This window comes from Hathewaya limosa, from assembly GCF_030815255.1.
In the GTDB taxonomy this organism is placed as follows: Bacteria; Bacillota; Clostridia; order Clostridiales; family Clostridiaceae; genus Hathewaya; species Hathewaya limosa.
Genome location: NZ_JAUSWN010000001.1, coordinates 230,686 through 288,356 on the forward strand (window position 1 = coordinate 230,686; position 57,671 = coordinate 288,356).

Below are 57,671 nucleotides of genomic sequence, written 5' to 3' on the forward strand. Positions count from 1 at the left end.
CGTACTGACGAATAATTAAAAACTTAAAAAGTTTTTGCTACTCCCCTAAGCTTATATAATTATTATATTACACTTTACTATATTATAGTATAAATTTATGAAAATTTAACCAAAACAATTAATTTAAAATCAGTATATCACACCATATACTTCAAAACAATAATTAAGATATTTATTTTTATTAAGACTTATGTAAAAATTATATAATAACATATACTTTTTAAAATTAAATAAAAACAATATCTATACATTTTATTTAGTAGTTTAGAAATTTTAAATTTGATATAATAAAAATATAGAAATTTTTATGGAAAAAACATATTAACATAAATAAAATTAATAGAAGATTATTTGGAGGGTTATATGGAAATTAATAGAGTTAGTAGGCCATCTACAATAAAAGGTGAGAAAAGAACTATTACATCAAAAAAAGATTTTTCTCAAAGTTTTAATTTTGCAAGACAAAAAAAATCTGAAGAAGAATTAAAAAAATTGCTTAAAGATATTAAAAGTAAAGGAGATAGATTAGCAGTTTCAAAATGTTATGCTGATGTTAAGGCATATAAAAATTTGATTAAGGAATATTTAAAATCTGTTTTGGAATATATGTATACAGTAAAAAAAGATATAAGCTTTTGGCAGACACAGTACTATGTTACTGTAGATACTATAGACGGTAAGTTAGAGGAATTAACCAAAGCATTATTATCTGATGAGAAAGATAATTTAAATATTGCAGCTACTATAGATGAAATAACAGGTTTAGTTGTGGATATGTACAGATAACAAAAAAGGTTCAAAAAGAGTATAGTCTATTTGAACCTTTTTATTAATTGAAAATTTATTCTAAAACCCAATCTTTTGGACTAGCATCTGATGGCATCCTTAAATCTCCTCTAGGAGATAAACTTATTGTACCAACCTTTGGACCATCAGGAATTGCCGAACGTTTAAATTGTTGAGAGAAAAATCTATATAAAAATTTATTTAACCATTTTTTTATAGTCTCTTTATCATAATCATCTTTAAAAGTATGACATGCCAAGAAAAATAATCTTTCGGGTGTAGATCCTTCTTTCATCAAATGATAAAGAAAAAAATCATGTAATTCATAAGGACCAACTAAGTCTTCAGTTTTCTGAGTTATTTCACCATTACTATCTTTGGGTAATAATTCAGGACTTACAGGTGTTTCAAGTATATCTATCAAAGTATCCTTACTACATTTAAAATCTTCAGAATAGGCAGCATAGTATACTAAATATTTTACTAATGTTTTAGGAATAGAACAGTTTACAGAATACATGGACATATGATCACCATTATAAGTAGACCAACCTAAGGCTATTTCTGATAAATCTCCAGTACCTATTAATATAGCACCTTCTTTATTTGCACTATCCATTAATATTTGAGTTCTTTCTCTTGCTTGAACATTTTCGTAAGTAACATCATGGATAGATTCATCATGACCAATATCCTTGAAATGTTGAAGACAAGCAGCAACAATATTTATCTCTTTTAATGTAGTACCTAAATCTTTGCATAGTTTAATGGCATTATTGTAAGTCCTATCTGTAGTTCCAAATCCTGGCATAGTAATGGCTATAATATTTTTATAAGGAATATTAAGAAGTTTAAAAGTTTTATATGCTACTAATAGTGCTAATGTTGAATCCAATCCTCCAGAAATACCAATAACAACTTTATTCGTTTTTGTATGTTCTAGTCTTTTTGCTAGTGCAGAACTTTGAATATTTAATATTTCATTACATCTTGCATCTCTAAGATTTAAGTCTTTTGGAATAAAAGGATGTTTATTTATGTACCTGTCAAAATTCTTTAGTTCTGTATGATTAAATTTGAATTTTATATTTCTATAGTTTGAATTATCTTTTACATTTTTAAAACTTATGTTTTTAAGTCTTTCTAAAGAAAGTTTTTCTAAATCTATAATAGAATAAATAATATCATTTTCACGATTAAATCTAGAGTTTTCACTTAAAATGCTACCGTTTTCTGATATAAGTAAATGACCACTAAATAATAAATCAGTAGTAGATTCGTGTACTCCTGATGATGAATATATATATGCACACATGCATCTAGCACTTTGGTTTGATACTAAAGATTTTCTGTATTCATATTTACCTATAAGTTCATTGGAGGCAGATAGGTTACAAATTATATTTGCTCCATATAATGAATAATAAGAACTCGGAGGAATAGTCACCCAAAGATCCTCACAAATTTCAAAGGCTAATTTTATATTTTTATAAGTAAAGATTAAATCTGTACCAAATGGTATATTTTCTTGAAAATCCAAGTCTACTTCTAAATTTTTAATATCTAATCCTTCTGTAAACCAACGTTTTTCATAGAATTCACTATAGTTTGGTAAAAAACTTTTAGGAACTATACCTAAAATTTCTCCTTTGAATATATTCACAGCACAGTTAAATAGTTGATTATTATAAAAAATAGGTGCACCTACTGAAATAAATATATCCTTGTCAGTTGAAAAATCACATAATTTTTTTAGTGCTATATTAGAATTATCTATTAATTTTTTTTGTAAAAATAAATCACCACAAGTATAGGAGGTAGTACATAGCTCAGGAAAAACTATAATTTTTGAATTGTTTTTATAGGCTTCTTCAATACAAAAAATGATGTTTTTTATATTGAAGCTTACTTCTGAAATTTTAGTTTTAGGGCATGCTGCAGCTACCTTAATAAAAGGAATATTCATATATTCACTACCTTTCTTTAAGTAAGTCTAATAATTAATTTTAAGTTAAATGAAATTATAATTTATATAAATTATTTATAATCAATCTATATGTAAAATATTATACCATTAATAAAGATATTTATAGAGAAATAGGAAATTTATTATGAATATAAATTAAAGACAAAATTTTAATAATAAAAGTGAAAAGTAAAGAGAATTGGAAAAAGCGTGAGAAAAAATATTAAAAGTGATATAAAATAACCTTTAAAAAAAGAAAATGAAACTTTTAAAAAAGATTAACATACTGTATTATACTACTATAAATCAAATATAAATTAAAAAACGTATTTTAATAATTGAATATTGTATATAATTAATTTAAAATTATGATAAATAAAAATTTTTTGGGGGTGATAATAATGAATTGGTCAATGTTATGTATATGGATTATAATTTCTGTACTAGCCATATTTTTAGATATATTTACCAGTGCAGGATTATTTGTTTGGTTTGCAATAGGTGCATTTGCGGCAATGATAGCATTAACATGTAATGCAGTTATAGGAATTCAAATAGTAGTATTTTCTATTTTAAGTATTTTAGGATTGATAATTGGATATCCAATTGTAAAAAGAATTATCAAAAAATCTATTGTTGTTACTAAAACTATGGAACAAGAATATATAGGTAGAGAATATATAGCTGAAGAAAAAATTACAAGTAAAGCTAATATTAAAGTAGATGGAATATATTGGACTGCTAAAAATAAGGGGAGAACTATCGATAAGGGGGAAAAATATAAAATAGTAGGTATTGACAAAACTAAATTAGTTATTAAACCTTCAAAAGAAGTAAAAGTATAGAAAAACTAATATTAAAAATATATAAATAATTAGGAGGAAGTAATATGGGATTCATAGTTCTAGTAAGTTTATTAGTTATTATCTTAATAACTATAGTATCATCAATAAAAGTTGTTAACACAGGGAATGTGTACATTGTAGAAAGGTTTGGTCAATACCATAGAACCTTAGAACCAGGATGGCACTTTACCATTCCTTTTGCAGATTTTGTAAGAAAGAAAATATCTACAAAACAACAAATTTTAGATATACAGCCACAAAATGTTATTACTAAAGATAATGTAAAGATTTCTATTGATAATGTAATTTTCTATAAAGTACTTAATTCAAAGGATGCTGTATATAATATAGAAAATTATAAATCAGGTATAGTTTATTCAACCATTACTAATATGAGAAATATTGTTGGAGAAATGACATTAGATGAAGTTTTATCAGGAAGAGATAGAATAAACTCTAAATTATTAGAAATAATTGATGAAATAACAGATGCATATGGTATAAAAATTCTTTCAGTTGAAATCAAAAATATAATTCCACCAGCTGAAATTCAACAAGCTATGGAAAAACAAATGAAAGCAGAAAGAGATAAGAGAGCGTTTATTCTTCAAGCAGAGGGTCAAAAACAAAGTGATATAGCAAGAGCTGAAGGTGAAAAGCAAGCAAAAATTCTTGAAGCGGAGGCAGAAAAAGAAGCTAATATTAGAAGAGCTGAAGGTCTTAAAGAGTCTCAATTGTTAGAGGCAGAAGGTAAGGCTAAGGCTATAGAAGCAATTGCAATAGCAGAATCAGAAGCTATTTGCAAGATAAATAAAGCTATTATAGAATCAGGAACAAATGAAACTGTAATTGCATTAAAACAAGTTGAGGCTTTAAAAGAAATGGCTAAGAGTCCTGCCAACAAACTTATACTTCCAAATGAAACCTTATCAAGTTTAGGTAGTATTTCAGCTATAGCAGATATGTTAAAAGAAAAAAATAAATAATTAGGCTATAAGTATACGGATTATAAGGTTTGTCAATGAAAATATTGACAAGCCTTTTTGTAAATATAGCCAAAAGTCTTAATTAAAATTTAAATTAATTAATAAAAGGCTTTATGGTATACTATATACTATAAATATAGGTATTTGAAGGGTGAAATAATTTATGGTTAAGGCTAATCTAAGTAATTTACAAATTAATGCTCAAAATTTGGAATTAGATGATAGAGTATGGGAAGATTTAAAAATACCCTTAAAAAAAAGAAAGGGATTTAAAATTAATTCAAGTGTAGTTACAGTTCCTGCATATTTCTATAGATTTATAGGGATAAAGGAAAATGAAGAGGAATATTTTGATGAACTTTTAAGAATAGATAGAGAACTAAAATTTTTAGGTACATTATATTTAAAAATTACAGATGGATTTTCAAGAGATGTAGCTATTAAAATTCAAAGCAACCTTTATAATTTAAAAAACAATAACAGTAATAATATAAGTGAAATGATACAAAACGCAGAACAATTTGGTTTATTTCCTTCTTTAAATAATATTCAATTTAAAGAACAAGTAAAAAATAATTTAAAGGTTGTTTTAGAATATTATTCAAGGCTAAATAGTGAGTCTAATGATATAAATGAAAGTTTTGTTTTAATCTTAAATTGGATAAATATATATTTGCCATTACTTATTATTAATTATGATTATGAACAATTAAATCCTAAGGTTTTATATTATGGCAAAATAACTGAAGAAGAGGGGTTATTTTTATTTCTTTTATGGACTTTAGGAATAGATGTTATGTATTATACTACAGAGGAAGATTCTATATTTAAAAAAATAGATCCATGCAATAGTTTTTCAAGAGAAGTTGTTTTTTCAAAGCGTTGTCCATTAAAAAAGCTACCAGAGAGTTTTAATGATAGAATGAATACAACAGCTTTTGGGGCAAAGGAAGAACTTGATAAAATACTTTATGGAGAAGAAAATAATTTTTATAGGCCGTGGCAATTTGCAGATTATAATGTAAATGCAGTTACACTTAAAACTACATTTGAAGAAATATTCATTTGGATTAAGGAAAATGCAAGTGTAAGACAAGGATGGAAGGTTGCTAATAACACTGTTTTTATTCCAAACATTTTTGCTAAAATAAGGGGAGTAAAGGAAGACATAGAAACTTATTTTGAATATATAGAAGAAATGAAAAAAGAAAAAAATACTATTCTTATAAACAAGTTACCTATAGTAGATTTTGCACCTTTAGAATATGGAAAGTTTATGGAGGTATATCCTAAAGAAAGTTTATATTTTGATGTAGATAAGATGATTAATTCTTCTTGGTGGCCATATAAAGAACTTAGAACAGGGGTACAGAGAGCTTTAGGGGAAAGAATAAAGGAACTGTGTATAAATCCAGTTATTTATAATAGAGAAAATGAAAATGTAAGAGATTTTCAAGTTGAAATTTTTTCGGTTCTTATACATGGAATGGATAAGAAGTTTATTCAATTATTACAAGGGTTTGACTATCCAGAGGATGTTCCTAAAATTATTATATATAATAATGAACAAAATGGTAATTTGTCTTTAGAAGACTGTATAATATTGACCTTATTAAATTATATGGGATTAGATATAATTATATTTAATCCATCAGGATATAATGACATAGAAAATTATATATATAAAGAATTATATGATGTTCATAATTTAGATAAAATGATGTTTAATCTGAAATTAAGAAAACCAGAAGAAAAAAATAAAGGGTTTTTTAGAAGGTTATTTGGTATTTAACATTAAGGAGGAGTTAGTATGGAAAATAATGATGTTGTAATGGTTAAAGAAGATAATATTGAGGAAATTGCAAATCAATATGTAGATGAATTAAAAAAATCACCAGAAGTAAAATCACTAACATCTAAAATTAACTTATCTGATAATAATTCAATTTTAGAGTTTGGAAATGAGCCAGCAGTGAAGATTGCGGAGTTTTCAGATAAGATTTTAAGTACAATAAAGTCAACTAGTGTTGAAAATTCCAGTGATATGATAAAACAATTGACTAGTATTATGAAAAAATTTGATAAGAATGATTTCGGAGAAGAAAAACCAAGTTTCTTTGACAAGTTACTAAAAAGAGCTCCTAAAGGAGTGGAGAAAGTTTTAGGTAAATATAGAACTATAGGTGGTGAAATAGATAAGATTTACACTGAACTTACATGTTATAAAAAGGATATAAACGATGTAAATATAATGTTAGATGCTATGTATGAAGAAAATGTACATTATTATAAAGAATTAGAAAAATATATAGTGGCAGGAAACATTATAGCAGAAGAGATAGAAAATAAAATTATACCTAGCTTAGAAGAAAAAGCTGCAGCCAGTGGAGATCAAATGGATCTTATAGCAGTTCAAAATACTAAAGATTCCTTAGAACTTTTAAAACAAAGAGTATATGATTTGGAAATGGCTAAAATGGTATCTATTCAAACTGCTCCTCAAATAAGAATACTTCAAAAAGGAAATTATAAATTAGTATCAAAAATACATTCAGCTTTTGTTGTTACTATTCCAGTATTTAAGAATGGAATCATTCAAGCAGTAGCATTAAAGAGACAAAAACTTGTTTCAGATTCATTACAAGAGCTTGATAAAACTACTAATGAATTATTAATGAAAAATGCAGAAAATCTTAAAAATCAAAGTATAGATATTGCTAGACTTTCAGGATCATCTTCTGTGAAAATTGAAACTCTTCAAAATACATGGAATACAATAATGCAAGGTATTGAAGAAACTAAGAAAATTGAAGAAGAAAATAAAAATACTAGAAATCAAAGTTTAGCAACATTAAATGATTTACAAAATCAGATGAAAGCAAAACAAATAGTATAGAATTTATGAAGGGAAAATAAAATGGAACAACATTCATTATCTAGGACAGAATTATTAATAGGAAAAAATGCAATAAATGATTTGAAAAATTCTAAAGTTGTTATTTTAGGAGTTGGAGGAGTTGGAGGATTTGTTACAGAAGCTATAGCTAGAAGTGGAGTAGGAACTATAGTTTTAGTTGATAAGGATACAGTTTCACTAACTAATTTAAATAGACAGATAATAGCAACACATGATACCATAGGAAAAGTAAAAGTAGATATAATGAAAGAAAGGATTTTAAGTATTAATCCTGAATGTAATGTAATTACTCATCAATGTTTCATAAGTAAGGAGAATATTGAAGAATTAATACAAAAAGACGTAGATTATGTAGTAGATGCTATCGATACAGTTTCTTCCAAAATATCTGTTATAGAATATTGTTATAAAAATAATATTAACATCATAAGTTCTATGGGTACAGGAAATAAAATGGATCCTACACAGTTTAAGATTACTACTTTAAATAAAACAAAAGTTTGTCCTCTTGCTAAGGTTATGCGTCATGAGCTAAAGAAAAGAGGCATAGAAAAAGTAAAAGTTTTATATTCTGAAGAAATTCCATTAAAACCACAAATATTAGAAGGTGCAGAGTTAAAAGGAAATAGGCAGGCTCCAGGAAGTATGCCTTTTGTACCACCAGTTGCAGGTATGATAATTGGAGGAGAGGTTATAAAAGATATTATTGCGAATAAGGCTAATAAATAACATAAAAAAAGGCTCCTATTTTATAGGAGCTTTAATATTTTATAGTCTTTGCTTATTCAACCATTATACATACACAATGGGGGGCACAGAATAAGCTTAGACGCGGTGTGATGAGGAATTTAGTTATTTATCAGTAATTCTAGAAATAACTAAACTTGTTTATAGTTAATATGATAACATAAAAATTTTAAGATGTAAATATATTTTCTGAATATTTATAAAATTATGAAAACATAACGATGAAATAGAAGTATTATATTTTTAAATATTAAATTAGCTATTAATACTATTATGTAATAAATGTTTATATTTGTCATTTTATGTGATATATTCTTATTTGTATTAAGAAGATTTAATATAAATAAAAATATATGGGGGTGAGGTTTAGTTCATATAGAACTAAACGAGGTTATGGATAAATGTACAGAAAAATTAAATAGAGGAAGTGCAATGGCTTTATTACCTATGGGAATTTTTTTGGCATTATACTTAGTTACATCAATTATAACTAAAGATTTTTATAAAATGCCAGTTATAATTGCTCTTTTGGCAGCTTGTATTGTAGCATTTATGATGAATCCTAAGGAGTCAATAGATACAAAGCTAGAGTTATTCTGTAAAGGTGCAGGGAATTTAGATATAATTATTATGCTTTTAATTTTTGTGTTTTCCGGGGCTTTTGCAAATGTAGCCAAATCTATGGGGGCGGTAGAATCTACTGTTAATTTAGGATTAAAGTTTTTGCCTAGTAGTGTTTTAATAGCAGGGGTATTTTTAATAGCAGCATTTATATCTTTAGCAATAGGAACTTCTATGGGAACTATAGCTGCATTAGCACCAATAGCAATGGGAATTGCACAAAAATTAGGTGTAAATCCTGGACTAGCTATTGGAGCAGTGGTAGGAGGATCTATGTTTGGAGATAATCTTTCCATGCTTTCTGATACAACTATAGCTGCAGTTAGAACACAGGGTACTAATATGAAAGATAAATTTAAGGTAAATCTATTCATGGTTTTACCGGCAGTAATTATTACGACTATTCTTTTAATTATAACAACACTTGGAGTAAAAACTAATGTCGGTGGAGCTTATGAGTATAATATAATAAAAGTTATTCCATACATAGTGGTTTTAGTTGGTGCACTTATGGGAGTAAATGTTTTAGCTATTCTTGCACTGGGGGTAGGATTAGCTGGTATTATAGGATTAAGCACAGGAGCATTTAATATATGGGGATTTGTAAAGGCATGTAATGATGGTATTTTAGGTATGTCAGAGCTTATTATAATTTCTATACTTGTTGCAGGGTTGGTGCAAATTATTAGTCATAATGGAGGAATAGACTATATTTTATATATAATTAGTAAAAGAATGAAAAGTAAAAAAGGAGCAGAAATTGGAATAGCTCTATTAGTTAGTATTGTGGATTTATGTACGGCTAATAATACGGTTTCTATTGTTATAACAGGATCAATAGCTAAAAATGTTAGTGAAAAATATGGAATCGAAGAGGAAAGAACCGCTAGTATTTTAGATATTTTTGCATGTACTTTTCAAGGTATAATACCATATGGAGCTCAATTATTATTAGCATCAAGTTTATCAAAAATTTCTCCAATTGAAATTATGAAATATTTGTATTACCCATATTTAATGGGAATAATAGCTTTAGTATGCATTATTGTAGGATTTCCTAAGACTAAAATAGTAAAAAGTAAAGATAGAGAAACGGAAGTAGTTACAGAATAAAAAATATTAAGTTTTAAAGTGCTGTCTTATTCTAAAAATAAAATTTTGGAATAAGACAGTTTTTATTTTATAAAAATATAAGTCTAAAGCTGACTTTATTAAATTATCACTTTACAACTTTACTATGATAAAGTATAATAATAGAAACTAAGGAAGAATGGAAGTGAAAAAATGAGACAGAAAAAACTTATAATATATTTTTTTATTATGATTAGTATGTTCTTATTTAGTGCATGTGGAAGGGAATCAGGGAAAAAAGATAATTCATTACAATATATAAAAGATAAAGGAAAGTTTATTGTTGGTTTAGATGATAGTTTTCCACCTATGGGATTTAGAAATAATAAAGGAGAAATAGTAGGATTTGATATTGATTTAGCAAAGGAAGTTGCCAAGAAAATGGGGGTTTCAGTAGAATTTAAAGCAATAGAATGGGATGGAATCGTAGGTAGTTTAAACAATAAGGATATAGATATGATTTGGAATGGACTTACTATAACAGAGAAAAGAAAAGATAAAATTATTTTTTCAAAGTCTTATTTGGAAAATGGTCAAATAATTATTGTAAATAAAAATTCTAGTATAAAAAATAAAAAGGACTTAAAAGATAAAGTAGTTGGAGTTCAAATGGGAAGTAGTAGTGATACAGCATTAAATAAAAATAAAGAAGTTTTAAATAATATCAAAGAAATTAAGAAATATGGGAAAAATACAGAAGCATTAATGGATTTATCAGCAAATAGAATAAAGGCTGTTGTAGTGGATGAAGTAGTAGGAAGATATTATATTTCTAAAAGATCTAATGAATATAAAGTTTTGGCAGATAATTTTGGTGAAGAAGAATATGGTATTGGTTTTAGAAAGAAAGATATACAGTTAAAAAATAAAATAGATGAATGTTTAGACAAAATGAAAAAAGATGGTACTATGAATAAGATTTTGAAAAAATGGTTTGGAAAAAACGTAGAAAAATAAGGAGAGCAATATATGGATTTTATAAATATAACCTCATATATATTAGAAGGATTAAATACAACTATAATAATTTACTTTTTCACCTTAGTATTAGCTATGCCATTAGGGCTGTTATGTGCTATGGGTAAATCTACAGGAAATAAGATAATAAATTTTATTTTAGATCTTTATACATGGGTTTTTAGAGGAACTCCGTTACTTCTTCAATTAGTATTTATATACTTTGGATTAGGAAATATAGGGATAACTTTTACACCATTTGTAGCAGCAGTTTTAACTTTTACTCTGAATTATGGAGCATATTTTACTGAAATATTTAGAGGTGGAATTGAATCTATCGATGAGGGGCAAAAAGAGGCAGCTTTTGTATTAGGATTTAATAAAATACAATGTTTCTTTAAAATTATACTTCCTCAAAGCTTTAAAAGAGTATTACCGTCTTTAAGCAATGAAGCTATAAATTTAATAAAAGATACAGCATTGGTGTCTACCATAGGAATGGGTGATATGTTAAGAAATGCCAAAGAAATTGTAACTAGAGATTTTGATATTATGCCACTATTTATTGCAGGAATTATATATTTAGTTTTAACATTTATTATGGTGCGTTTTTTCAAAAAACTAGAGAAAAAATACTCTTATTTAAACTAGGAGGAATATGAATATGAATGAAAATAATATATTAGAGGTTAAAAATTTAGAAAAGTTTTATGGAGAAAATCAAATATTATTTGATATTAATTTTTCTATAAAAAAAGGGGAAGTGGTATCTATAATAGGACCATCAGGTTCAGGAAAAAGTACTTTTTTAAGAACTTTAATTAGTCTTGAAGAGATACAAAATGGAACACTCCTATATGAAGGTAAAGAAGTTTTAAAAAAAGATAAAAATAATAATAAATTTTTTAAAGATGTTAACTTTTTTAAAGAAAGTTATAAACATATGGGTATGGTATTTCAAAATTTCAATTTATTTCCTCATAAAACAGTATTGGAAAACATTATTTTAGCACCAATAGAGGTTAAAGGTGAAAGTAAAAATAATGCAATAGAGAATGCTAAAAAACTTTTAGATAAAGTAGGTCTTTTAGATAAAAAAGATGTTTATCCTTCTTCATTATCGGGAGGACAAAAACAAAGAGTGGCAATAGCTAGAACCTTAGCAATGAATCCAGATATAATTTTATTTGATGAGCCAACATCTGCATTAGATCCAGAAATGGTTGGAGAAGTTCTAAAGGTAATAAAAGAATTAAGTGAAGAAAAAATAACAATGATTATAGTTACACATGAAATGAATTTTGCAAGAGATATATCTTCTAAAATAATTTTTATGGATCAGGGAAAAATAATAGAAAAAGGTAGTTCAAAAGATATATTTATTAGAAGTAAGAATTTAAGAATCAGAGAATTTTTAAAACTTGTAGATTAAAGTAATTATTTTACGAAATTTTTGAGGCTTATGTAAATTTTACATAAGCTAATTTTACTTTTGATATTTTAAAAAGTAAAAAAACTTAAATGTTATGTATCATTTTAGTAAAAAAACAGAAAAAATGTAGCGTAATAATTTAAATATGATACTCTAATAATACAAAATGAATGAATTGTTTGTAAAAATATTTAGGAATTATGTGTAATATATAACTTTAAATTAAAATAATTATGATAAATTAAATAAAAGTATCATTAAATGGTAGATATATTTTCTAAGGTGTTTTATAATAACTTTGGGAATATTTTTATATTGAAGGTAAGTAATGAACAGAAAAATAATATACCATTAAACAATGGGAGGTAAAATCATGAATATTAACGAAGCAGTTATTAAATCTATAAGAATGCTTTCAGTAGAGGCTATAGAAAAAGCAAATTCAGGTCATCCAGGATTACCACTAGGTGCAGCGCCAATGGCATATACATTGTGGAGTAAGGTTATGAATCACAATCCTCAAAATCCTCAATGGGAAAACAGAGATAGATTTGTACTTTCAGCAGGTCATGGTTCAGCTTTATTATATTCTTTACTTCATACTTTTGGATATGATCTTTCAATAGAAGATCTTAAGAATTTTAGACAATGGGGAAGTAAGACACCAGGACACCCAGAGTATGGTCATACAGTAGGAGTTGAAGTTACTACAGGACCTTTAGGTCAAGGTATAGCTAATGGAGTAGGTATGGCTATGGCAGAGGCTCATTTAGCTTCTAAATTTAATAAAGAAGGATTTAATGTAGTAGATCATTATACATATGTGTTAGCAGGAGACGGATGTATGATGGAAGGTGTAGCTTCAGAGGCTGCTTCACTTGCAGGGACTTTAGGATTAGATAAGTTAGTAGTACTTTATGATTCTAATAATATATCAATAGAAGGTAAGACAGATATTGCATTTAGGGAAGATGTAGCTAAAAGATTTGAAGCTTACGGCTGGAATGTTTTAAAAGTAGAAGATGGAAATAATATTGAAGATATAGAGAAGGCTATTAAGGAAGCTAAAGAAAATGGTGAAAAACCAAGCTTAGTTGTTATAAATACAACTATAGGTTATGGTGCACCAAAACAAGGAACTTCAGGAGTACATGGTTCTCCGTTAGGGGCCGAAGGTATAGAATCTATTAAAAAATTCTTCGATTGGAAAGAAGAAGATTTTACAGAACCAGCAGAAGTTAAAAACTTTACTGAAGAAATGAAAAAAGCAGGTTTGGAAAAAGAAGAAGCTTGGAACAAGTTATTTAAAGAATATAGAAATGCTTATCCAGAACTTGCAAAAGAATGGGATAAAGATTTTGGTGATGAAGAATTAAACCTTGAAGATATGGAAGAGTTATGGAACTATGAATCAGCTGTTGCAACAAGAGCTGCATCAGGTACTATTATAAATAAATTAACAAAAATTATTCCAAATTTATTTGGTGGTTCTGCAGACTTAGCACCATCTAATAATACTAACATGAAAGAAATGGGCGAATTCTCCAAAGAAGATAGAACTGGTTCTAATATCCATTTTGGTGTTAGAGAACATGCTATGGCAGCTATAGGTAATGCTATTATTCTTCATGGTGGATTAAGAAGTTTTGTTGCTACTTTCTTTGTATTCTCTGATTATATGAAGGGTGCTATGAGACTATCTGCTTTAATGAAATTACCATTAATTTATATATTAACTCATGATAGTATTGGTGTTGGAGAAGATGGACCAACTCATGAACCAATTGAGCAGTTAGCTGCAGCAAGAAGTATTCCTAACTTTACAACATTTAGGCCAGCTGATGCAAGAGAAACTACAGCAGGATGGGTATCAGCATTACAACGTAAAACTTCACCAACAGGCTTAATATTATCTAGACAGAAGTTGCCATTATTGGAGGGCTCAGGCAAGGAAGCTCTAAAAGGTGCTTATGTGCTAAAAGAAAGTGAAAAAGAAACTCCAGATATAATTTTAATGGCTTCAGGTTCAGAAGTACAATTAATTGTAGAAGCTGAAAAAGTATTAAGAGAAAAAGGTATAAGTGCAAGAGTAATTAGTATGCCATCATGGGAAATATTTGAGGAACAAGGAGAAGAATACAAAGAAAAACTTCTACCTAATAGTGTAAGAAATAGAGTAGCAGTAGAAGCTGCATCATCTATGGGATGGCATAAATATGTAGGATTAGATGGAGAAATTATATCTTTAGATACATTTGGTGCTTCTGCCCCAGGAAATACATTATTTAAAGAATTTGGATTTACAGTAGAAAATGTTGTAGAAAAATCATTAAAAGTTTTAAATAAATAGTTTTAAAATTAAAAGAGAGTGTAAAAAAAGATATTTTTAGGGTATCTTTTAATACTCTCTTTTATATTTTTGTAATAAAAGGTTTACTTATAAAGAAATTTATATTATTATAAACTTTAAATAGTTTAATTATACTCATATATATTTGACGATACGGGTCAAATGTTTCTACAAGATAGCCATAAACCATCTGACTATGAGTAAGTAATTAAAGTAGTTATGTGTTTTTTTACATAACTTCCTTATAATTATTTACTTTGGGTATAATTTGTTAAAGTAATTAATTTGGGAAGGGATGATATAATGAATTTATTAAAAGAAAAGATATTAAATGAAGGTGAAATTTTAGCAGGAAATCTATTAAAAGTAGATATGTTTTTAAATCATCAAATGGATATTAAATTATTTAATGAAATGGGAAAAGAATTTAAAGAGAGATTTAAAAATGACGAAATAAATAAAATTTTAACAATAGAGGCATCAGGAATAGGAATAGCTTGTATTGCTGCACAATATTTTGATTATATCCCTGTAGTTTTTGCGAAAAAAGTAGCAGGTTCTAATTTAGACAAAGAATGTTATGAATCAGAAGTATTTTCTTTTACTAAGAATACAAGATATAATGTAAAAGTTAGTAAGAAATATCTTAATAAAGGAGACAAGGTTCTTATAATAGATGATTTTCTTGCTAATGGATGTGCTGCTTTAGGTCTTATTGATATAGTTAGACAAGCAGGGGCAGAGCCAGTAGGTGTAGGAATAGTAATAGAAAAAGGATTCCAAAAAGGAAGAAAAGCAATAGAAGATGTAGGAGTGAAAGTTGAATCATTGGCCATTTTAGAAAGTATAGAAAATGGTAAAGTTACATTAAAATAAATTTATGATAAAAAAACTTTGGTATTTTATAATATCAAGGTTTTTTATACAGTTAGGAGATTTTATGAAGATTAAATATGCTGATATTATATCCTCAAGTAAAGTTATAGATAAAAAATTTAACTTTACCTTTGTTGAAAAAGATGGATTTAAAGGATATGTAGGAATATCTTATTTTACTAAAGTATCTGCTCCTAAGTTTATTACAACGCTAAATGAAAGGTATTTAATATTAGATACGGATTATATATGGATGCAATATTTTGGTGAAAAAGATGAGTATGCAACCACAGTTATGTATGATAAAAATGGTGAAATAGTTCAGTGGTATGTAGATATTTGTGAAGGAAATTTTTTAGATAGTAGAGGAATACCTTATTTTCGTGATATGTATTTAGATATTGTATTATTACCTTCAGGAAAAATTGCTATTTTAGATGAAGATGAATTGAAGGATGCATTAGATCAAGGAGAAATTTCTAAGGAACAATTTAATAAGGCTTATAATGTTATGTACAAGGTTAAAGAGGAAATTCAAAAAGGTATAAATCCTACAATTAATCTTAGCAAGAAACATTTAAAAGAAATGATGAGACTTATTTAAAAATTTTTAAATAGGTCTTTAAAATTATTAACAACACATTATTACTAGGGTATAATAAAGATAAACATTTTAGGACAAGGATGGCAAAAATAATATGAGTAAAAGAAAAAAAAAGTTGCTTTGTATTAGTTTAAGTTTTATTCTAATGTGCATAACTCTAAGTAGTTGTACAAAGTCGCAAAAGGTTTACAAAAAAGAAAGTTTTATGTTAGGTACTATAATTAGTTTGAAATATTATGGAAAAAATGGCGATAAAGCTATAGATGAGTCTATAGAAAAAATTCGTAATATTGAGAATAAAATGTCTGTTAATATAGCTAGTAGTGAAATTTGTAAAGTTAATAATAATTCAGGTAAAGAAGACATTGTGATAGGTAAAGAGAATTTATATGTTATAGAAAAAGCTTTGGAATATAGTAAACTAACAGGAGGAGCTTTTGATATAAGCATAGAGCCAGTAGTTAAACTTTGGGGGATTGGAACGGAAAAAGCCAGGGTTCCTAAAAAAGAAGAAATAGAAGACAAATTAAAACTGGTTAATTTTAAGGATATACTTATAAAAAATAATAAACTATTTTTAAATAGGAAAGGAATGGCTCTTGATTTAGGAGGTATAGCTAAAGGATATGCCGCAGATGAGTTAAAGAAGGTTGTACAAAAGTATAACTTAGAAAGAGCATTTATAAACTTAGGTGGTAATTTATATATTTATGGTGGAAAAGAAAATGGTGAACCTTTGAATATAGGCATACAAGATCCCTGCGCTAAACAAGGAGAATATTTTAGTGTTTTAAAAGTTAAGAACAAGTCTGTAGTTACTTCTGGAAATTATGAAAGATATTTTATAAAGAATGGTAAAAGATATCATCATATACTTGATCCTAAAACAGGATATCCTGCGGAAAAAGGTCTTATAAGTACTACCATAATTTCAGATAAGTCTATAGATGGAGATGCATTATCAACATCTACATATATTTTAGGATTAGAGAAGGGAAGAAAACTTATTGAAAGTTTAAAAGGGGTTGAGGCAATTTTTGTAACAAAGGATAAAAAAGTTTATACAACAAGGGGACTTAATAAGGAAAATTTCAACATAAGCAATAAGGAGTATACTTATGAAGAAGGGCGATAAGTTTGTTTTATGTTTAGTTATTATAGTTTTTCTATTTAGTCTTGGTTCTATAGTCTTTTATTTTATAAGCGGAAAAGATCAAAAAGTAATAGCAGAAGTTTATAAAGAAGGCAAAGTTATTTACAAGATTGATTTAGCCACTGTTAATAAACCTGAAGAATTTAAAGTGAAGGTAGGAAAAGAGGAATTTAACAGTATATTAATAGAAAAAGGAAGAATACGATTTAATGATGCAACCTGTCATGATAAAGTATGTGTGAGATCAGGATGGCTTTCGAAAAAAGGAGAAATGGCTGTATGTCTTCCACATAAAATTTATATTAAAATTATAGGGGAAAAGGTAGAAGTGGATGAAGTAACATTTTAAGGTTGGTGGATAAAATTGAAAAAAACTAAAAAACTATTAATTTTAAGCATGATGTTAGGGATGGCTCTAGTCATATATGTTATAGAATCTCAAATTCCAGTATTATTTCCTGGGATTAAATTAGGGCTAGCAAATTCTATTTCTCTTTTTGCTTTATTATGTTTTGGGTGGAAAGAAGCAATTATTATAATGGTACTTAGAACATTTTTAGGGGCTGTATTTGGAGGAAACCTATTTGGTTTCTTATTTAGCCTAAGTGGAGGAATTTTAAGTAATATAGTAATGATTTGCTTATACAAATATTTTAAAGATGAAATTAGCATATCTTGGCTTAGTGTAGGTGGAGCAATTTTTCATAATATAGGACAATTATTAATTGCAGCCTTTATTATTAAAGATTTTAGAATATATTTTTATCTTCCCGTATTAATGATTTCAGCTGTAATAACAGGTTATTTTATAGGAATAGTAGTAGAATTACTTAGAAAAAGATTTTATACTATATTAAAAATAGCAAAATAAATAATAAAAAAGAGTTATCTCTGAATAGAAAAATTTTCTAATTTGAGATAACTCTTTTTATTATAATAAGAGATTATTGAATAGGTACCTTTGGACTTACTTTTCCGAAAGGTTTTATTATTTTAACAGGACACTTTTCAACACAAGTCATGCAAAGCTTACATTTATCTTGATCTATAACAGGTAAATTATTTTCGATAACAATAGCTTTCTCAGGACATACTCTAGCACATACTCCACATCCCATACAACCAGATGCACAGACATCCTTAACAGCTTTAAGTTTTTCACTAGAATTACATTGAACTCTAATAATTTCAGATTGAGGTTTTAGATCTATAAGATGTTTAGGACATGCTTTACTACATGCACCACAACCTGTACATTTTTCTTCATCTACTACAGCTACACCATCTATTATATGGATAGCATCAAATTTACATGCATTAACACAAGAACCTAAACCTAAGCAGCCAGATGAACAAGATTTATTACCACCACCAGGAATTACTGCTGCTTCTGTACAAGACATATTGCCATAATAAATCCCTGACTTTTTAGCTTTATCACAAGTTCCAGCACATTTAACAAAAGCCTTAATAGGTTCAGAGGCCTCTACATCTACACCTAAAACTTCACCTATTTTTTCAGCAGCACCAGCACCAGCAACTACACAACCATTTGCAGGGGCTTTACCTTCTACTACAGCTTGTGCAAAAGCATCACAACCAGCATATCCACAACCACCACAGTTGGCACCAGGTAAACAATCTCTAACTAATGGAACTCTTTCATCAACCTCTACATGGAACTTTTTAGAGGCATATCCTAATACAATACCAAATATTAATCCTAATCCTCCTAAACTTAAGACGGGATAAAGAATTGAAGTTATTTCCATTTAAATATACCTCCCTTAGTGAATTAAGCCTTGGAAACCTAAGAAGGCAACAGACATTAATCCAGCAGTAATTAAAGAAATAGGTAAACCTTTCATAGCTTCAGGCATATTAGAAGCTTCTTCTAATCTTTCTCTTATACCAGCTAATAAAACAATAGCCAACATATATCCAAGACCAGAACTAAAGCCAGCAAAGACTGATTCTATAAGGTTATATTTTTCGTTCATATTAATTATAACAGCACCTAATATAGCACAGTTAGTTGTAATAAGAGGTAAGAAAATACCTAAAGCATTATATAATGAAGGACTTTTCTTTTTTATAACCATCTCTACAAATTGAACTAAGGCAGCTATGACTAATATAAACGCTAGAGTATACATATAAGTTAAATTTAATGGAACTAATATAAAATGATATACAATGTATGATATAAATGATGCCAAAACCATAACAAATGTAACGGCAGCACCCATACCAGTAGCTGTTTCTATTTTTTTAGATACACCTAAGAAAGAACATATTCCTAAGAATTTTGATAGAACAAAGTTATTTACAAGTAAGGCACTTATAAGAATAACAAATAAATTCATCTATTTTCACCTTTCTTTCTATTTCAGAATTTTATTTGTGTTTTGCAGAACAATGGGCACAATTGCCATCACAACCAGCAAATTCACTAATTCTCTTATTTTTCTTTTCTTTTTTAATATTATGATTATTTAAGATAGCCATTAAAATACCAAGCGTAAAGAAAGCACCTGGAGCTAATATCATAATAATTGCTGGTTGGAAAGAACTAGGTAATAGTTGATGACCGAATATTGTACCAGCACCTAATATTTCTCTTATAATACCAATAACAGTAAGAGAAAGAGTAAATCCTAAACCTTGTCCTAGTCCATCAAATATTGAAATAATAGGTCCGTTTTTAGAAGCAAATGCTTCAGCTCTACCTAAAATTACACAGTTAACAACTATAAGAGGAATAAATATACCTAAGGCATTATATAATGCAGGTACAAATCCTTGCATTAAAAATTGTAACATTGTAACAAAAGTAGCAATTACAACAATAAATGCAGGAATACGAATTTTATCAGGAATAAATTTCCTAATAAGTGATATAAAAAAGTTTGAAAAAATCAATACGGCAGTAGAGGCAATTCCCATACCTAAGCCATTTTCAGCACTAGTAGTAACAGCTAGGGTTGGACACATTGCAAGTACTTGAACAAATGTAACGTTTTCAGTTATAATTCCATTTTTTAGTCTTTCTAAAGGAGAATACATTATTTATTACCTCCTTCTAAATTTTCTTTATAAAATTTTATAGCTTCATTAACACCAGAAGTTACTGCTTTTGAAGTAATAGTGGCTCCTGACATTGCTTGAATTTCATTATCTTTTGATGGTGAGGCTTTAACAACAGCTAAATCTTCTTTTATAGGTTTGTCTTTATATTGACCATAGAAAGAAGGTTTAGTAGAATTTGCACCTAAACCAGGTGTTTCAGTTTGAGTAATGATTTTTATTCCTGATAATTTCCCATCATTAGAAATACCAACCATTAATTGAATTTGTCCACCATAACCTTTAGTTTGCATTTTTATAGCATAACCAATAACGTTACTACCTTTTGCAGCTTCGTTTACTTCTAACACATTTTGAGAAAGTTTCATTTCTTTTACTTTGAAACTATCGGCTTTACTTAAAATTTCTTTCATAGCATTTTCATTATTAAGTTTTTCTTGTTTTTTTATAGGGTCAGCAGTTACCTCATGTACTACACCTAAAATTAAACCAGCGCATGCAGTGATGATAAGAAGTATAATACCTAATTTAAAGATGTTTTCTTGCTTTTCCATCTTACTTCACCTCCCCAAAAATTTTAGGAGTGATATATTTATCTATTAAAGGAACAAATAAATTCATTATTAGTATTGAGTAAGATACACCTTCAGGATATCCACCAAATATACGGATTACAGTTGCTAATACTCCACAACCAATAGCAAAAACTATTTTGCCGTTTTTAGTCATTGGAGAAGTAGTATAATCTGTTGCCATAAAAAATGCACCAAGCATTAATCCACCAGTAAAGATTTCATATAATCCATTTCCAGTCATGAAGCCATTTCTACCTATTATGGTAGTTAAAATAGCTACGGTACCTATATAAAATACAGGAATTTCCCAAGATATTATTTTTTTATATAATAAGTATGCAGCACCTATTAAAAGAGCAAGTGCTGAAGTTTCACCAATACAACCGCCAATATGTCCAAGAAAAACTTGAGATAATGTTGGTAGAGTACCTTCTCCAGCTTTTAACATAGCAAGAGGAGTTGCAGTAGCGACACCATCAATAGTCCATTTAGTCATAGCTACAGGCCATGATGCAAGTAAAACAGCTCTTGCAGCTAGGGCAGGGTTAATTATATTTTGACCCAAACCACCAAATAATTGTTTAACTACTATGATTGCAAAGATACTACCTAATACTACCATCCAAAGAGGAAGAGAAGGTGGTACGTTAAATGCAAGTAGTAATCCAGTAACTACTGCACTATAATCAGATATAGTTATTTTTTGATGAGTCCATTTTTGCCATAAATATTCTGATAATACGGAAGAAAGAACTGCAGTAATCATTACTAATAGTGCATGCCATTTAAAATAATATACACCAGCAATAGCAGCGGGTATTAAAGCTATAACAACATCCCTCATAATAGTTTGGACAGTGTCTTTTGACCTTACATGAGGGGATGAAGATAAGGTTAACATTGGTTCGCTCATTATTAAAGTCACCCCTTATTATTTTTTACATTATATCCAACTTTGGAACCTAAGCTTTACATTTTTCTAATGTTTTTTTAGGCTGTTTTCTTTTATTAGCAATAACAGTACGTTTTGCCACACGAATTGACTGAATTAGATGTTTTTTTGCAGGACATACAAAAGTACAACAGCCACATTCAATACAATCTAAGCCATGCATTTTTTCAAAATCTTCTAATTCACTTCTTGCTGATAAAGATGCAAGTTTTGAAGGAACTAGATTCATAGGACACGCTTGTACACATCGTCCACATCTAATACAGTTAGATGGATCAGGTAAAACTGCCATTTTCTTAGTAAGACAAAGAATACCGGAAGTTCCCTTTGTAACAGGAATATCTATGGAACCTACGGTCATACCCATCATTGGTCCACCAGAAATTATTTTAACAGGATCTTCTTTAAATCCTCCACAGGCCTCAATTAACTCTCTTACAGAAGTACCTAATTTTACTTTTAAATTTTTAGGTTCTTTAATGGCTTCACCAGTTACAGTTACTATTCTTTCAATAAGAGGAGTACCTTCAGTAATAGTGTTATAAATTTGGGCCACAGTTCCTATGTTTTGAACAATACATCCAACATCAGCTGGAAGTTTACCAGAAGGAACCTCACGATGAGTAATTGCATAAATTAACTGTTTTTCAGCTCCTTGAGGATACTTTGTTTTTAAAGTTTTTACTTCAATATTGTGTTCACCTTTTACTAAGGTATTCATTTTTTCAATAGCATCAGGTTTGTTATTTTCAATTCCAATATACCCTTTAGCATTAGGGAAAAGTTTTAGAATAACTTTTAAACCTTCAACAATTTTTTCTCCTTCTTCAAGCATAAGTCTATGATCGCAAGTAAGGTACGGTTCGCATTCAGCACCGTTTACTATAATGCTGTCAATAACTTTGTCTTTAGGAGGAGATAATTTGATATGAGTTGGAAAAGTGGCACCACCCATACCAACTATACCAGCTTCTTTTATTAGGGCAACTATTTCTTCGTTTGAAAGATCAGTAAAGTCTTTCTTTTTTAAGTTTTCTGGATACAATTCGTATAGGTTATCATTTTCTATAATTATAGACATTGCCTTAGTACCCATTGCAGTCATCATAGGTGTGACATTTTTTACTGTACCAGATACACTGCTATATATAGGAGCTGACACAAAAGCTTGTGATTCTCCAATTTTTTGACCAACTAAAACTCTATCTCCCTTTTTTACTAGAGCATCACAAGGAGCTCCTATGTGTTGAGATAAAGGAAATACTAGGTCACCCTTAGGAAGGTATTCTTCTATAGGTTTTTTTTCGCTTAAATGTTTGCCATGAGGTGGATATACACCTTTTTTAAAAGTTAGCAACTCCATAGTATTACTTCCTTTCTAATTTGACTATAGAAAAAAGTTTTTAATAGCTTTATATAAGCTCTTTTCTATAGTTAATTTTTGTGAAATCTATAGGTAAATTTTTAACCATAGAAAAAATGAATTTATTAATTCATATTGTTATTATAAAACAATAATTAATTACTTTCTAGGCATTTTGATTAAAAAGTAAAAATTATATGAAAAATATTAAAAGTTAAAAAAATCACAATAAAATATTAATATAAATTCATCTACATGAACTTATATTCTAAAATTTCATATTAATAAAAAAAATACAAGTTACGACATAAGTAATGAAATAATATTTAGTGTAATGATTAATTTTATATATTAAATAAAATTTATAATATATTTATGTTATAAATATGCAATTTATAATTCAATAAATAAATTTATGTGATAACTTCTATTTCAATAAAAAAATAAAAGATCATCTAAAAGATGATCTTAAATCCTTATTTTAAGTAATTTTTAATTACTGAATTTTTTTCTATTATATTAATTAAAGGAAAACCTAATCCATAGCAACAAAGTAATTGTCCTATACCAACATATAGCATGTTTAAGTATAGGGGAACATCTTTAACATAAAGAATTTTAATCATAATACCTATAATAACAGCATTTATAATAACAGCTGGTAAAGGTGCAAGCAATTTTTTATGTTTTAAGTTACTTTTACCAATATAATAGGTTATTATTGCGCCTATTAATGTTGCTAATGAACCAAATATTAAATCTGGAATTCCCATAGGACTTATTATATTTGATAGTATACAACCAATAAAAAGTCCCCAGACAGCATAGGGTGAGAAATAAGGTAAAACTGTTAATCCCTCAGCAAGTCTAAATTGTATAGGGCCATAACTTAAAAATGATAAAGCTAAAGTTAAGACACTATAAATAGCAGCTAAAATAGCTACTAGAGCAATTTTTTTTGCTCCAAAAGAATTTGACTTAATCATAATATCCCTCCATAGTTTTATTTATAGACAGGATGGTTTCGAACTGTCTAAGATGTATTTTTTTAATACTAATTTATTTTAATACTTTTTAACAATACAGTCAAATCAATAGTTAAAGAAATTTTGAAGGAATATTAAATATAGGAAATAGTTATATTATAAAGCAAGTATTTATGGTTTAAAAAAATTCAATTAAGCTTTTTTAAAGTTTAATTGAATTTTTATTTTCTTTTATAGTTTTTATAACTTTTTCTTTAATATAACTGTTTTTATACATCATAGTTGATGTAAATCTGCATCTTTTCATAATTGCCATAAAGGTTAAACTTTCTTTTGAAGCTAGTATTCTAGTAGTAGCTTTAGATATTTTATTATCTATCATTTTAATCTCTTTATAATAATCTATATTTTCTAATATATATATTCTAAGTTCAGGATATTTTTTTATAATGATTGGAGAAATATTTGATTTCTTAACAACCAAGGCAAAATTTAATTTTTCATTACTATCTAAAATGTCTATAATATTAGTTTTTATATCATTTTTATAATCCTCTATATTTTTACAAGAGGATGTGTTAAAACTTAAACAATTTTCCACTACAATTCTCCTTATACGACAAATTCTATAATTAATAATATACTATTCTTTAATTATTGTAAATCATTGCATGAAGATAAGTGAATATGCAATTGTAGTTAACTATATATTAATGAAAAATATTACATGTTATAGATGAAGTTTATGGAATAAATATTAATATTTATTCCATAGTATGATTTTTATAATTAAACTAAATGGGTAAAATCATAAAAAGTATGTTATTATTTTAAATAATATACTTTTATTTTAAAAGGAGAATTTTAATGAGAGAAGAGTTTTTTGATTCTAAAAAAGTAGTTTTAAAAAATGGATTACAATTGGTAACAGTTAAAAAGCATACAGAATTAATGGCTATTAATGTAGGGGTAAAAGTAGGTGCTCTATATGAAAGTGAAGATGAGAAGGGTATAAGTCATTTTATAGAACATATGCTTTTTAAGGGTACGGAAGAAAAAAATAATGAAGAGTTAAATAATAAATTAGAAAACTTAGCGGGAGAATATAATGCATATACAGATTATATGTATACTGTTTATAATATAGTAGCTTTAAAAGATGAGATGGAGGAATCTTTAAGTATTTTATCTGACATGGTAATAAACTCTGTTTTCCCAAGTGAAGAATTAGAAAAAGAAAGAGGAGTTATATTATCTGAACTTAAGAGTAGTAAGGATGATTTAGAGGATCTAAGTTTTAAAAAGGTAAATGAATATGGATTTAAAAAAAGTGGATTAAAAATAGATGTTTTAGGAAAAGAAAAACTTATTCGAACGTTCTCAAGGAATAAATTAATGGAGTATTATAATAAATATTATGTTCCTAATAATAGTGTAATATCCATTGTGTCATCTTATGAACATGAACAGGTTAAGGCGTTAGTTGAAAAATATTTTGAGTCTTGGAAGAAGGATTCAATAAATAAACCTGGTATTATATGTGAGAATAATATATCTGGAAATTATGAAACCTGTAAAAAAGAAATAGAACAAAGCACTATAGTGTTTTTATATACTTTTTTTGATTTAAATGATGAGGAGGAATTAGCACTTAGAGTGTTGAATCATAAATTTGGGGAAAGTTCGAATTCCATTTTATTTAGAGAAATAAGAGAAAACAAAGGACTTGCTTATGATATATATACTCAAGTAGATTGTTCTGATTATATTAAAAGTTTATATATTTATACAGGTGTAGAAGATGAAAATATAGAAGAAACTATCAAATGTATATATGATTGTATAGAAAATATAAAAAATAAAAATATAGTATTTAATGACAGAACCCTAACTTTGATGAAAAAAATATTTAAAACTTCTTTAATTTCTACTTTAGAAGATGCTAGTGAACTTTCACAATATGTTTTAATACAAGTTATGGAAAATAGGGATATATATGAATTTATTAGAGAAATGGAAAGTTTAGAACAAATGAAAAGTGAGGATATTTATAATATAGCAAAGAAAGTTTTAAATAACCCAACAGTACATATTTTAAAAAGGGAAAATAATGGTGAGGAATAGAGTAAATGAGTAATTTAGTAACAAAAATTGAGGTTCAAAAAAAGAATAAAGAAAGAGTAAATATTTTTGTAAATGAAGAATTTTTTATTGCTTGTGATATGTCTTTAGTATATATGCAAGGAATAAAAAAAGGAGAAGAAATTGATAAAGAAAAAATAAATAATATTATTTCAGAAGATAATTTTATTAAGGCCAAAAGTAGAAGTTTAAGATATTTAGGAAGATCATATAAAACAGAAAAAGAAGTTCGAAAGAAATTAGAGGAATGTGAATATAATGAAGAAGTTATTAATAGAGTAATAGAATTTTTAAAGGAATATGATTTTATAAATGATGATAGGTATACGGAACTATTTATAAAAGAAAAGTTAAAAAAGCATGGTAAAAATAAAATAAAATACGATTTAAAACTAAAGGGTGTAGATGAAAAATTAATAAATGAAAAGATAAATTCTTTAGATGAAGATAAGGAATTAGATATAGCATATGAAATAGCAAGTAAAAAATATAATCAACTTGTAAGATGTGAAAAAGATAAGCTAAAAATAAGAAAAAAATTAAATGATTTTTTACTAAGAAGAGGTTATGACTTTAGTACCGTACATATCTTATTAAAAAAAGTTATGGAAGAGGGTGAATAGATGATTAAAGATCCAATAAGCATAATTTTAGTAATAGCATTTTTTTATCCTATTTTGAAGGGGTTCCTTTTAACATATAGATCTATAGACCAAAAGAGAACTATATACAGTATTTCCAGTACAATATCTTTTTTATTATCTATATATTTAGGAATATTTATTTTTAAAGGTATTTTCATGAAAAGAAATTTACAGATATTTAAAAAAATCTATGAGTTAATACCTAGGAATGTTACTGAATTCTTACAAGGAAATTTTATTGTACTATACTTAGTTGTGTTACCTCTAATAATTTTTATTATCTATATGATAATAAAATGGATTATTATCACAATTAATTCCATTATACTTTATCCTATTTTTGATGGAATTGAATCTATCTCAAAAAAGAGAAGTAAGGGATTTAAAAGAGTTTTAGGTGCTATTTTTGAATTACCTAGAAGTATTGTATATGTCATAATAATATGTTTTATTTTAAATTATGGTTCAGCTTTAAGTATAGGGGGAATAAGTCAAGAATTAAATAAATATATAGCAAGATCTCAATTATATAATAGACTTTCTAGGGAAGTGGTAACCCCTATAACCAATTCTAATATAGCTAAAAAGTTACCTAATATAATAAATGAGTCCTTTAAGATAGAAATTCAAGAATTAAAACCTGGTGATAAGATACCTAATTCAAATAAAAATGTAATAGTTTATTATAATGGAATAACTTTAAATGATGCTATAAAATCTAACACAAATATAGATGAATTTAGTAAGAGGCTAGTTTCAAATAAATCAAATTCATATGAAAAAAGTAAAACAATTTATAGATGGATAAGTTCTAATGTTAAATATGATTATAATAAAGCTAAGAGAGTATTAAATAATGATTTTTCAGTGAAATCAGGAAGCGTTAATACATTTAATACAAGACAGGGAATTTGTTTTGACTATTCTTCTCTATTTGTATCAATGTGTAGGGCAAATGATATAAAAGTTAGACTTGTAACAGGAAAGGGATTTGATGGTACAAGTTGGGTAAGTCATGCGTGGAATCAAGTATATATCCAAGAGAAAAATAAGTGGATCAATGTAGATACTACATTTGGAGTAGCGGGAGATTATTTCAATACACCTATGTTTTCACTAGAACATAAAGAATCTAATATTGCAGGTGAATGGTAAAATTAAACAAAATGTAACTTCTAATTCCTTCCAAAAATAGTATAATTATAGTGTGGCAAGAAATTTGGGAGGGATGGTTAAAATGAAAAATCAAGAGCGTGTAAGAAAAAAAAGAAAGTCAAGTACTAATGAGAAAATGAGAAAAAGAAATAAGATAATGGATATATCTATATACTCATTAATTATAATAGGGATGTTTTTAATAGGAGCATTTATTGGAAATAAATTATTCGATGTATCTGCTGAAAGTTATAATGTTTATGCAGAAGGAGAAAAGAAGAATAATGTTAAGATAGAAAATAAAAATTTAGGTACGTCTTCTAATGTCAAGGTGGACAAGAATAATTCTGTAAAGGATACAGAAAAAAAACAAGAAGTAATAGATAAAAGTGATAAAAAAGAGGACAAGAATCTTAAAAAAAGTAAGAATAAAAAAGAGGACCTTCGGGGAAAAAAAATTTGCTATTTAACTTTTGATGATGGACCAACTAAAAATATTACCCCACAAGTTTTAGAAATTTTAAAAGAACATGATATAAAAGCAACTTTTTTTGTATTAGGTCAAATGGCAGAAATAAACCCTGATTTAATACATAAAGAGAAAGAGGAAGGACATTTAATTGCAAATCATGGGCATTCTCATGATTATAATTTAATTTATAGAAATCCAGAAAGTTTGATTAAGGATTTTAAAAAATGTGAAAAAGTAGTGGAAAGTATATTAAAAGAGAAACCTTGTAATATAGTAAGATTTCCGGGAGGGTCTTTTAATAAAACTATTTTTCAAAAAAAGGTAAATGAGGTTGGATATCATTTTGTAGATTGGAATTGTTTAAATGGAGATGCTGAAGGACTTAATGTTCCAGAGGAAAAGTTATTTAATAACGTTAAAAAAACCATAGGAGGACAAGAACATATTGTAGTTTTAATGCATGATGCTGCAACAAAACAAACTACAGTTAGAAGTCTTTCAAGAATAATAGATTATATAAAAAAACAAGGATATACTTTTAAAACTTTAGATGAAGCTTTAGATTAAAAAGTATAATATAATCAGTAATAAGAAGACTGTGTATAAAAAACACAGTCTTTAATATTATTTAGATTTTCTAAAATTATCTAAAATAAGTTTTATGGCTTTTTCACAATCTTTATCATCATTGTCTAAACTCCAAGCCAAATTAAAATAATATAAGGATTTAGGATTATTGTTTAACATTGCATAACAATAGGCCAAGTTAAATATATATCTACTGTCTTGTTTTATGTGAACAGCATTTCGTAAAAATTCTATGGCTTTTTCATAGTTTTTTAACTTTATGTGGCAAACAGCTGTATTATACAGAGAGCCAGATTCGTTTTCATTCATATCTAAGGCTTTTTTATACATGTAAATAGCTTTTTTATACTCTTTTGCATTATAGAGGTCGTTAGCTTTTTTAAAGTAACTCATATTTTCCTCCTTTAGTTTACTATGGATTCATATTTAAATGTTTCCCAATATGAGATATTTTAATCATAAGTTACATATTAGAATTAAATTTTTTTTCAAGGAGAGAGACACCAGCATACATTAAATAAGCTAAAATAGAAAGGACAATAACGCCCATCATAACCATATCTAAGTCTGAAATTTGACCGCCATAAACTATTAAAAAGCCTAAACCTTCCTTTGCAACAAGGAATTCACCCATTATTACACCGACCCAGGATAATCCCACATTAATTTTTAATGCGGATATTAAGGTAGGAATAGAAGCGGGAATAATTAAATGTTTTAGAATTTGAAATTTGTTAGCTCCAAAAGTTTTCATAAGTTTAATTTTATCTTTATCTACTTCTTTAAAGCCTGATAGTACACTTATAATAGTAACTACGATAGATATTAAAAGAGCAATTACTACTATGGCACTAATTCCATTACCTACCCAAAAAATAATTATTGGAGCAAGTGCTATCTTAGGAAGTGCATTTAATACAACTAGATAAGGGTCTAATACCCTACATAAAAAGTCCGACCACCAAAGCAAGATAGCTATTAAAGTACCTAATATAGTCCCAAGTAAGAATCCTATTATAGTTTCGCCACAAGTTACTAATATGTGTCTAAATAAAGTTCCTTCATTATATATTTTAATTAAACTTTTTACCATACGGGAAGGGGTACTAATCAAAAATGGATCTATCCACTTTAAATCACCAGCTATTTCCCAAAGACCAAATAAAACTATTAAAATCATAATTCTTGTAAACGCTACTTTTCTATGATCTTTTTTTACACCTAATAAATATTTTTGATGTTCTGTACTTATAGGGTTATTCATGATGATTCAACTCCTTCCATAATATATTAAAATAATTACTAAATTCAGGTGCTTGTCTTCTTTTTAAAGGAGTACTAAATTCATCTTTAAATTTTATTTTAAGGTTATTTTTTATAGTTGCAGGACGGTTAGATAATGCTAATACTCGATTAGACATAGATACCGCTTCAGAAATATCATGTGTTACCATGATAGCAGTTTTATTTTCAAGTTTAATAATTTTATAAATTTCATCACTAATATTAAGTCTAGTTTGATAATCTAATGCAGAAAATGGTTCATCTAATAGAAGTACTTTAGGATTTGTAGCTAAGGTTCTAATTAGAGCTACCCTTTGGCGCATACCACCAGAAAGTTGTTGAGGATGATGATTTTTAAATTCCCACAAACCATAATTTTTTAATAGTTTATCTATATATTTTTTGTTTATTTCGGTTAAATTTTTTTGGATTTTAAGTCCTAGACATACATTTTGATATACTGTAAGCCAAGGAAATAGCTGATCTTTTTGAAACATATATCCTATAGAGTTGTTACAATTTTTTATTTCTTTATTATCTATATAAATTTTCCCAGAAGATGGAGATAGTAATCCAGCAATAATATTCAAAATTGTTGATTTTCCACAGCCAGATGGACCTATAATGCTTAAAAATTCTCCTTCTTCTACGTTGAATTTTATGTCTTTAAGTGCTGATGTTTCTCCTTTTAAAGTGTGATAAGTCATGCATATATTATCAACTTTTATCATTGTATTCACTCCTTTTTATATGAGCTTTGTATTAAGGCTACATTTGTTGTAAAGTTATTTAATGAATGAGCTGCAATCTAGCTAAATATTTTTTATAATCATATAATAAACTATGATTTTTAAGTGATATTTGTTAATTCTCTTGATTTAATTAAATAACTATTAACAAACTTTAATATAGAGGTATAATAAATATATTTAAATAGTATATCTTGTATAAGAGACATCTATGGTATAAGATTTTAAAGAAAAAAGTTTTTTGTTTTTTATGGACTTACATAGAAATTAGGGGGGATTTCATATGATGAAACAAAATTTTAAGTTGGGTTTAGATGTAGGATCTACTACAGTAAAAGTAGTTTTGTTGGACTACAAAGATAATATTATTTATTCTAAATATAAGAGGCATTTTTCAGATATAAAAATTACTGTACATAATGTTTTAAAAGAATGTTATAAAAGTATTGGAGATAAAGAACTTAAAGTTGCCGTTACAGGTTCGGGCGGGCTTTCTATTTCTAAGTGGCTAGATTTAGAATTTGTACAGGAGGTTATAGCATGTACTACCGCTATAGAAACAAAGCTACAGGGGGTAGATGTAGCTATAGAATTAGGCGGAGAAGATGCTAAAATAACTTATTTTACAAATGGTATAGAACAGAGGATGAATGGTACTTGTGCGGGAGGTACGGGAGCGTTTATAGATCAAATGGCAACGTTATTACAAACCGATCCAATAGGACTTAATGAACTTTCTAAAAATCATAAAGTCATATATCCTATTGCTGCAAGATGTGGAGTTTTTGCTAAAACAGATATACAACCTCTTTTAAATGAAGGTGCTAAAAAGGAAGATATAGCAGCATCTATATTTCAAGCTGTAGTAACCCAAACAATTAGTGGACTAGCTTGCGGTAGACCTATAAAGGGAAGGATAGCTTTTTTAGGAGGACCTTTATTCTTTTTATCAGAATTAAGAAAACGTTTTACTGAGACCTTAAATCTTTCTGATGAAAACATAATTTTCCCTAATAATTCACAATTATATGTAGCTTTAGGAGCTGCCTTAAATGCTAAAAATAGTAATGAAATTGATTTTAGTGAGTTATTAAAAAGATTAAATAATATGGATTCAGATTTAACGGAAAGTATAAGTTTGTTGCCTCCATTATTTAAATCAAAAGAGGAATATGATAAATTTAAAAAAGAACATGAAAAATATAAAGTAAAAAGAAAAGATTTGAAAACTTATAGAGGGGATTGTTTTTTAGGAATAGACGCCGGTTCAACGACGACTAAGGCAGCAGTAATCTCCAAAGATGGAGAACTATTATATTCTTATTATAATAGTAATAAGGGAAATCCATTAGAATCTACTATTAAAATTTTAAAAGAAATTTATTCTATACTACCAAGTGGAGCTATAATAAGAAATTCTGCAGTTACAGGATATGGAGAAGGACTTTTAAAAGAAGCATTAAAGATAGATATAGGGGAAATTGAAACAGTAGCTCATTTTAAAGGAGCTAATTTCTTTTTAGATGGTGTTGACTTTATATTGGATATTGGCGGACAAGATATGAAGTGCTTAAAAATAAAAGATGGGGTAATTGAAAGTATTATGCTAAATGAAGCATGTTCTTCAGGATGTGGTTCTTTTATACAAAGTTTCGCTCAATCTTTAGATATTGAAATAGAGGAATTTGTGAAAAAGGCCCTTTTAAGTCAACATCCTGTTGATTTAGGCTCAAGATGTACTGTTTTTATGAATTCAAGAGTTAAACAAGCACAAAAAGAAGGGGCTAGTATAGGTGATATTTCTGCTGGACTTTCATATTCAGTAATAAAAAATGCTTTATATAAGGTTATAAAAATAAGAGATTCAAAGGCAATGGGTAGTAAAATTATAGTTCAGGGAGGAACCTTCTATAATGATGCAGTTTTAAGAAGTTTTGAATTAATTTCTAAGAGAAAAGCTATAAGACCCGACATTTCAGGGATTATGGGAGCTTTTGGGGCAGCATTAATTTCAAGGGAACGATATAAGAAAGGTTATAATACTACTATTTTAAAGGAAGATGAATTAAATAACTTTAAATCGCAAGTAAATTTGAAGCGTTGTGGAAAATGCCCTAATAATTGTCTTTTAACTATAAATGATTTTGGAGATAGAAAATTTATTACAGGAAATAGGTGTGAAAGAGGATTAGGAAAGGAATGTACTAAAAATTTATTGCCTAATATGTTTGAATATAAGTATAAAAGACTCTTTAGTTATGTTCCATTAAAAGAAAATGAGGCTAAGAGAGGAACAATTGGTATACCAAGGGTATTAAATATGTATGAAAATTATCCATTTTGGTTTACATTTTTAACTGAATTAGGATTTAGAGTTCAATTATCTACTCGTTCTTCTAAAAGTATTTATGAAAAAGGTATGGATACTATTCCATCTGAATCAGCATGTTATCCTGCGAAATTAACACATGGGCATATTATGAATCTTGTGGAAAGAGGAATTAAAACTATATTTTATCCTTGTGTTGTATATGAGAACTTAGAAGATAAAAATTGTGATAATCACTATAACTGTCCTATGGTAACTTCTTATCCAGAGGTTATTAAAAATAACATGGAAATTTTAAAAGAAAAAAATATTAAATTTATGAATCCATTTTTAGCTTTACATAATATAAATAAATTGGAAAAAAGGTTGTATGAAGTTTTTAATGAGTTTGGTATAAGTAAAACCGAGATTAAGTTAGCCTTAAAAAAGTCAATTATGGAAGATAATAAGTTTAGGGAAGAAATAAGAAATAAAGCCAAGGAAACATTAGAATATATAAAAGAAAATAATTTAACAGGTGTAGTACTTTGTGGTAGACCATATCATTTAGATCCTGAAATAAATCATGGTATAGCAAGTTTAATAACTTCCTATAATATGCCTGTATTAACTGAGGATTCAGTTAGTGACTTTTCAGATTTAAGTAGACCATTAAGAGTGGTAGATCAATGGATGTATCATACAAGGCTTTACAAAGCAGCATCATTTGTTGCCAATAGAGATGATTTAGAGTTAATACAATTAAATTCTTTCGGATGTGGATTAGATGCTGTAACTACAGATCAAGTTGATGAAATTCTAAGGAACCAAGGCAAGATTTATACATTACTTAAAATAGATGAGGTAAATAATTTAGGTGCTGCTAGAATAAGAATTAGATCTTTAAAAGCTGCAATAGAAGAAAGAAAAGAAAAGGGTATAAGGCATTTAGATAAAAATCAGGATTTAAAATATGTAAATAAAGTAGTTTTTACTAAAAAAATGAGAAAAAATCATACTATTTTATGTCCTCAAATGTCACCAATACATTTTAAATTAGTAGAAAGTGCATTAAATTCTGAAGGATATAATATTAAGGTATTACCAAAAGTGGATGAGAAAGCCGTAGAAGAAGGGTTAAAGTATGTAAACAATGATGCTTGTTACCCATCTATTATTACTATTGGACAAATAATGAAAGCATTAAAGTCTGGTGAATATGATTTAAATAATACATCTGTTATACTATCTCAAACAGGGGGAGGATGTAGAGCTACTAATTACATTTCTTTTTTAAGAAAGGCATTAAAAGAAACTAATATGGAAAAAATACCGGTAATTTCTTTAAATCCTTGTGGTATAGAAAAGAACCCAGGTTTTAGATTTAATTTGTCTATGGTTAAAAAAAGTTTAATGGCGCTTGTTTATGGAGATTTATTTATGAGATGTCTATATAGAGTTAGGCCATATGAAAGTATAAAAGGATCAGCTAATAATCTATATAATAAGTGGAATAAAATATGTATAGAAGCTGTTAAGCATACTAATTTTAAGCAGTTTACTGATAATATATTTAACATAGTAAAAGAATTTGATAATTTAGAGATAAATAATGTAGAGAAACCTAAAGTAGGAGTTGTTGGAGAAATTTTAGTTAAATTTCATCCAGATGCTAATAATAATGTGGTAGACATTATAGAAAAAGAAGGTGCAGAGGCAGTTGTACCAGATCTCATTGATTTCTTTTTATATTGTGCATATAATTCTAACTTTAAATATGAATATTTAGGGGGAAAATATATAAATAAAATAGGATGTAATATAGCTATTAAATATATAGAAAGATATAGAAAATTTTTAAAAGAGACATTAAATCAAAGTAAAAGATTTTCTTCCCCTAAAACTATACAACAATTAGCCAATGGAGCTAAAAACATATTATCCTTAGGGAATCAAACAGGGGAGGGATGGTTTTTAACGGCAGAAATGGTAGAGCTTTTAGAAAATGGTGTAAATAATATTATTTGCACACAACCGTTTGCATGTCTTCCTAATCACGTAACAGGTAAAGGTATGATAAAAGCACTTAAAAAGAGATATCCCAAATCTAATATAACTCCAATTGATTATGATCCAGGAGCTAGTGAAGTAAATCAAATTAATCGTATAAAGCTTATGCTATCTACAGCATTTAAAAATTTAGAATCAGACAAAACGTTACAAGAAGTAGTGGTTGCATATAATGAAGCTGCATCTACTAAATCTGAAGATTAAATTACTAAAAACACTCTGTAAAATTTTATTTTTACAGAGTGTTTTATTAAACTATTTTTTAGTATTTTGTGTTACTTTTTCTGCAAAGGAATTATCTACTATCTTATTAAATGGAGGTCTTTTTTTAATTAAGTCTTTATTATACGATTCTATTATATCCATTAATTTGTTTAAGTCCTCTTCTTTTAAAGTAAGTTGTTTAGCATAACTATTAAGTTTCTTATAATTTTTTACTGATCCAATTAATGTATCAATATCATTTCCAGGGAAAAATGATTTTATAGTATCAACTATTTCTTCATCTGAGTGACTGTATAGCCATTGTTGACCTTTAGAAATTGCATTTAAGAAATGTTGAACTAATTCAGGATTTTTCCTAATATAAGATTTAGTGGAGAAGAAGCAAGTATAAGGTATTGAACCTAAGGATTCACCTATAGAGGCTACTATATGGCCACCACCTTGTTTTTGCATTAAACTAGCAGTCGGTTCAAATAAAGTTACATAATCTTCATTTCCACTTTTAAAAGCACCAGCAGTAGCATTAAAAGCGATGTTGGTAATAATATCTACATCCTTCTTAGGAGTTAATCCATGTTTTTTTAGGGCATATTCAAAAGCCATTTCTGGCATACCACCAGGTCTGCCACCTATAACTTTCTTACCCTTTAAATTCTTCCAATTGAAGTCTTTTTCTTCTTTTTTACCAAATAAGAAAGATCCATCAGTTTGAGTTAATTGTCCAAAAACTACAGGATAATCTTCTCTTCCTTGATTATATATATATATTGCTTGTTCGGGGCCACAAAGACCAATATCTGAGGTTTTACTTAAAACTTGTTGCATAGTTTTATCTGCACCTTGACCGGTAGATAACTCTATTTTTAACCCTTCTTCTTTAAAAAAACCTTTATTTATAGCTACATACATAGGGGCATAAAAAATTGAACGTACAACTTCATTTAATTTTACCGTTTGAGTTTTTGAAGAAGAAGTTTTACTTCCACATCCCACCATAGAAAAAGTAAAAACTCCTATTAAAACAGAGGATATCAAGGATTTAATCCATTTTTTCTTCATAAATATGTCTCCTTATAAAATATTAAAAAGGTATTTTCATAAGGTATATTATGAAATAAGGACGTTAAATGTTAAAATAAAAAAATATTTAATTAAAGAAGATGTTACTTTAAAGTAAGTAGAACAAATAATTTTAGGTAATGTTTTTGTTTTTAAAAAATAATAACTTTGATAACGATATATAATAGTTATTCAATAAATATGAATTTAATGTAAAGTTGACAAGTTAATATATTATTATATATAAGTTTACAATTTATGAAAATATATGTATAATTTAAAAGTATATTACACTATATGTTTAGGGGGATAACCATGAACAAAAATAGAATTTTAAAAATTACTATTGCTATAGTTATTATATTTATAATTGGAATATCTATAAAAAATAATATGAATATTAAGCATAATCTTATTGAAGCAAAACTTGTTATACCAAATGGAGGGGAGACATTTGGAGCTTTGCTTAGAGATAAAAACCTTAAAATAGTTGCTAAAAATAACATTGCTAAAATGTATACTATAAGTGCAAGACCTAAACCTGAAAAGGCATGTGTAAGAGATTTTAATTTAGAAACTTTAAAAGTAGGAAAAAGAAGTGATGTTATGAATTGTGATTCTGGTGGATGGGCATCTGTTCACTATGCCTTAAAAGTAGCAGATGATTTTTATATATTATTTTATACTTCTAATAATGGACTTTCCGAACCGAATAAAAGAGGAATAAGAGCAGCATGGTCAAATACACCTAATGGAAAATTCATGCAATATAATACATCTCAGTTTGAAATTATACCAAGAGAAAAATGGGAAGGTAGAAAAATAGAGCAAGATGTAGGAGCGAGAAAAATTTCAGAAGATAAACGTTATGTTTACTATTGGATGCTATATTCTGATATAAATTATGAGACTAATCCAAATAGTTATAGTGGATGGTATAAAATAAGAATAGATAAAGTAAAGAAAACAGTAAAATATATAGACAAGTATAAGAATAATCCTTTAACCGAAGTTTCATTACGTGGTTATAAGCATAATCGTGTAGGAGGAAGTAATGTTCAAACAAAAATAGGAGATTATTATCTAATGTATTGGATGGCTAGAAATGATAATTCTGATAAAAGAAATACTGATCATCCAAGACAAGTGGGATTTGCAGCTAGTAAAGATCCTCTTTTTCACAAGGTGAAATACACTACAAGTGTTGGTGGAATAATTAAATTTGATGCTCATTGTAATGAAAAGTATATGGAAAAATTTGATTATTATATTAATTCAAAAGAGGAACTTGTATTAATAGGAGAATCTGTTTTTAAAGATGTACCCGATGATTATAAATTTGGAGTAATTGCTAGGATCTATAATATTGAAGAGGGTATTAGTAGTAAAATTAGAAAAATGTATAATAACACAATAAAAAAATTTAATTAAAAAATTATAAAGAAAAAAGGGTATAATAAAAAACTTATTTAATTAAATCATTATTTAATTAAATAAGTTTTTTGTTTTTTTATCAAATTTCACAGCTAAGCTCAAATTAAAAATTACTTTGAAGATTTTTGTTATATTTTAATTACAACGTATATTAAAAAATTATGAAACTTATAGTTTTAAATGTTTAATTAAATTTACAAATAAGGTTATTACAAAAGTATTTGTAATATCGATTAGAAATGCCCCTACTATCGGCAATACAAAGTAGGCTCTTGGGGCAGGACCAAATTTTTCTTTTATAGCATCCATATTAGCAATACCATTAGCAGTGGCCCCCATGCCAAATCCGCAATGGCCTGCAGATAAAACAGCAGCATCAAAATCTTTGCCTAAAAGGTTAAAAGTTATAAATCTGGCAAATAAAGCCATTAATAAAGTTTGACCTAATAAAATTACAAGTAATGGACCAGCAACAGCTGCAAGTTGCCATAATTCTAAAGTTATTAAAGCTAATGAAAGAAAAATATTAAGAGCTATGTTACCTAGTATGTTTGAACATTTTTGATTAATGTGCCATTTTCCAGTTGATTCCCCCAAATTTAAAATAACTGCAGCAACAAACATAGCGTTAACATAGGATGGTAAAGTAAAGTGTATTTTTTTAAATAAGAATTCCAGAATACCACCAAGACCTATAGAAACAAAAATTAAAGTTAAAGTTTTAAATAATTCACTGTAAGATACTTCTTCTTTTTTTTCAGCTATAGTTATTTGGCTATCTTCATATTCTGATGCATTTGATTTTAATCCTCTATTTACTATAAGTTTTTCGCCTAATGGACCACCCATTAAAGATCCCATAACAAGTCCAAAGGTTGCAGCAGCCATAGCTAAGGTTGTAGCACCCATGACTCCAATTTGTTCGAATTCGGGACCAAAAGCACCAGCAGTTCCATGACCACCAGTCATAGTTATAGATCCAGCAAGCAATCCTACAAGGGCACTTTGATGAGTTAATTTTGCTAAGAATATGCCAAGAGTATTTTGTAGAATACAGAGTAATAGAGAAATAAGCCAAAATGTTATAACTTGCATACCACCTTTTTTTATAAGTTGAATGCTAGCACCAAGACCGATGGTAGTAAAAAATACCATCATGAAGGGCTTTTGTAGAGTGTTGTCAAAAACAAAGGTAAGTACATTGGTTTGTCTTAAAATAAGATGTAAAATAGAAAAAATTAATCCGCCTACTACTGGTGCAGGAATACAGAATTTTTCTAGAAATTTCAACTTACTCTTGCACCAAACACCAAAATAATACATTACTACCGCTAATGCAGTTGTTTGCATCATATCTAACTTTATTTCCATAAATATGCCCCCTCAAATCCACAAAATAAAAAATAGTACAAAGTAATTTTTAATAATAAGCATAACTGAAAATAAAATATGGTAGTATAAATATTGTAATTATATTATATATGCGTGAGGAGAAAAATACAATTAGAAAATTAAGAAAAATATCAGAATTTTTCAAATATGCACAAAAAAAGTTGAAATATAGGTTTCTTGTATATTATGAAAAACGGTTTTATAATATACTATAAATTAAATACTTAAAGGGAGGACTTTTGATGGGATTAGGTATATTTTTAGGTATATCCTTAGTTATAGTTAACTTAATGTTAGCTGGGGCATTAATATTTTTTGAACGAAAAGATCCCACTACAACTTGGGCATGGCTTTTTGTAATTATATTCTTACCTATAATAGGATTCTTAATTTATTTGGTATTTGGTCAAAATATGACTAGAGAAAAGTTATTTAAATATAAAATTGTAATTGATGAAAGAAAAAAAGAAAGTTTTGATAAAATAAGAGAAAAATACAAAGATGATATAAGTACTTTAGAAAACATAGATATAATTCACATGAATTATAAAAATTGTAGAGCAGCTTATACTCAATTAAATGAAGTAAAACTTTTTTATGATGGAGAGGAAAAATTTAAAGGTCTTTTTAAAGCCTTAATGAATGCAAAGGAATTTATACACATGGAATATTATATCATCCAAAATGATGAAATGGGTAAGACATTGATTAATATTCTAACTAAGAAAGTTAAAGAGGGAGTCGAGGTAAAATTATTATTTGATGGAATGGGTTCCTATAAAATTAATAATAAAAAATTTCTAAAAGAATTCGTAACAAGTGGGGGAAAATATGCGGTATTTTTTCCAAGTATAATAGCACGAATAAATAGAAGAATAAATTATAGAAATCATAGAAAGATTGTTGTTATAGATGGTACAACAGGATTTTTAGGTGGCTTTAATGTAGGAAATGAATATGTAAATAAAGATAAAAAAATAGGTTATTGGAGAGACACTCATTTACTTATAAAAGGAGAAGCTGTAAAGGATTTAGAGGAAAGATTTTTATTAGATTGGACTTATGCAGCACATGAAGATATAAAAAATGTAAATAAGTATTTCTGTATTGATGATAGTATAAAAAATATAGTAGGTATGCAGATTGTTTCCAGTGGTCCAGATCATAAAGAAGAGTATATTAAGAATGCATATGTCAAAATTATAAATAATGCAAAGAAATATATATATTTACAAACACCTTATTTTGTACCAGATGAAACTGTACTACAATCATTAAGAATAGCTGCATTGTCTGGTGTAGAAGTGAAAATTATGATACCAGGAAATCCAGATCATAAATTTATGAAATGGGCAGCTAATTCTTATATAGGGGATTTATTAGATGCCGGAGCTAAAATATATTTATATGAAAAAGGTTTTATACATGCTAAAACTATTGTTTCAGATGATTTGGTATGTAGTGTAGGAACAGCTAATATGGATATTAGAAGTTTTAGGTTGAATTTTGAAACCAATGGATTTATTTATAATAGCCATATTTCACAAGAGATGAAGAAAATGTTTGAAGTAGATATAAGGGAAAGTAGATTTGTTACTAAAGAAGATTATATCAATAGAAGTAAATGGAGTAAAATAGCTGAATCTATTGTTAGATTGTTATCACCTATACTATAAAGAAATATATAAAATTATTTATAATAAAAAACATTCTACACAAACATAGAATGTTTTTTATTATATTAACCTAAAATTCTACATTATAAATTTAAAGTTTCATATTTTATAATTTTTTGTAAAACATAAATGCCTTACATATATCATTAAAATTATGTTTAATAAGAATTGAATAAACAATTCCCCTTAATTCATATACAGATGTATTTTCATCTTCTTTTCTTATATTATTTAAAATAGATTTTACATCACTTAAAATAATATTTAAATCACTTTGAGTTAAAACAAATTCTATATCCCTTGCTGAATTTTCTAAACTAACTTTAATTTTTTCAGGATTAAATTCTTCTAAATCACCAGAGCGTTTTAAAATTTTCATGAGATTATCTCCTTTTCTATAGGTATATAAATACGTGAAATATATAAATATAGTATATGATTTAACTAAAAAAATAAAACGGTTTTACTAAAGTTAAGAGTTAATTTATATTTAATATAAATTAAAAGTTATAAAAACTATCTTGACATATATTAAAAGTACGTTATAATTTTAAGAAAGATTAATATTTAAATAAAGGCTATGAAAAAGAGGAGTAAAATTGTGAAGTATTAAGAGAGGAAAACTCAATTGGGCTGAGAGGTTTTCTATAGGAAACAATTTGAAGGTAGCTTTGGAGCTTTTCTACTGAAATAATAGTAAGTAGAAACGGTAATAAAATTATCGTTAAAATATAAGAGTCTAGAATTTTTAAAAATTCCTACTGTTTAATGAAGATAATAGGGGTTTAAAAATTTTAGAAATTAAGGTGGTAACGCGCGCTGTCGTCCTTTTGAAGGATGACAGCTTTTTTATTTTATAGAGAATATATGTATATACGAAAGGAGAATATAATTATGGATGAAAACAAGAATATAGCAAAAACTTATGATCCGAAAGAATTTGAAGACAGATTATATGCTTGGTGGGAGGAAAAAGGATTTTTTACTCCGGAAATAGATAAAAATAAAAAACCTTATTCAATTATCATGCCACCACCAAACATTACTGGGCAATTACATCTAGGGCATGCTATTGATGATACATTACAAGATATTTTAATTAGAACTAAGAGAATGCAAGGATATTGTACTTTATGGTTACCAGGCCAAGACCATGCAAGTATAGCAACTGAGGTTAAAGTTGAGAATCAAATTATCAAAGAAGGCTTAGATAAGAAAAAAATGGGAAGAGAAGCTTTCTTAGAGAGAGTATGGCAATGGTCAGATCAATATAGAAATAGAATTAGAACTCAAGTTAAAAAATTAGGTTGTTCAGCTGACTTTACAAGAGAAACATTTACTATGGATGAAAATGTAAGTAAAGCTGTTAGAAAAGTATTTGTTAAGTTATATGAAGAAGGTTTAATTTATAGAGGAAATAGAATAACAAACTGGTGTCCTAAATGTATGACAGCAATTTCAGATGCTGAAATCGAATATGAAGAACAAGAAGGAAACTTTTGGCACATCAAATATCCAGTAGTGGGATCAGATGAATTCTTAGAAATAGCAACTACAAGACCAGAAACATTATTAGGAGATACAGCAGTTGCAGTTAATCCAAATGATGAAAGATATTCGCATTTAATTGGTAAGAAATTAATGTTACCACTTGTTAATAGAGAAATACCAATTGTTGCTGATGATTATGTTGATGTAGAATTTGGAACAGGGGCAGTTAAAATAACACCAGCTCATGATCCTAATGATTATCAAGTTGGGGTAAGACATGATCTTCCACAAATAGTTATTTTAAATGAAGATGGAACTATAGTAGAAGGCTATGGAAAATATTCAGGTTTAGATAGATATGAAGCAAGAAAACTTATGGTTGAAGATTTAAAAGAACAAGGTTTTCTTGTTAATATTAAAAAACATGTTCATAATGTAGGAACTCATGATAGATGTGGAACAACAGTAGAGCCAATGCTTTCAAGACAATGGTATGTAAAAATGGAACCACTTGCAGAACCAGCTATAGAGGTTGTTAAAAATAAAAAAGTTAAATTTATTCCAGAAAGATTTGATAAAATTTATTTTAACTGGATGGATAATATTCAAGATTGGTGTATTTCAAGACAATTATGGTGGGGTCATAGAATTCCAGTTTGGTACTGTAAAGATTGTGGAGAATTAACAGTTGCTATGGAAGACCCATGTTGTTGTTCAAAGTGTGGAAGTAAATCAATAGAACAAGATAAAGATGTATTAGATACATGGTTTAGTTCAGCATTATGGCCATTTTCAACTTTAGGTTGGCCAGATAACTCAGAGGATTTAAAATATTTTTATCCAACTTCTACATTAGTAACAGGATATGATATTATATTCTTCTGGGTTGCTAGAATGATATTCTCAGGACTTCATAATATGGAGGATATCCCATTTGAAAATATATTAATTCACGGTATTGTTAGAGATAGTGAAGGAAGAAAAATGTCTAAATCTCTAGGAAATGGTGTTGATCCATTAGAGATCATAGATAAATATGGTGCTGACGCATTAAGATTTATGTTAGTTACAGGGAATGCACCAGGTAATGATATAAGATTCTATGAAGAAAGAGTTGAGTCAGCTAGAAATTTTGCAAATAAGATTTGGAATGCTTCAAGATTTGTTATGATGAATCTTGATAAAGAAATAATGGATAAATACAAAGAGTGTAAGAACTATTCAATAGCCGATAGATGGATCTTATCAAGAATGAATACTGTAGCTAAAGAGGTTACTGATAATATAGAAAAATTTGAAATAGGTATTGCTGTTCAAAAGATTTATGACTTTATGTGGAATGAGTTCTGTGACTGGTATATAGAACTTGTAAAACCAGTATTCTTCTCAGATAATGAAGAGGCTAAAGGTGTAGCATACAATGTATTAAACACTGTTTTAACTACAGGACTACAATTATTACATCCAGTAATGCCTTATATCACAGAAGAAATATACACTCATTTAGATACAGAATTTGAATCAATTACAATTTCACAATGGCCAGAATATAGAGAAGAATTAAATGATAAAGAAGCAGAAGAAAAAATGAATTATGTAATTGAGGCTATTACAGCTTTAAGAAATGTTAGAGCTGAAATGAATGTTCCGAATTCAAGAAAAGCTAAACTTATGATTTATGCTATAGAAGGAATAGAAGCATTTAAAGAAGGTTCTATGTACTTCGAAAAATTAGCATCAGCAAGTGAAGTTACTTTCTTAGGATCAAAAGAAGAAGCACCAGAAGATACAGTTTCAGTAGTAACAAAAGGTGCAGAAATTTATATGCCATTACTTGATTTAGTTGACCTTGAAAAAGAGCTTGAAAGATTGAATAAGGAAAAAGAAAAGTTAGCTAAAGAAATAGATAGAGTAGAGAAAAAACTTTCTAACGAAAGATTTGTTAGCAAGGCACCAGAAGCTGTTGTTAATGAAGAGAAAGAAAAAGGTAAAAAATATAAAGAAATGTACGATTCTGTAATAGAAAGAATTAATAGTTTAACAAAATAATTAGTTCTGTATATATTATAAAAAATAATAGTAAAATATGATAAAAAGTCGTGACTTCTACAAAATTATTTGTTAGTATAATAATGTAAAAAGTTACGACTTTTATTTTAATGACTATTTTAATTTATAAGTAGTTTTTTTATTTGTTTTTTATATTTTTGGTAGGAGGTACAGTTTCGGATTTTAAGGATTTATACAAGGATATACATGCAAATAACATTATAAATATAAATGGGAATGCCGATGCTACAGAGGCAGTTTGTAAAGCATTAAGTCCACCAGCTAAAAGTAGGGCAGTGGCAAGTAAAGCTTGTACAATTCCCCAAATTATTTTCTTTTTACTAGAAGGATTTAAATCACCATTAGATGTAAGCATACCTAAAACAAATGTAGCTGAGTTAGCTGAAGTTATAAAGAATGTGCAAAGTAGAACTACAGCAATTAATGAAATAATTATTCCCAAATTATAATTTTTCATTACAGCGAAGAAAGCAGTTTCAGGTGTAGAAGCTATATTTTTTAGTGCATCTAATCCTAATTTATGTGTAAAACCAAGATTTAATCCAAGAGTTCCGAACACTCCAAACCAAATAATTGATGCTAATGAAGGTGCAAATATTACACCAAGGATAAATTCTCTTATAGTTCTTCCCTTGGAGATACGAGCTATAAATGTACCAACAAAAGGAGCCCAAGCAATCCACCATGCCCAATAGAATATTCTCCAAGAATTTAACCAACCATTGTCACCAAAGGCTTGGATAGATAAACTATCAGGAATTATAGATGATACATATATTCCAAAATCATTAAGTGTTGAATTTACGATTTTGATAGTTGGTCCTATTAAAAAGGATAAAATTAATATTCCAAATGCTAAATATAAATTAACATCTGATATAACTTTTATACCTTTTTCAATTCCACTTACAGCAGACCAAATAGTTATTATAGTAACCACTAGGATTATTATAACTTGAACTAAGTGAGTATTAGGAATCTTAAACAAATAGTTAAGACCACTATTTATTTGCAATGTACCTAATCCTAAAGATGTAGCAACACCAGCAACTGTAGCTAATACAGCTGCAATATCTATAAATTTACCAATAGGGCCTTTAACACCTTTTTCACCTATTAAAGGGGTGAAAATACTGCTAATTAATCCAGGTGAATTTTTTCTAAATTGAAAATATGCTAGTGCTAAACCTATAATACTATAATTAGCCCAAGGATGGAATCCCCAGTGCATGAAGCAAGATTTCATTGCAAAATGAGAGGCTTCTAATGATCCTGGAGTTATACCACTAGGTGGATTTGTAAAGTGAGATATAGGTTCCGCTATTCCCCAAAATACTAATCCAATTCCCATACCAGCTCCGAATAACATAGCAAACCAAGATATAGTACTATATTCAGGAACGGAGTCATCTGGTCCAAGTTTTATGTTCCCAAACTTACTAAAAGCTAGCCATAGAGCAAATAATAAAAATATAAATAGCGATAATAAATATGCCCAACCAAAATTAGTGGTTAAAAATTTAAGAAGTTTATTTGCAGCAGCAGAGAATCCTTTTTCAGATACTATAGCCCACAATGCAATAACAAATGTAACTATAAGAGATATATAGTAAACATCTTTACCACTAGAAGTTTTCTTACTTATAGTTGTTTTCATTCAAATCCCACCAATCTATTATTTTATATTTAAAACTTGAGGGTTAGAATTTTACTTTGAATGTAGTTTGTTCTGTTATATCAGTAGCAAGTGCATCTAATGCAATACCAACTCTATGATAACGTAATTTCCATTGTTCTTCTTTAGAAGTAGAAGGGTCACCAAGAGGATAAGGTATAGATATAGTAGGAACTATTCTGTTAGCACCAACTGTTTTTGCTACAGGAATTAAGTTAGCCATTTGAACTATAGGGAAACCTGCTTTTTCAAATTCTTTTACCATTGTTGCACCGCAACGTGTACAAGTTCCTCATGTAGATACCATTATAATACCATCTACATTATCTTGTTTTAACAAAGGCACTATCTCATTTGCCATTCTAGCAGCTTCAGCTTGAGTTGTACCAGTTCCAACAGTAGAGTAGAAATAATCATGAAGTTTACCGATTTTTCCTTCTTTTTCATATGCTTTTAATGCATCAATAGGTGTTATGACATCAGGATCATTATCAGCGGCAGCAGGATCGAAACCAGCATGAATAGTTTTATATTCTCCACCTTTTAATCCATCACAATTAGAAATATCATATTTTCCCCATCTAGTAGCTGATGCAGATTGAATTCTATCAGGATTATCTACAGGAACTATACCACCGGTATTAACAAGAGCTATTTTAGCTTTGCTTAAAACTTTTATGGCAGGGGCTATAGGAACCCTATCTAATTTAGGTATAGGTAATTCTGTATTATAAGGTTTATCTTGTAATTTACAAAGTAACATTTCTACTGCTCTATTACAAGCTTGAACGTTATCTTTTCTCCAAATTTGATGTCTAATACCACGAGTATAATATCCTTCTTCTTCGGCACCTAGGTTTTCTTCACCATTTAAAAGTTTATTACCGAATTTAGCCATAGCAGTTATATCAGATCTCATTTTAGCAGCACTATGACCACCTTTAAATACATACATATCTTTTTTAAACATTTCTACACCAGGATTTTCTATATGCATAGAAGTTATTACTGGCACGTTAAATTTAGCTTTTATAGCTTTACAAATTTCACCACAAGCTACTCCATATCTTCCAGCTTGGAAAGCAGGTCCAGCAAAGAAAATATCGAAATCCTTATCCTCTAAAAATGATAATATAATTTTTACAGCTTCTTCAGTATTAGACCCCATAAAATTATCACCACATATTATAGTGTGAGTAACTTCAGCATCTAAAACTTTATTAAGTTGGATTGCAGGGCCAATTAATCCTTCCTCTATAATAGGAGCAAAATCTGCCTTATCTTCACCACCAATTTGTCCGAAGAATTGGTTTACATACATAATTGCTTTTTTCATAGTATTGCCTCCTTTAGTAAGTTAAATTAAAATTCTTTCATAGTTTTAGTAGACCAACCGATTATTTGGTCTCCACAGAACATAGCATTATTTTCAAGTATTATAGAACCATCTTCTTTAACGGAAGGTCCAAGAATTTCATCATTTGACCACCCACCAGAAAGACCATCTCTTCCTAGAGCTTCAAGTTCACCAATTACTGTTTTCATTGGAGGAAGTTTTATTAATTCAGAAACATTACCTGTAGATACCATAGCAGTTATTTTTTCATCAAGAGTAACAAGTGGTTGAGAATTACCATCTCTTCCAGTACATTCATTAGTAAGACCTACAGTTTTTACACCTACATCTTCAAGTGCAACTAAACATGCTACATAGTCTGCATCCGGATTACCATAACCTTCTTCGGATACTATAGCACCATCAGCTCCTAATGATTTAGCCATTTGAGCAACAAATATAGCAGCTCTTTCTTTTTGTTCTAATGCAACGTTTAGATTAGACATTATAATTCCTAAGAAGTTTAATGTTTTTCCATGTTCTTTGTAAAGTCTTTTTAGAGTTGGATTATTTTGATAATCATAAGTGCTCCATTTAGAAGAGCAAGGCATAAAGCTTCCTGAAACTAAGGCACCATCTAAAATTTCATTTGGATGCATAAATGTTGGAAGCATTCTGTTAGCATCCCATCCATATACTAAAGTATTGTATCCTATTTCCTCCATTTGAGATTGAGGTTGCATTACATATACAACTTTAGGAAGAGAAGATAATTTTTTAGCATTTTCAGATACTGAATCAAGTTCAAAAATATCTGTATCTTCTGGTGTTAAATCTTTAACACAATTACCTATAAATTCTGCTAGACGATGGCCAGCTCTTCTTAATGCATTATTTTTCTTTTGTTGTTCTCTCTTTTCAAATTCTTCATCAGTATCAGCGACTAATACTATGTTTTGAAGTTTTGAGAAGTAAGTATATTTAGCACCTTCTCCAGACATGTCAATTAATCCATCTTGGAAGCCACCCCAGTGTTTTCCTACTACTAAAACACTACAATTTTTTAAAGCGTGAGATTTTCCATTTCCACAAGGAACTAAATCACCTGTATAACCAGGGAATAGTGAATTACCATTTAACTTAACCCTAGGCTCTATTGCTTCTTTAACAGGACATAATCTAACTTCATCACCAGGTTTAACTATATACAACTCAGCCTCAGTTATGTGTTCATCTTCTTTAATAAAATTAAGTGCTTCTTCTTTGGCGATTGTTAAAGTACCATTAGAAAAAGATAGCTTGTCTCCAAAGATAATGTTTTTAACGTAAAAGTTTCCGATTTCAAGTTTCAAATCAAACACTCCTTTCAAAATATCAGTTATTTTAAGTTAATTTTAAATAATTCCCTTTAAAATTGTGAAGAAAATAAGGACTTTTTAGAAAATTACTTATTTTATAATCATGATTATATCACCAATATGATTATAATTCAATCAAAATTGTGAAAATTAAATCAAATGAGGTTATTTGAATATTAAATAGAATTTATAAGGAATTTCAATACTTTATGTAATTTTGATAAATCATGATTTATTGATATAATATTTTTGCAATGATTTCTTTAAAGGGTGTGGTGAATAATTATGGATAAAAAAGAAATTCAAAAAAGAAGAATGATGAAATATTTTATTGAATCTACTAATGAAATAATAGAAAACGAAGGTATAAAAAATGTGACTATTAGAAAAGTTGGAGATATGGCTGGGTATAATAGTGCAACTATATACAATTACTTTGATAATTTAAATCATCTGATTTTTATGGCATCTATGAAGTATTTAAAATCATATGCTGAGGATTTATATAATTACACTAAAGATTCTAAGGATTCATTAGAATTATATTTTGATGTATGGAAATGTTTTGCATATCATTCATATTTAGAACCAGAAATATATAACCTTATTTTTTTTGGAGAATATTGTTCAGATCGAATTAATAGTTCTATGAAATTATATTATTCTATCTTCCCAGAAGAATTGGGAGAAGAGACAAAGCAGTTTCTACCTATGTTTTTAGAAAATAATATTCATCTTAGAGATTATGAAATTCTAAAAAAAGCATCTAAAGATAATTTTATAAAGGAACAGGATTTAAGGGATATAAATGAAATGAATGTATTAATTTATCAAGGTATGTTAAGTAGAATGTTAAAAAAGAAGTGTGATTATACAGTTGAAGAAGCTGTAGAAAAAACTATAAAATATATAAAAAGAACTATAGAAGCTTATAGAATTTAGGATATTTTTAGTGGTATACTTTAAGTAGTATATAAATAGGAGTAGATGAAAAATGAATTATAAAGAAGCTATAGAGTATGTTGAAAATACAGCGAGATTTGGTATGAAGTTAGGACTTGAAAGAACAGAAAGAATTTTAGAACTTTTAGATAATCCTCATAAAAAGATAAAAACTGTACATATAGCTGGAACAAATGGAAAAGGATCTACTACAGCTATGATAAATAGTGTATTAGTAGAATCAGGATATACGGTTGGTATGTATACTTCACCATATATTGAAGAATTTGAAGAAAGAATGCAAGTGAATAATAGATGTATAGAAAAGGATGAGTTTGCTAACCTTATAACAGAAATATCGGCTATAATTGCAAGGGTTATAGAAGAAGGATATGGTGAACCAACTTATTTTGAAATTATAACTTGTGCAGCTTTTTTATATTTTTATAGAAAAAATGTAGATTTAGCTATAATAGAGGTGGGATTAGGGGGTAGACTAGATTCCACTAATGTAATTATACCTGAAGTTAGTGTTATAACATCTATAAGTTTTGATCATATGAATATTCTAGGTAATTCTTTAGAAGATATAGCCTTTGAAAAAGGCGGGATTATAAAAAAACATATACCTTTAATATTATATCCTCAAAACAAAAGTTGCGAACAAGTTTTACAAAAGTTATGTGATGAAAGAAATTCTTCAATGATAAAAGTAAAAGATGACGATGTAAAGTTTTTAAATAACATAGAAGAAAAAGGTAGAGTAAAACAGTTAATTGAGGTTAAAGGAAATAAAAATATATATAATATTAAATTAAATTTACTTGGAAAACATCAATTGTTAAATTGTACTGTTAGTATTTATACTTTGGAAAAATTGATTGATTTAGGTTATAAGATTACAAAAGAAAGTATAGAAAATGGATTAGCCAAAGTTAGATGGTTAGGTAGAATGGAGATAATGAACAATAATCCTATGGTTGTAATTGATGGAGCACATAATATTGATGGGATTAAAAGTTTAAAGGATAGCATAGATACGTATTTTAAATATAATAATATTATATTGATTCTTGGAATTTTAGCAGATAAAGAAGTCCATAATATGGTGAAGGTTATAGCACCTATAGCGAAGAAAGTAATAACAGTAACTCCACATAGTGAAAGAGCCAAACTTGCTCATGAATTGAAGGATGTTGTTTCAGAATACAATTCAAATTGTGTTTCCATAGAAAGTTATGAAGAAGCATATGAAAAGGCTTTAGGTTTAGCTAAACAAGATGATTTGATTTTAATAAGTGGATCATTATATATGATAGGTGATATGAGAAAGATTATAAGAGGATTTAAATAATAATATTTAATGGAAAAGTAGTTATTTCAAAAGGGAAAATATTTTCTTTTTGAAGTAGCTACTTTTTTATTATAAATTATTTAATCTGCTCTTTTAAAGCATGTGCAAATTGATCAGGACAAGAAGTGCCTTTATTGTGACAATCGATACCTTCTAATCTTTTAATAGCTTCATCAACATTCATACCTTCTAAGAGACTGGAGATACCTTTTAAGTTTCCTTCACATCCACCTATAAATGAAACATTAGTTATTTTGCTATCTTTAATATCAAACTGTATCTCCTTAGCACAGACACCTGTTGGCTTATATGTAAACATAATAATGTCACCCCTTTATATAAATTTTCATATATTATTTTATATCACCTTTTAAGTTTAGGCAAGAAATATAAGTATTTACTATAGAAGGGAGGGAAACAAGTGAAGAATATATATATATGTAATACTTATTCAGATTCTATATCTCAAATTAATTTAAAGGAATTTAAAGAAGAGAAAAAAATTAAATTATCATCAAAAGGTAGGGTAGGTCCCCATGGAATATGTAGATATAAAAATTATTTAATAACAGCTAATAATTTTAGTAATGATATTACACTTATAAATTTAGCTAGTGGAGAAATAAACAGTTATTATATTGGTGCTAATTGTAATGATATAAAGGTATATAATGAAAAGGCATATATTGCATGTGGTGATACAAATGATTTAAAGATATTTAATCTAAGAGAAAAAAAATTAGAAGAAAGTATTCCATGTGGAGCATGTCCTCATAGCGTAGATATAAGTGAAAAGTTAAAGTTATTAGTGGTTTGTAATATGGTTAATGGAACTTTAAATATAGTAGATCTTAAAGATAATTTAATAATAGATACTATAAAAGTAGGGTATTATCCTACAAAGTGTATTTTAGGTGAAAATGATGAACATATTTTAGTTACCAATAGTGAGCTCGGAAGATATAATGTAGGAGATATAAAAATAATAGATATGAAGCTTAAATATATTAAAAGTGTCAGTGTAGGTAAGGGGCCTGTAGATTTATTTAATAAAAACAATAAAGTGTATGTGTCAAATTTTGAAGAAGGAAGTATAAGTATTATAGATATGAGCAATTTAAAGAATAGTAAAAAAATAAACTTAGGAGGAATGCCAAAAGGAATTTTAAATATAGATGATAAATTATATGTAGGAGATTATTATAACAGTTTATTATATAAAGTTGATTTGATTAAATGTAATATAAGAAGGATATATATTGGGAAAGAGCCCAATAGTATGATATTGGTTTAATTATCATCTATTAAACTCTTAATAATAGTATCATATAATTGGGCTGAGTTTTCCTTCCATCTAACACATAGGTCTCTAGCTTGTTTATTGGATGGAACCATAAGATTTATTTCTATAAGTATAGATTCATTTTCATGAGCACCTAAGGTAACAATAAAGTTATTACTCTTTTCTATAGTGTAATCAGCAGTTATTGTTATCTGCTTTTTTATATTATCCATGTGTTTTTCTAAATAGATATTAATTCTTTCAATTTTATTTTTGGAAATTCTATTGAAAAACATATTTAAAACTTTTTTGCCTTTACTAGTTATGCATAGGCGTATTTTATCATCTTTTTCTATAGTTTTAATAAAGTCAGAAGAATTTAATTCAAGTAGATACTGCTGTAAATTAAAATAATTTAAAAAATTGTTTTCCAATACTATTTCTGTTAATTGCAAGTTTGATATAGGCAATTTAATTTCATTTATAATATAGAGTATTAGAAGTTTGTTCTCAGCAAGTTCTAATGTATCGTTTTTCATTATATCCCTCCCTTGCTAGGATTTAATAAAAAGATAATAAACTTTTTAAAAACTAGTTTCAATAATTATTCTATCATACTACGTTAAATTAATGAATATAAATTTAATGATAATTTGTATAGGAGGGAAAAAATATGAAACTAAAAAGAAACTCAATAGTCTACACAGGTATTGGAATATGTTTAGTATTAGTTTTCTGCTTAAGTATAGGCATAAAAAATAAATCTTTTTCAGTTTTTGCTAAAGATAATAGAAGGTTGCCTATTTATTGTGTAGATACAAAAGATAAAAAAGTAGCTATTTCTTTTGATGTAAATTGGGGAAAAGATAATTCACAAAAGATATTAGAAACCTTAGATAAATATAATGCAAAGGCTACATTCTTTGTAATGGGATGCTGGGTAGATAAGTATCCTGACAAACTAAAGTTATTACATGAAAAAGGACATGAAATAGGTAATCATTCTAATTTACATCCTGATATGAGCAAGATTTCTAGAGATAAAGTAGTTCAAGAAATTGCAGTTACTGATGCAAAAATTATGGGGGTTACAGGGGAAAAGACTAAGTTATTTAGATTTCCTTCAGGTGCATATAGCAATGAATCTATAGAAGCGGCAGAGAGTACACATCATAAATGCATTCAATGGGATGTAGATAGTGTAGATTGGAAAGAAAAAGGTTTAGATATAGAGTATAATAAAGTTATAAAAAAAGTAAAACCAGGATCAATAATATTATTTCATAATGATGCTAAGTTTACACCAGAAAATCTTCCAAAAATCTTAGAAAAATTGAAGAATGAAGGATATAAATTTGTAAAAGTTTCTGATTTAATCTATAAAGATGAGTATTATATTGATTCTACAGGTAAACAAATAAAGAATGAAGATTAATTAAATAAATTGAATAGACAATAACTATTTCAAAATATTATGTGAAATATATTGAACTTTTGTAATCAACTGTATTATAATGGAAATGTAGTTATAAATATAACTAAAATAACAAATATTATAAAAAAGGGGTTATATTAATTTAAAGTTTATAATATAATCTATTATAAAAATTTAAAAAACGAAGGGAAGAGGGGCTATAATGGACAATTTAATGAGTAATAATAACATTTATTTAGAGGGGACTGTTATTTCAAACTTAGAATTTAGTCATGATATGTATGGTGAGGGTTTTTATTCCTTCTACATAGAAGTTTCTAGACTAAGTGATGCTAAGGACAAGTTAAATGTCACTATATCAGAAAGATTATTAACAACTTTTGATGTAAAAATTGGGGCAGATGTAATTATTGAAGGTCAATTAAGATCTTATAATAAATATGTGGATGGAGCTAATAGATTGATTCTAACAGTATTTGCTAGAGATATATATGAATGTACTGAAAGAAGTAAAAATCCAAATCAAATCTTTTTAAATGGTTTTATATGTAAGAGACCAGTATATAGAAGAACACCTTTTGGAAGAGAAATTGCTGATATGTTGCTAGCGGTAAATAGACCCTATAATAAATCAGATTATATTCCAACAATAGCATGGGGAAGAAATTCAAGATATTCTAAGACTTTAGATGTTGGAGATAATATAAGAATTTGGGGTAGACTTCAAAGTAGAGAATATCAAAAGAAAGTTGGAGAAGATGTAATTCAAAAAATGGCATATGAGGTTTCTATATCTAAAATGGAACGTGTGGATGATGATGGAGAAGTTGAAGGTTTAGAAGAAAACTCAGATGATAATTTTGTAATTACAGAACAAGATATAATTTAAGATATAATTTATATTGTTTAAATAAATGGCTATCTCTAAATAAATATTTAAAGATAGCCATTTTTAACAAAACCTATTTTCTTAAATCATCTAGAATTTCAGTTTTGCTCTTAGTCTTTACATCTACAGTCTTAACTATTTTAGCAGGTGTTCCAGCTACCACTACATTTTCAGGTACATCTTGAGTTACTATTGAACCGGCAGCTACTACAGAATTAGAGCCAATTTTAACTCCTTCAAGTATCACGCAATTGGCACCTAATACTACATTGTCTCCTATTTCTGAAGGAGATTTGCTAGGTGGTTCTAAAACTCCGGCTATAACGGCACCAGCACCAACGTGACAACGTTTACCAACTTTTGCTCTAGCACCGAGTACGGCATTCATATCTATCATAGATTCATCACCAATTTCAGCACCTATATTTATAACTGCGCCCATCATGACAACTACTTTTTTACCTATAGATACTTTATCACGAATTAATGCACCAGGTTCTATACGTGCATCAAGTTCACTTAAGTCAAGTAAAGGAATTGCAGAATTTCTTCTATCAACCTCTAATCTAAAGTTCTCAATTTTATCTTTATTCTCTTCTAGAAATTTTACTATATTACTGTTTTCACCAAATAATATGTACAAGTTACCATTACTAAAAACCTGTATGTTTTCTAAAGAAAGATTCCCTAAATTTCCTTGAATATAAGCTTTACAAGGAGTAGATTTTTCGGCTTCTTTTATATATCTTGCTATTTCATATGGATCAGTTAAATTATAATTCATTTTAATACTCCTTTCACAAAATTATTTATCATAACTATATTTTTACACAAAATATGAAAAATAAACATTAGTAAATTTGAACTACATATTATTTTACCTTATTTTATGTAAAAAGAGCAACCTAAATATAAAAATTATTGAAAGAAAATGAGAATAGATTTACAATACATAGTAAGTAATATAAGAATAGAGAGTTAAGGTGATTATATGGAAAATTTAATTTCTAAACAGGTGAGAAAAATTGAAATATCAGGTATAAGAAAATTTTATAATGAAGTTGTAAAAGTACCAGGAGCTATATCTTTAACTTTGGGAGAACCAGATTTTCAAGTTCCTAAGATTGTAAAAGAATATATGATTAAAGCAATAGAAGATGATAAAACAAGATATACAGCTAATGCTGGAATTTTTGAATTAAGAGAACAAATAAGTTTATATCTAAGAAGTTTAGGAATTAAGTATAGTGAAGATGAAATTTGTGTTACTGTAGGGGGAAGTGAGGGATTAAATTCTGTATTTTTATCTTTAATAGATAAAGGTGATAAGATATTAATTCCAAATCCAGCTTATCCAGCTTATGAAAGTTGTGTTAAAATAGCAGGTGGAGAAGTTGTGAATTATTCCTTGAAAAATGATTTTACTATAGATATAAAATCTTTAGAAAAAGAAATAAAGTTACATGACCCAAAAGTATTGGTATTATCATTTCCTACTAATCCAACTGGTTCTGTATTAACTAAAGAAGATTTACAAGAATTACATAAGATAATAAAAGAACATAATATAATTGTAGTAAGTGATGAGATTTATGCCTCTTTGATATATGAAGAAGAATATTATTCTGTAGCTCAATTGGAAGATATTAAAGAAAAAATTATTTTAATTGGTGGTTTTTCTAAGATGTTTTCTATGACTGGATTAAGAGTAGGATATGTATGTGCATGTCCTCAACTTATGAAACATATAATGAAGGTACATCAATATAGCGTATCTTGTGCTACATCGATTTCGCAATGGGGAGCCTATGCAGGTTTAAAGTATTGTATGAATGAAGTATATGCTATGAGAGATGAATTTAAAAAGAGAAGAGATTATGTATATGAAAGACTTTTAAATATGGGATTAGAGCTTGTTAAACCTAAAGGTGCATTTTATGCATTTCCTAGTATAAAAAAATTTAGTAATGATAGTTTTAAATTTTGTACGGAATTATTACAGAAAGAAAAGGTGGCCATTATACCAGGAACTGCTTTTGGAAGTTTGGGAGAAGGATTTGTTAGGATATCTTATTCATACTCCATGGAAGAATTAAGATTGGCATTAGATAAGATGGAGAAGTATTTGCAAACTTTAAATAAATAAAAGAAGTGGGGTAATTAAAGTGTATGATTTTGATCAAGAAGTAATAAGGAAAGGTACTAATTCATCTAAATGGGATTCGATTAATACAAAGGAAGATTTAATTTCTATGTCTGTAGCAGATATGGATTTTAAATGTGGAGATTTTATTAATAATGTTATAG

Annotated in this window: 52 protein-coding genes, 1 riboswitch and 1 other annotated feature (1 of these 54 running past the window's edge); of the genes, 31 read left to right on the plus strand and 21 right to left on the minus strand. The window is 27.8% G+C overall.

Annotation, left to right across the window (positions count from 1 at the left end; genetic code table 11):
• Positions 1-363: 363 nt before the first annotated feature.
• A complete protein-coding gene (locus QOZ93_RS01040; protein WP_111943761.1) occupies positions 364-786 on the plus strand; it encodes a YaaR family protein in 423 nt (140 codons plus the stop codon).
• A 55-nt stretch (positions 787-841) separates the two neighbouring features.
• Here the strand turns inward: QOZ93_RS01040 and QOZ93_RS01045 are convergent, their stop codons facing one another.
• Positions 842-2,746: an NAD(+) synthase gene (locus QOZ93_RS01045; protein ID WP_307354820.1), complete on the minus strand. Its 1,905-nt coding sequence runs from the start codon at positions 2,744-2,746 to the stop codon at positions 842-844.
• A gap of 407 nt (positions 2,747-3,153) precedes the next feature.
• Here QOZ93_RS01045 and QOZ93_RS01050 point away from each other — a divergent pair, with 407 nt between their 5' ends.
• The 15 genes from QOZ93_RS01050 to QOZ93_RS01120 all read left to right on the plus strand — a co-directional run bounded on the left by QOZ93_RS01050 (position 3,154) and on the right by QOZ93_RS01120 (position 18,242).
• On the plus strand, positions 3,154-3,597 hold the full coding sequence (locus QOZ93_RS01050) for an NfeD family protein (protein ID WP_307354778.1): 444 nt from the start codon (positions 3,154-3,156) through the stop codon (positions 3,595-3,597).
• A gap of 44 nt (positions 3,598-3,641) precedes the next feature.
• The gene (locus QOZ93_RS01055; RefSeq protein ID WP_111943757.1) at positions 3,642-4,583 is read left to right on the plus strand and encodes an SPFH domain-containing protein; all 942 of its coding nucleotides are present in this window, start codon (positions 3,642-3,644) and stop codon (positions 4,581-4,583) included.
• 163 nt (positions 4,584-4,746) lie between these two features.
• Positions 4,747-6,375 (plus strand): YceG family protein, encoded by a 1,629-nt coding sequence (locus QOZ93_RS01060; protein WP_307354779.1) that lies wholly within the window; start codon positions 4,747-4,749, stop codon positions 6,373-6,375.
• Between the two features lie 18 nt (positions 6,376-6,393).
• Positions 6,394-7,479: a toxic anion resistance protein gene (locus QOZ93_RS01065; RefSeq protein ID WP_307354780.1), complete on the plus strand. Its 1,086-nt coding sequence runs from the start codon at positions 6,394-6,396 to the stop codon at positions 7,477-7,479.
• 21 nt (positions 7,480-7,500) lie between these two features.
• Positions 7,501-8,229 (plus strand): tRNA threonylcarbamoyladenosine dehydratase, encoded by a 729-nt coding sequence (locus QOZ93_RS01070; RefSeq protein WP_111943751.1) that lies wholly within the window; start codon positions 7,501-7,503, stop codon positions 8,227-8,229.
• A 411-nt stretch (positions 8,230-8,640) separates the two neighbouring features.
• Positions 8,641-9,981, plus strand: a complete 1,341-nt coding sequence (locus tag QOZ93_RS01075) for a Na+/H+ antiporter NhaC family protein (protein ID WP_307354781.1) — start codon at positions 8,641-8,643, stop codon at positions 9,979-9,981.
• A gap of 171 nt (positions 9,982-10,152) precedes the next feature.
• Positions 10,153-10,956: an amino acid ABC transporter substrate-binding protein gene (locus QOZ93_RS01080; protein WP_307354782.1), complete on the plus strand. Its 804-nt coding sequence runs from the start codon at positions 10,153-10,155 to the stop codon at positions 10,954-10,956.
• 12 nt (positions 10,957-10,968) lie between these two features.
• On the plus strand, positions 10,969-11,607 hold the full coding sequence (locus QOZ93_RS01085) for an amino acid ABC transporter permease (RefSeq protein ID WP_307354783.1): 639 nt from the start codon (positions 10,969-10,971) through the stop codon (positions 11,605-11,607).
• A 28-nt stretch (positions 11,608-11,635) separates the two neighbouring features.
• Positions 11,636-12,388, plus strand: a complete 753-nt coding sequence (locus tag QOZ93_RS01090) for an amino acid ABC transporter ATP-binding protein (protein WP_307354821.1) — start codon at positions 11,636-11,638, stop codon at positions 12,386-12,388.
• Between the two features lie 373 nt (positions 12,389-12,761).
• Positions 12,762-14,738: a transketolase gene (gene tkt / locus QOZ93_RS01095; protein WP_307354784.1), complete on the plus strand. Its 1,977-nt coding sequence runs from the start codon at positions 12,762-12,764 to the stop codon at positions 14,736-14,738.
• 115 nt (positions 14,739-14,853) lie between these two features.
• Positions 14,854-14,955, plus strand: a riboswitch (purine riboswitch).
• An 86-nt stretch (positions 14,956-15,041) separates the two neighbouring features.
• Positions 15,042-15,614 (plus strand): xanthine phosphoribosyltransferase, encoded by a 573-nt coding sequence (locus QOZ93_RS01100; RefSeq protein WP_111943740.1) that lies wholly within the window; start codon positions 15,042-15,044, stop codon positions 15,612-15,614.
• A 64-nt stretch (positions 15,615-15,678) separates the two neighbouring features.
• Complete coding sequence (locus QOZ93_RS01105) at positions 15,679-16,218, plus strand: ribonuclease FAU-1 family protein (RefSeq protein ID WP_162630411.1); 540 nt, start codon at positions 15,679-15,681, stop codon at positions 16,216-16,218.
• Between the two features lie 94 nt (positions 16,219-16,312).
• The gene (locus QOZ93_RS01110) at positions 16,313-17,353 is read left to right on the plus strand and encodes an FAD:protein FMN transferase (protein ID WP_307354785.1); all 1,041 of its coding nucleotides are present in this window, start codon (positions 16,313-16,315) and stop codon (positions 17,351-17,353) included.
• Positions 17,337-17,720, plus strand: a complete 384-nt coding sequence (locus QOZ93_RS01115) for a NusG domain II-containing protein (RefSeq protein ID WP_111943734.1) — start codon at positions 17,337-17,339, stop codon at positions 17,718-17,720. The genes QOZ93_RS01110 and QOZ93_RS01115 overlap by 17 nt, the downstream gene beginning before the upstream one ends.
• A 48-nt stretch (positions 17,721-17,768) precedes the next feature.
• Positions 17,769-18,242: a Gx transporter family protein gene (locus QOZ93_RS01120; RefSeq protein WP_307354822.1), complete on the plus strand. Its 474-nt coding sequence runs from the start codon at positions 17,769-17,771 to the stop codon at positions 18,240-18,242.
• A gap of 73 nt (positions 18,243-18,315) precedes the next feature.
• On the opposite strand, the gene QOZ93_RS01125 is transcribed toward QOZ93_RS01120, so the two are convergent.
• The 8 genes from QOZ93_RS01125 to QOZ93_RS01160 form a co-directional block, all read right to left on the minus strand.
• A complete protein-coding gene (locus QOZ93_RS01125; RefSeq protein ID WP_307354823.1) occupies positions 18,316-19,137 on the minus strand; it encodes an RnfABCDGE type electron transport complex subunit B in 822 nt (273 codons plus the stop codon).
• A gap of 21 nt (positions 19,138-19,158) precedes the next feature.
• Positions 19,159-19,737 (minus strand): electron transport complex subunit RsxA, encoded by a 579-nt coding sequence (gene rsxA, locus QOZ93_RS01130; protein WP_307354786.1) that lies wholly within the window; start codon positions 19,735-19,737, stop codon positions 19,159-19,161.
• Positions 19,738-19,768: 31 nt separating this feature from the next.
• Positions 19,769-20,437: an electron transport complex subunit RsxE gene (gene rsxE, locus QOZ93_RS01135; RefSeq protein ID WP_111943730.1), complete on the minus strand. Its 669-nt coding sequence runs from the start codon at positions 20,435-20,437 to the stop codon at positions 19,769-19,771.
• Positions 20,437-21,012 (minus strand): RnfABCDGE type electron transport complex subunit G, encoded by a 576-nt coding sequence (locus QOZ93_RS01140; protein WP_307354787.1) that lies wholly within the window; start codon positions 21,010-21,012, stop codon positions 20,437-20,439. The genes rsxE and QOZ93_RS01140 overlap by 1 nt, the downstream gene beginning before the upstream one ends.
• Position 21,013: 1 nt before the next feature.
• Positions 21,014-21,946 carry an RnfABCDGE type electron transport complex subunit D gene (locus tag QOZ93_RS01145; RefSeq protein ID WP_111943726.1) on the minus strand — a complete coding sequence of 311 codons (933 nt, stop codon included), beginning with the start codon at positions 21,944-21,946 and terminating at the stop codon, positions 21,014-21,016.
• A 49-nt stretch (positions 21,947-21,995) separates the two neighbouring features.
• The gene (gene rsxC / locus QOZ93_RS01150) at positions 21,996-23,348 is read right to left on the minus strand and encodes an electron transport complex subunit RsxC (protein ID WP_111943724.1); all 1,353 of its coding nucleotides are present in this window, start codon (positions 23,346-23,348) and stop codon (positions 21,996-21,998) included.
• Positions 23,349-23,824: 476 nt separating this feature from the next.
• Positions 23,825-24,334, minus strand: a complete 510-nt coding sequence (locus QOZ93_RS01155; protein WP_111943722.1) for a QueT transporter family protein — start codon at positions 24,332-24,334, stop codon at positions 23,825-23,827.
• Between the two features lie 202 nt (positions 24,335-24,536).
• Positions 24,537-24,935: a hypothetical protein gene (locus QOZ93_RS01160; protein ID WP_111943720.1), complete on the minus strand. Its 399-nt coding sequence runs from the start codon at positions 24,933-24,935 to the stop codon at positions 24,537-24,539.
• Positions 24,936-25,201: 266 nt separating this feature from the next.
• Between QOZ93_RS01160 and QOZ93_RS01165 the strand changes: the two genes are divergently transcribed.
• From QOZ93_RS01165 to QOZ93_RS01180, 4 genes are all read left to right on the plus strand, one after another.
• Positions 25,202-26,458, plus strand: a complete 1,257-nt coding sequence (locus tag QOZ93_RS01165; RefSeq protein ID WP_307354788.1) for a M16 family metallopeptidase — start codon at positions 25,202-25,204, stop codon at positions 26,456-26,458.
• 5 nt (positions 26,459-26,463) lie between these two features.
• A complete protein-coding gene (gene recX / locus QOZ93_RS01170) occupies positions 26,464-27,099 on the plus strand; it encodes a recombination regulator RecX (RefSeq protein WP_111943716.1) in 636 nt (211 codons plus the stop codon).
• Positions 27,100-28,275 carry a transglutaminase domain-containing protein gene (locus QOZ93_RS01175; protein ID WP_307354789.1) on the plus strand — a complete coding sequence of 392 codons (1,176 nt, stop codon included), beginning with the start codon at positions 27,100-27,102 and terminating at the stop codon, positions 28,273-28,275.
• 82 nt (positions 28,276-28,357) lie between these two features.
• Complete coding sequence (locus QOZ93_RS01180) at positions 28,358-29,314, plus strand: polysaccharide deacetylase family protein (RefSeq protein WP_307354790.1); 957 nt, start codon at positions 28,358-28,360, stop codon at positions 29,312-29,314.
• 57 nt (positions 29,315-29,371) lie between these two features.
• Here the strand turns inward: QOZ93_RS01180 and QOZ93_RS01185 are convergent, their stop codons facing one another.
• The 3 genes from QOZ93_RS01185 to QOZ93_RS01195 form a co-directional block, all read right to left on the minus strand.
• On the minus strand, positions 29,372-29,728 hold the full coding sequence (locus QOZ93_RS01185; protein ID WP_111943710.1) for a tetratricopeptide repeat protein: 357 nt from the start codon (positions 29,726-29,728) through the stop codon (positions 29,372-29,374).
• A gap of 70 nt (positions 29,729-29,798) precedes the next feature.
• Positions 29,799-30,599, minus strand: a complete 801-nt coding sequence (locus tag QOZ93_RS01190) for an ABC transporter permease (protein WP_111943708.1) — start codon at positions 30,597-30,599, stop codon at positions 29,799-29,801.
• Entirely contained in the window at positions 30,592-31,350 is a 759-nt protein-coding gene (locus tag QOZ93_RS01195) for an ABC transporter ATP-binding protein (RefSeq protein ID WP_111943706.1), read from the minus strand. The genes QOZ93_RS01190 and QOZ93_RS01195 overlap by 8 nt, the downstream gene beginning before the upstream one ends.
• Before the next feature lie 304 nt (positions 31,351-31,654).
• On the opposite strand from QOZ93_RS01195, the gene QOZ93_RS01200 reads away from it, so the two are divergent.
• A complete protein-coding gene (locus QOZ93_RS01200; protein ID WP_307354824.1) occupies positions 31,655-35,950 on the plus strand; it encodes a 2-hydroxyacyl-CoA dehydratase in 4,296 nt (1,431 codons plus the stop codon).
• A gap of 51 nt (positions 35,951-36,001) precedes the next feature.
• On the opposite strand, the gene QOZ93_RS01205 is transcribed toward QOZ93_RS01200, so the two are convergent.
• Positions 36,002-37,030, minus strand: a complete 1,029-nt coding sequence (locus QOZ93_RS01205; protein ID WP_111943704.1) for an ABC transporter substrate-binding protein — start codon at positions 37,028-37,030, stop codon at positions 36,002-36,004.
• A 315-nt stretch (positions 37,031-37,345) separates the two neighbouring features.
• On the opposite strand from QOZ93_RS01205, the gene QOZ93_RS01210 reads away from it, so the two are divergent.
• Positions 37,346-38,461: a hypothetical protein gene (locus QOZ93_RS01210; RefSeq protein WP_307354791.1), complete on the plus strand. Its 1,116-nt coding sequence runs from the start codon at positions 37,346-37,348 to the stop codon at positions 38,459-38,461.
• 171 nt (positions 38,462-38,632) lie between these two features.
• Here the strand turns inward: QOZ93_RS01210 and gltS are convergent, their stop codons facing one another.
• On the minus strand, positions 38,633-39,835 hold the full coding sequence (gene gltS, locus QOZ93_RS01215) for a sodium/glutamate symporter (RefSeq protein ID WP_307354792.1): 1,203 nt from the start codon (positions 39,833-39,835) through the stop codon (positions 38,633-38,635).
• Between the two features lie 263 nt (positions 39,836-40,098).
• On the opposite strand from gltS, the gene cls reads away from it, so the two are divergent.
• A complete protein-coding gene (cls, locus tag QOZ93_RS01220; RefSeq protein WP_307354793.1) occupies positions 40,099-41,532 on the plus strand; it encodes a cardiolipin synthase in 1,434 nt (477 codons plus the stop codon).
• A 106-nt stretch (positions 41,533-41,638) separates the two neighbouring features.
• Here the strand turns inward: cls and QOZ93_RS01225 are convergent, their stop codons facing one another.
• Positions 41,639-41,911 (minus strand): ATP cone domain-containing protein, encoded by a 273-nt coding sequence (locus QOZ93_RS01225; RefSeq protein ID WP_307354794.1) that lies wholly within the window; start codon positions 41,909-41,911, stop codon positions 41,639-41,641.
• A gap of 192 nt (positions 41,912-42,103) precedes the next feature.
• Positions 42,104-42,365 (plus strand) — a binding site (T-box leader).
• 61 nt (positions 42,366-42,426) lie between these two features.
• Here QOZ93_RS01225 and QOZ93_RS01230 point away from each other — a divergent pair.
• On the plus strand, positions 42,427-45,072 hold the full coding sequence (locus tag QOZ93_RS01230) for a valine--tRNA ligase (RefSeq protein ID WP_307354795.1): 2,646 nt from the start codon (positions 42,427-42,429) through the stop codon (positions 45,070-45,072).
• 139 nt (positions 45,073-45,211) lie between these two features.
• On the opposite strand, the gene QOZ93_RS01235 is transcribed toward QOZ93_RS01230, so the two are convergent.
• From QOZ93_RS01235 to QOZ93_RS01245, 3 genes are read right to left on the minus strand one after another with little or no spacing between them, the layout of a single operon-like run.
• Complete coding sequence (locus QOZ93_RS01235) at positions 45,212-46,750, minus strand: glycine betaine uptake BCCT transporter (protein ID WP_307354796.1); 1,539 nt, start codon at positions 46,748-46,750, stop codon at positions 45,212-45,214.
• Positions 46,751-46,793: 43 nt separating this feature from the next.
• Positions 46,794-48,104, minus strand: a complete 1,311-nt coding sequence (grdH, locus tag QOZ93_RS01240; RefSeq protein ID WP_307354797.1) for a betaine reductase selenoprotein B — start codon at positions 48,102-48,104, stop codon at positions 46,794-46,796.
• A gap of 26 nt (positions 48,105-48,130) precedes the next feature.
• On the minus strand, positions 48,131-49,456 hold the full coding sequence (locus QOZ93_RS01245; protein ID WP_307354798.1) for a glycine/sarcosine/betaine reductase component B subunit: 1,326 nt from the start codon (positions 49,454-49,456) through the stop codon (positions 48,131-48,133).
• Between the two features lie 291 nt (positions 49,457-49,747).
• Between QOZ93_RS01245 and QOZ93_RS01250 the strand changes: the two genes are divergently transcribed.
• Positions 49,748-50,404, plus strand: coding sequence for a TetR family transcriptional regulator (locus tag QOZ93_RS01250; RefSeq protein WP_111943686.1), 657 nt, complete (start codon positions 49,748-49,750; stop codon positions 50,402-50,404).
• Positions 50,405-50,456: 52 nt separating this feature from the next.
• Positions 50,457-51,758 (plus strand): bifunctional folylpolyglutamate synthase/dihydrofolate synthase, encoded by a 1,302-nt coding sequence (locus QOZ93_RS01255; protein WP_307354799.1) that lies wholly within the window; start codon positions 50,457-50,459, stop codon positions 51,756-51,758.
• A 76-nt stretch (positions 51,759-51,834) separates the two neighbouring features.
• Here the strand turns inward: QOZ93_RS01255 and QOZ93_RS01260 are convergent, their stop codons facing one another.
• Positions 51,835-52,077: a TIGR03905 family TSCPD domain-containing protein gene (locus tag QOZ93_RS01260; protein WP_307354801.1), complete on the minus strand. Its 243-nt coding sequence runs from the start codon at positions 52,075-52,077 to the stop codon at positions 51,835-51,837.
• Positions 52,078-52,179: 102 nt separating this feature from the next.
• On the opposite strand from QOZ93_RS01260, the gene QOZ93_RS01265 reads away from it, so the two are divergent.
• Positions 52,180-53,052: a YncE family protein gene (locus QOZ93_RS01265; protein ID WP_307354803.1), complete on the plus strand. Its 873-nt coding sequence runs from the start codon at positions 52,180-52,182 to the stop codon at positions 53,050-53,052.
• On the opposite strand, the gene QOZ93_RS01270 is transcribed toward QOZ93_RS01265, so the two are convergent.
• Positions 53,049-53,579, minus strand: coding sequence for a DUF4364 family protein (locus tag QOZ93_RS01270; RefSeq protein WP_111943678.1), 531 nt, complete (start codon positions 53,577-53,579; stop codon positions 53,049-53,051). The genes QOZ93_RS01265 and QOZ93_RS01270 overlap by 4 nt on opposite strands.
• A 134-nt stretch (positions 53,580-53,713) precedes the next feature.
• On the opposite strand from QOZ93_RS01270, the gene pdaB reads away from it, so the two are divergent.
• Together pdaB and QOZ93_RS01280 are read left to right on the plus strand one after the other, a co-directional pair.
• Positions 53,714-54,475, plus strand: a complete 762-nt coding sequence (gene pdaB / locus QOZ93_RS01275; RefSeq protein ID WP_111943676.1) for a polysaccharide deacetylase family sporulation protein PdaB — start codon at positions 53,714-53,716, stop codon at positions 54,473-54,475.
• Positions 54,476-54,677: 202 nt separating this feature from the next.
• Complete coding sequence (locus QOZ93_RS01280; protein WP_111943674.1) at positions 54,678-55,364, plus strand: single-stranded DNA-binding protein; 687 nt, start codon at positions 54,678-54,680, stop codon at positions 55,362-55,364.
• Between the two features lie 73 nt (positions 55,365-55,437).
• Here QOZ93_RS01280 and dapD read toward each other — a convergent pair whose 3' ends face one another.
• A complete protein-coding gene (gene dapD / locus QOZ93_RS01285; protein ID WP_307354805.1) occupies positions 55,438-56,148 on the minus strand; it encodes a 2,3,4,5-tetrahydropyridine-2,6-dicarboxylate N-acetyltransferase in 711 nt (236 codons plus the stop codon).
• Positions 56,149-56,355: 207 nt separating this feature from the next.
• On the opposite strand from dapD, the gene QOZ93_RS01290 reads away from it, so the two are divergent.
• Together QOZ93_RS01290 and QOZ93_RS01295 are read left to right on the plus strand one after the other, a co-directional pair.
• On the plus strand, positions 56,356-57,510 hold the full coding sequence (locus QOZ93_RS01290; RefSeq protein WP_307354806.1) for a pyridoxal phosphate-dependent aminotransferase: 1,155 nt from the start codon (positions 56,356-56,358) through the stop codon (positions 57,508-57,510).
• A 19-nt stretch (positions 57,511-57,529) separates the two neighbouring features.
• Positions 57,530-57,671, plus strand: the beginning of a protein-coding gene (locus QOZ93_RS01295) for a MalY/PatB family protein (RefSeq protein WP_307354807.1). Its footprint extends 1,013 nt past the window's final position; the window shows 142 of its 1,155 coding nt (coding positions 1-142); it begins with the start codon at positions 57,530-57,532; its stop codon lies beyond the right edge, outside the window.

Excerpts from the sequence above, each read along its gene's own strand:
- QOZ93_RS01080 (WP_307354782.1), top strand. The coding sequence starts at position 10,153 with ATGAGACAGAAAAAACTTATAATATATTTTTTTATTATGATTAGTATG.
- QOZ93_RS01200 (WP_307354824.1), top strand. The coding sequence starts at position 31,655 with ATGAAACAAAATTTTAAGTTGGGTTTAGATGTAGGATCTACTACAGTA.
- QOZ93_RS01050 (WP_307354778.1), top strand. The coding sequence starts at position 3,154 with ATGAATTGGTCAATGTTATGTATATGGATTATAATTTCTGTACTAGCC.
- QOZ93_RS01290 (WP_307354806.1), top strand. The coding sequence starts at position 56,356 with ATGGAAAATTTAATTTCTAAACAGGTGAGAAAAATTGAAATATCAGGT.
- QOZ93_RS01100 (WP_111943740.1), top strand. The coding sequence starts at position 15,042 with ATGAATTTATTAAAAGAAAAGATATTAAATGAAGGTGAAATTTTAGCA.
- QOZ93_RS01105 (WP_162630411.1), top strand. The coding sequence starts at position 15,679 with ATGAAGATTAAATATGCTGATATTATATCCTCAAGTAAAGTTATAGAT.
- QOZ93_RS01235 (WP_307354796.1), bottom strand. The coding sequence starts at position 46,750 with ATGAAAACAACTATAAGTAAGAAAACTTCTAGTGGTAAAGATGTTTAC.
- QOZ93_RS01210 (WP_307354791.1), top strand. The coding sequence starts at position 37,346 with ATGAACAAAAATAGAATTTTAAAAATTACTATTGCTATAGTTATTATA.
- pdaB (WP_111943676.1), top strand. The coding sequence starts at position 53,714 with ATGAAACTAAAAAGAAACTCAATAGTCTACACAGGTATTGGAATATGT.
- QOZ93_RS01185 (WP_111943710.1), bottom strand. The coding sequence starts at position 29,728 with ATGAGTTACTTTAAAAAAGCTAACGACCTCTATAATGCAAAAGAGTAT.
- QOZ93_RS01070 (WP_111943751.1), top strand. The coding sequence starts at position 7,501 with ATGGAACAACATTCATTATCTAGGACAGAATTATTAATAGGAAAAAAT.
- QOZ93_RS01155 (WP_111943722.1), bottom strand. The coding sequence starts at position 24,334 with ATGATTAAGTCAAATTCTTTTGGAGCAAAAAAAATTGCTCTAGTAGCT.
- recX (WP_111943716.1), top strand. The coding sequence starts at position 26,464 with ATGAGTAATTTAGTAACAAAAATTGAGGTTCAAAAAAAGAATAAAGAA.
- QOZ93_RS01190 (WP_111943708.1), bottom strand. The coding sequence starts at position 30,599 with ATGAATAACCCTATAAGTACAGAACATCAAAAATATTTATTAGGTGTA.
- QOZ93_RS01280 (WP_111943674.1), top strand. The coding sequence starts at position 54,678 with ATGGACAATTTAATGAGTAATAATAACATTTATTTAGAGGGGACTGTT.
- QOZ93_RS01115 (WP_111943734.1), top strand. The coding sequence starts at position 17,337 with ATGAAGAAGGGCGATAAGTTTGTTTTATGTTTAGTTATTATAGTTTTT.
- QOZ93_RS01120 (WP_307354822.1), top strand. The coding sequence starts at position 17,769 with ATGATGTTAGGGATGGCTCTAGTCATATATGTTATAGAATCTCAAATT.
- QOZ93_RS01270 (WP_111943678.1), bottom strand. The coding sequence starts at position 53,579 with ATGAAAAACGATACATTAGAACTTGCTGAGAACAAACTTCTAATACTC.
- rsxA (WP_307354786.1), bottom strand. The coding sequence starts at position 19,737 with ATGAATTTATTTGTTATTCTTATAAGTGCCTTACTTGTAAATAACTTT.
- QOZ93_RS01110 (WP_307354785.1), top strand. The coding sequence starts at position 16,313 with ATGAGTAAAAGAAAAAAAAAGTTGCTTTGTATTAGTTTAAGTTTTATT.
- QOZ93_RS01250 (WP_111943686.1), top strand. The coding sequence starts at position 49,748 with ATGGATAAAAAAGAAATTCAAAAAAGAAGAATGATGAAATATTTTATT.
- QOZ93_RS01175 (WP_307354789.1), top strand. The coding sequence starts at position 27,100 with ATGATTAAAGATCCAATAAGCATAATTTTAGTAATAGCATTTTTTTAT.
- QOZ93_RS01145 (WP_111943726.1), bottom strand. The coding sequence starts at position 21,946 with ATGAGCGAACCAATGTTAACCTTATCTTCATCCCCTCATGTAAGGTCA.
- dapD (WP_307354805.1), bottom strand. The coding sequence starts at position 56,148 with ATGAATTATAATTTAACTGATCCATATGAAATAGCAAGATATATAAAA.
- QOZ93_RS01255 (WP_307354799.1), top strand. The coding sequence starts at position 50,457 with ATGAATTATAAAGAAGCTATAGAGTATGTTGAAAATACAGCGAGATTT.
- QOZ93_RS01205 (WP_111943704.1), bottom strand. The coding sequence starts at position 37,030 with ATGAAGAAAAAATGGATTAAATCCTTGATATCCTCTGTTTTAATAGGA.
- QOZ93_RS01055 (WP_111943757.1), top strand. The coding sequence starts at position 3,642 with ATGGGATTCATAGTTCTAGTAAGTTTATTAGTTATTATCTTAATAACT.
- QOZ93_RS01230 (WP_307354795.1), top strand. The coding sequence starts at position 42,427 with ATGGATGAAAACAAGAATATAGCAAAAACTTATGATCCGAAAGAATTT.
- gltS (WP_307354792.1), bottom strand. The coding sequence starts at position 39,835 with ATGGAAATAAAGTTAGATATGATGCAAACAACTGCATTAGCGGTAGTA.
- QOZ93_RS01225 (WP_307354794.1), bottom strand. The coding sequence starts at position 41,911 with ATGAAAATTTTAAAACGCTCTGGTGATTTAGAAGAATTTAATCCTGAA.
- QOZ93_RS01180 (WP_307354790.1), top strand. The coding sequence starts at position 28,358 with ATGAAAAATCAAGAGCGTGTAAGAAAAAAAAGAAAGTCAAGTACTAAT.
- tkt (WP_307354784.1), top strand. The coding sequence starts at position 12,762 with ATGAATATTAACGAAGCAGTTATTAAATCTATAAGAATGCTTTCAGTA.
- QOZ93_RS01075 (WP_307354781.1), top strand. The coding sequence starts at position 8,641 with ATGGATAAATGTACAGAAAAATTAAATAGAGGAAGTGCAATGGCTTTA.
- rsxC (WP_111943724.1), bottom strand. The coding sequence starts at position 23,348 with ATGGAGTTGCTAACTTTTAAAAAAGGTGTATATCCACCTCATGGCAAA.
- QOZ93_RS01195 (WP_111943706.1), bottom strand. The coding sequence starts at position 31,350 with ATGATAAAAGTTGATAATATATGCATGACTTATCACACTTTAAAAGGA.
- cls (WP_307354793.1), top strand. The coding sequence starts at position 40,099 with ATGGGATTAGGTATATTTTTAGGTATATCCTTAGTTATAGTTAACTTA.
- QOZ93_RS01040 (WP_111943761.1), top strand. The coding sequence starts at position 364 with ATGGAAATTAATAGAGTTAGTAGGCCATCTACAATAAAAGGTGAGAAA.
- QOZ93_RS01060 (WP_307354779.1), top strand. The coding sequence starts at position 4,747 with ATGGTTAAGGCTAATCTAAGTAATTTACAAATTAATGCTCAAAATTTG.
- QOZ93_RS01260 (WP_307354801.1), bottom strand. The coding sequence starts at position 52,077 with ATGTTTACATATAAGCCAACAGGTGTCTGTGCTAAGGAGATACAGTTT.
- QOZ93_RS01085 (WP_307354783.1), top strand. The coding sequence starts at position 10,969 with ATGGATTTTATAAATATAACCTCATATATATTAGAAGGATTAAATACA.
- QOZ93_RS01065 (WP_307354780.1), top strand. The coding sequence starts at position 6,394 with ATGGAAAATAATGATGTTGTAATGGTTAAAGAAGATAATATTGAGGAA.
- QOZ93_RS01165 (WP_307354788.1), top strand. The coding sequence starts at position 25,202 with ATGAGAGAAGAGTTTTTTGATTCTAAAAAAGTAGTTTTAAAAAATGGA.
- QOZ93_RS01140 (WP_307354787.1), bottom strand. The coding sequence starts at position 21,012 with ATGGAAAAGCAAGAAAACATCTTTAAATTAGGTATTATACTTCTTATC.
- rsxE (WP_111943730.1), bottom strand. The coding sequence starts at position 20,437 with ATGTATTCTCCTTTAGAAAGACTAAAAAATGGAATTATAACTGAAAAC.